Annotated in this window: 52 protein-coding genes and 2 pseudogenes (2 of these 54 only partly in view); 25 read left to right on the forward strand and 29 right to left on the reverse strand. The window is 65.0% G+C overall.

Annotated features, from left to right (window positions below; genetic code table 11):
- The 6 genes from AC1DRO_RS14750 to AC1DRO_RS14775 all read left to right on the forward strand — a co-directional run.
- Positions 1-769 carry the 3' portion of a fumarylacetoacetate hydrolase family protein gene (locus tag AC1DRO_RS14750; protein ID WP_476951381.1) on the forward strand. The gene continues 194 nt to the left of window position 1, outside the view, so 769 of the gene's 963 nt are visible here — the last part of the coding sequence; the start codon falls outside the window, past its left edge; the stop codon is at positions 767-769.
- Positions 766-1,809, forward strand: a complete 1,044-nt coding sequence (locus AC1DRO_RS14755; protein ID WP_476951382.1) for a cyclase family protein — start codon at positions 766-768, stop codon at positions 1,807-1,809. Before AC1DRO_RS14750 ends, AC1DRO_RS14755 begins: the two co-directional genes overlap by 4 nt.
- An 87-nt stretch (positions 1,810-1,896) precedes the next feature.
- Positions 1,897-3,021, forward strand: coding sequence for an FAD-dependent monooxygenase (locus tag AC1DRO_RS14760; RefSeq protein ID WP_476951383.1), 1,125 nt, complete (start codon positions 1,897-1,899; stop codon positions 3,019-3,021).
- A complete protein-coding gene (locus tag AC1DRO_RS14765; protein ID WP_476951384.1) occupies positions 3,018-4,091 on the forward strand; it encodes an amidohydrolase family protein in 1,074 nt (357 codons plus the stop codon). The genes AC1DRO_RS14760 and AC1DRO_RS14765 overlap by 4 nt, the downstream gene beginning before the upstream one ends.
- Before the next feature lie 12 nt (positions 4,092-4,103).
- On the forward strand, positions 4,104-5,102 hold the full coding sequence (locus AC1DRO_RS14770; RefSeq protein WP_476951385.1) for a fumarylacetoacetate hydrolase family protein: 999 nt from the start codon (positions 4,104-4,106) through the stop codon (positions 5,100-5,102).
- Between the two features lies 1 nt (position 5,103).
- Positions 5,104-5,880: an SDR family NAD(P)-dependent oxidoreductase gene (locus AC1DRO_RS14775; RefSeq protein WP_476951386.1), complete on the forward strand. Its 777-nt coding sequence runs from the start codon at positions 5,104-5,106 to the stop codon at positions 5,878-5,880.
- 18 nt (positions 5,881-5,898) lie between these two features.
- Here the strand turns inward: AC1DRO_RS14775 and AC1DRO_RS14780 are convergent, their stop codons facing one another.
- The 6 genes from AC1DRO_RS14780 to AC1DRO_RS14805 form a co-directional block, all read right to left on the reverse strand.
- Entirely contained in the window at positions 5,899-6,681 is a 783-nt protein-coding gene (locus AC1DRO_RS14780; protein WP_476951387.1) for an SDR family NAD(P)-dependent oxidoreductase, read from the reverse strand.
- A gap of 73 nt (positions 6,682-6,754) precedes the next feature.
- Positions 6,755-7,717, reverse strand: coding sequence for a LysR family transcriptional regulator (locus AC1DRO_RS14785; protein ID WP_476951388.1), 963 nt, complete (start codon positions 7,715-7,717; stop codon positions 6,755-6,757).
- Between the two features lie 75 nt (positions 7,718-7,792).
- Complete coding sequence (locus AC1DRO_RS14790) at positions 7,793-9,370, reverse strand: GMC oxidoreductase (RefSeq protein ID WP_476951389.1); 1,578 nt, start codon at positions 9,368-9,370, stop codon at positions 7,793-7,795.
- 16 nt (positions 9,371-9,386) lie between these two features.
- The gene (locus tag AC1DRO_RS14795; RefSeq protein WP_476951390.1) at positions 9,387-10,868 is read right to left on the reverse strand and encodes an MFS transporter; all 1,482 of its coding nucleotides are present in this window, start codon (positions 10,866-10,868) and stop codon (positions 9,387-9,389) included.
- A gap of 186 nt (positions 10,869-11,054) precedes the next feature.
- Entirely contained in the window at positions 11,055-11,852 is a 798-nt protein-coding gene (locus AC1DRO_RS14800; protein WP_476951391.1) for a hypothetical protein, read from the reverse strand.
- Positions 11,849-12,892 carry a Gfo/Idh/MocA family protein gene (locus tag AC1DRO_RS14805; RefSeq protein ID WP_476951392.1) on the reverse strand — a complete coding sequence of 348 codons (1,044 nt, stop codon included), beginning with the start codon at positions 12,890-12,892 and terminating at the stop codon, positions 11,849-11,851. Before AC1DRO_RS14805 ends, AC1DRO_RS14800 begins: the two co-directional genes overlap by 4 nt.
- Positions 12,893-12,994: 102 nt before the next feature.
- Between AC1DRO_RS14805 and AC1DRO_RS14810 the strand changes: the two genes are divergently transcribed.
- Entirely contained in the window at positions 12,995-14,257 is a 1,263-nt protein-coding gene (locus AC1DRO_RS14810) for an ROK family protein (protein WP_476951393.1), read from the forward strand.
- Positions 14,258-14,286: 29 nt separating this feature from the next.
- Here the strand turns inward: AC1DRO_RS14810 and AC1DRO_RS14815 are convergent, their stop codons facing one another.
- On the reverse strand, positions 14,287-14,703 hold the full coding sequence (locus AC1DRO_RS14815) for a C-glycoside deglycosidase beta subunit domain-containing protein (protein WP_476951394.1): 417 nt from the start codon (positions 14,701-14,703) through the stop codon (positions 14,287-14,289).
- 68 nt (positions 14,704-14,771) lie between these two features.
- Between AC1DRO_RS14815 and AC1DRO_RS14820 the strand changes: the two genes are divergently transcribed.
- The gene (locus AC1DRO_RS14820; RefSeq protein ID WP_476951395.1) at positions 14,772-15,800 is read left to right on the forward strand and encodes a restriction endonuclease subunit R; all 1,029 of its coding nucleotides are present in this window, start codon (positions 14,772-14,774) and stop codon (positions 15,798-15,800) included.
- Between the two features lie 72 nt (positions 15,801-15,872).
- Here AC1DRO_RS14820 and AC1DRO_RS14825 read toward each other — a convergent pair whose 3' ends face one another.
- The 12 genes from AC1DRO_RS14825 to AC1DRO_RS14880 all read right to left on the reverse strand — a co-directional run bounded on the left by AC1DRO_RS14825 (position 15,873) and on the right by AC1DRO_RS14880 (position 27,044).
- The gene (locus AC1DRO_RS14825) at positions 15,873-16,877 is read right to left on the reverse strand and encodes a sugar phosphate isomerase/epimerase family protein (protein WP_476951396.1); all 1,005 of its coding nucleotides are present in this window, start codon (positions 16,875-16,877) and stop codon (positions 15,873-15,875) included.
- A gap of 13 nt (positions 16,878-16,890) precedes the next feature.
- Positions 16,891-18,102 carry a Gfo/Idh/MocA family protein gene (locus AC1DRO_RS14830; protein WP_476951397.1) on the reverse strand — a complete coding sequence of 404 codons (1,212 nt, stop codon included), beginning with the start codon at positions 18,100-18,102 and terminating at the stop codon, positions 16,891-16,893.
- Complete coding sequence (locus AC1DRO_RS14835) at positions 18,099-18,497, reverse strand: C-glycoside deglycosidase beta subunit domain-containing protein (protein WP_476951398.1); 399 nt, start codon at positions 18,495-18,497, stop codon at positions 18,099-18,101. The genes AC1DRO_RS14830 and AC1DRO_RS14835 overlap by 4 nt, the downstream gene beginning before the upstream one ends.
- 8 nt (positions 18,498-18,505) lie before the next feature.
- Complete coding sequence (locus AC1DRO_RS14840; protein WP_476951399.1) at positions 18,506-19,570, reverse strand: sugar phosphate isomerase/epimerase family protein; 1,065 nt, start codon at positions 19,568-19,570, stop codon at positions 18,506-18,508.
- A 20-nt stretch (positions 19,571-19,590) separates the two neighbouring features.
- Positions 19,591-20,694 (reverse strand): sugar phosphate isomerase/epimerase family protein, encoded by a 1,104-nt coding sequence (locus tag AC1DRO_RS14845; RefSeq protein WP_476951400.1) that lies wholly within the window; start codon positions 20,692-20,694, stop codon positions 19,591-19,593.
- The gene (locus tag AC1DRO_RS14850; RefSeq protein WP_476951401.1) at positions 20,691-21,086 is read right to left on the reverse strand and encodes a C-glycoside deglycosidase beta subunit domain-containing protein; all 396 of its coding nucleotides are present in this window, start codon (positions 21,084-21,086) and stop codon (positions 20,691-20,693) included. Before AC1DRO_RS14850 ends, AC1DRO_RS14845 begins: the two co-directional genes overlap by 4 nt.
- A gap of 73 nt (positions 21,087-21,159) precedes the next feature.
- The gene (locus AC1DRO_RS14855; RefSeq protein ID WP_476951402.1) at positions 21,160-22,722 is read right to left on the reverse strand and encodes a GMC oxidoreductase; all 1,563 of its coding nucleotides are present in this window, start codon (positions 22,720-22,722) and stop codon (positions 21,160-21,162) included.
- The gene (locus AC1DRO_RS14860; RefSeq protein WP_476951403.1) at positions 22,716-23,492 is read right to left on the reverse strand and encodes a TIM barrel protein; all 777 of its coding nucleotides are present in this window, start codon (positions 23,490-23,492) and stop codon (positions 22,716-22,718) included. The genes AC1DRO_RS14855 and AC1DRO_RS14860 overlap by 7 nt, the downstream gene beginning before the upstream one ends.
- Before the next feature lie 30 nt (positions 23,493-23,522).
- Complete coding sequence (locus AC1DRO_RS14865; RefSeq protein WP_476951404.1) at positions 23,523-23,894, reverse strand: nuclear transport factor 2 family protein; 372 nt, start codon at positions 23,892-23,894, stop codon at positions 23,523-23,525.
- A 6-nt stretch (positions 23,895-23,900) separates the two neighbouring features.
- A complete protein-coding gene (locus tag AC1DRO_RS14870) occupies positions 23,901-24,737 on the reverse strand; it encodes a carbohydrate ABC transporter permease (RefSeq protein ID WP_476951405.1) in 837 nt (278 codons plus the stop codon).
- A gap of 3 nt (positions 24,738-24,740) precedes the next feature.
- Complete coding sequence (locus AC1DRO_RS14875; RefSeq protein ID WP_028275821.1) at positions 24,741-25,700, reverse strand: carbohydrate ABC transporter permease; 960 nt, start codon at positions 25,698-25,700, stop codon at positions 24,741-24,743.
- A gap of 54 nt (positions 25,701-25,754) precedes the next feature.
- Positions 25,755-27,044 (reverse strand): ABC transporter substrate-binding protein, encoded by a 1,290-nt coding sequence (locus AC1DRO_RS14880; protein WP_476951406.1) that lies wholly within the window; start codon positions 27,042-27,044, stop codon positions 25,755-25,757.
- 228 nt (positions 27,045-27,272) lie between these two features.
- Between AC1DRO_RS14880 and AC1DRO_RS14885 the strand changes: the two genes are divergently transcribed.
- Entirely contained in the window at positions 27,273-28,217 is a 945-nt protein-coding gene (locus AC1DRO_RS14885) for a LysR family transcriptional regulator (protein ID WP_223913469.1), read from the forward strand.
- A gap of 63 nt (positions 28,218-28,280) precedes the next feature.
- Here AC1DRO_RS14885 and AC1DRO_RS14890 read toward each other — a convergent pair whose 3' ends face one another.
- The 7 genes from AC1DRO_RS14890 to AC1DRO_RS14920 all read right to left on the reverse strand — a co-directional run bounded on the left by AC1DRO_RS14890 (position 28,281) and on the right by AC1DRO_RS14920 (position 36,160).
- Positions 28,281-29,759, reverse strand: coding sequence for a sugar phosphate isomerase/epimerase family protein (locus AC1DRO_RS14890; protein ID WP_476951407.1), 1,479 nt, complete (start codon positions 29,757-29,759; stop codon positions 28,281-28,283).
- A gap of 32 nt (positions 29,760-29,791) precedes the next feature.
- Positions 29,792-31,084 carry a C-glycoside deglycosidase beta subunit domain-containing protein gene (locus AC1DRO_RS14895; protein ID WP_476951445.1) on the reverse strand — a complete coding sequence of 431 codons (1,293 nt, stop codon included), beginning with the start codon at positions 31,082-31,084 and terminating at the stop codon, positions 29,792-29,794.
- Between the two features lie 123 nt (positions 31,085-31,207).
- Positions 31,208-31,957, reverse strand: a complete 750-nt coding sequence (locus AC1DRO_RS14900; protein ID WP_476951408.1) for a hypothetical protein — start codon at positions 31,955-31,957, stop codon at positions 31,208-31,210.
- 829 nt (positions 31,958-32,786) lie between these two features.
- Positions 32,787-34,283, reverse strand: coding sequence for an HNH endonuclease signature motif containing protein (locus AC1DRO_RS14905; RefSeq protein ID WP_476951409.1), 1,497 nt, complete (start codon positions 34,281-34,283; stop codon positions 32,787-32,789).
- Between the two features lie 41 nt (positions 34,284-34,324).
- On the reverse strand, positions 34,325-35,197 hold the full coding sequence (locus AC1DRO_RS14910) for an aminoglycoside phosphotransferase family protein (protein WP_476951410.1): 873 nt from the start codon (positions 35,195-35,197) through the stop codon (positions 34,325-34,327).
- Positions 35,198-35,422: 225 nt separating this feature from the next.
- Entirely contained in the window at positions 35,423-35,584 is a 162-nt protein-coding gene (locus AC1DRO_RS14915) for a hypothetical protein (protein WP_476951411.1), read from the reverse strand.
- Positions 35,585-36,028: 444 nt separating this feature from the next.
- The gene (locus AC1DRO_RS14920; protein WP_476951412.1) at positions 36,029-36,160 is read right to left on the reverse strand and encodes a hypothetical protein; all 132 of its coding nucleotides are present in this window, start codon (positions 36,158-36,160) and stop codon (positions 36,029-36,031) included.
- Between the two features lie 42 nt (positions 36,161-36,202).
- Here AC1DRO_RS14920 and AC1DRO_RS14925 point away from each other — a divergent pair, with 42 nt between their 5' ends.
- The 14 genes and pseudogenes from AC1DRO_RS14925 to AC1DRO_RS14990 form a co-directional block, all read left to right on the forward strand.
- A complete protein-coding gene (locus AC1DRO_RS14925; protein ID WP_476951413.1) occupies positions 36,203-37,312 on the forward strand; it encodes a tyrosine-type recombinase/integrase in 1,110 nt (369 codons plus the stop codon).
- A complete protein-coding gene (locus AC1DRO_RS14930) occupies positions 37,309-37,650 on the forward strand; it encodes a helix-turn-helix domain-containing protein (protein ID WP_345450539.1) in 342 nt (113 codons plus the stop codon). Before AC1DRO_RS14925 ends, AC1DRO_RS14930 begins: the two co-directional genes overlap by 4 nt.
- A 61-nt stretch (positions 37,651-37,711) precedes the next feature.
- Positions 37,712-39,145, forward strand: a complete 1,434-nt coding sequence (locus AC1DRO_RS14935) for a site-specific recombinase (RefSeq protein WP_476951414.1) — start codon at positions 37,712-37,714, stop codon at positions 39,143-39,145.
- Positions 39,138-39,485 (forward strand): immunity protein Imm33 domain-containing protein, encoded by a 348-nt coding sequence (locus AC1DRO_RS14940; protein ID WP_476951415.1) that lies wholly within the window; start codon positions 39,138-39,140, stop codon positions 39,483-39,485. The genes AC1DRO_RS14935 and AC1DRO_RS14940 overlap by 8 nt, the downstream gene beginning before the upstream one ends.
- Before the next feature lie 361 nt (positions 39,486-39,846).
- The gene (locus tag AC1DRO_RS14945; RefSeq protein ID WP_476951416.1) at positions 39,847-40,887 is read left to right on the forward strand and encodes a LacI family DNA-binding transcriptional regulator; all 1,041 of its coding nucleotides are present in this window, start codon (positions 39,847-39,849) and stop codon (positions 40,885-40,887) included.
- A 55-nt stretch (positions 40,888-40,942) separates the two neighbouring features.
- A complete protein-coding gene (locus AC1DRO_RS14950) occupies positions 40,943-42,619 on the forward strand; it encodes an ABC transporter substrate-binding protein (RefSeq protein WP_476951417.1) in 1,677 nt (558 codons plus the stop codon).
- Between the two features lie 139 nt (positions 42,620-42,758).
- A complete protein-coding gene (locus AC1DRO_RS14955; RefSeq protein ID WP_476951418.1) occupies positions 42,759-43,736 on the forward strand; it encodes an ABC transporter permease in 978 nt (325 codons plus the stop codon).
- 13 nt (positions 43,737-43,749) lie between these two features.
- Positions 43,750-44,688, forward strand: a complete 939-nt coding sequence (locus AC1DRO_RS14960) for an ABC transporter permease (protein ID WP_476951419.1) — start codon at positions 43,750-43,752, stop codon at positions 44,686-44,688.
- 3 nt (positions 44,689-44,691) lie between these two features.
- Entirely contained in the window at positions 44,692-45,729 is a 1,038-nt protein-coding gene (locus AC1DRO_RS14965; RefSeq protein ID WP_243180738.1) for an ABC transporter ATP-binding protein, read from the forward strand.
- Complete coding sequence (locus AC1DRO_RS14970) at positions 45,726-46,676, forward strand: ATP-binding cassette domain-containing protein (protein ID WP_476951420.1); 951 nt, start codon at positions 45,726-45,728, stop codon at positions 46,674-46,676. Before AC1DRO_RS14965 ends, AC1DRO_RS14970 begins: the two co-directional genes overlap by 4 nt.
- 120 nt (positions 46,677-46,796) lie before the next feature.
- Positions 46,797-47,166: pseudogene (locus tag AC1DRO_RS14975) on the forward strand (carbohydrate kinase); the annotation flags it as partial.
- Positions 47,167-47,267: 101 nt separating this feature from the next.
- Positions 47,268-48,773 carry a glycoside hydrolase family 32 protein gene (locus AC1DRO_RS14980; RefSeq protein ID WP_476951421.1) on the forward strand — a complete coding sequence of 502 codons (1,506 nt, stop codon included), beginning with the start codon at positions 47,268-47,270 and terminating at the stop codon, positions 48,771-48,773.
- A gap of 72 nt (positions 48,774-48,845) precedes the next feature.
- Positions 48,846-49,844: an aldo/keto reductase family protein gene (locus AC1DRO_RS14985; RefSeq protein WP_476951422.1), complete on the forward strand. Its 999-nt coding sequence runs from the start codon at positions 48,846-48,848 to the stop codon at positions 49,842-49,844.
- 508 nt (positions 49,845-50,352) lie between these two features.
- Positions 50,353-50,466: pseudogene (locus AC1DRO_RS14990) on the forward strand (carbohydrate kinase); the annotation flags it as partial.
- A gap of 250 nt (positions 50,467-50,716) precedes the next feature.
- Here AC1DRO_RS14990 and AC1DRO_RS14995 read toward each other — a convergent pair.
- The gene (locus AC1DRO_RS14995; protein WP_476951423.1) at positions 50,717-52,744 is read right to left on the reverse strand and encodes an ABC transporter ATP-binding protein; all 2,028 of its coding nucleotides are present in this window, start codon (positions 52,742-52,744) and stop codon (positions 50,717-50,719) included.
- Positions 52,741-54,483: an ABC transporter ATP-binding protein gene (locus tag AC1DRO_RS15000; RefSeq protein WP_476951424.1), complete on the reverse strand. Its 1,743-nt coding sequence runs from the start codon at positions 54,481-54,483 to the stop codon at positions 52,741-52,743. Before AC1DRO_RS15000 ends, AC1DRO_RS14995 begins: the two co-directional genes overlap by 4 nt.
- Positions 54,484-54,697: 214 nt before the next feature.
- Here AC1DRO_RS15000 and AC1DRO_RS15005 point away from each other — a divergent pair, with 214 nt between their 5' ends.
- The gene (locus tag AC1DRO_RS15005; protein WP_476951425.1) at positions 54,698-55,060 is read left to right on the forward strand and encodes a VOC family protein; all 363 of its coding nucleotides are present in this window, start codon (positions 54,698-54,700) and stop codon (positions 55,058-55,060) included.
- A gap of 88 nt (positions 55,061-55,148) precedes the next feature.
- Complete coding sequence (locus tag AC1DRO_RS15010) at positions 55,149-55,772, forward strand: dihydrofolate reductase family protein (RefSeq protein ID WP_476951426.1); 624 nt, start codon at positions 55,149-55,151, stop codon at positions 55,770-55,772.
- Between the two features lie 35 nt (positions 55,773-55,807).
- Here the strand turns inward: AC1DRO_RS15010 and AC1DRO_RS15015 are convergent, their stop codons facing one another.
- Positions 55,808-56,614 carry the 3' portion of a 2-hydroxyacid dehydrogenase gene (locus AC1DRO_RS15015; protein WP_476951427.1) on the reverse strand. The gene runs 114 nt beyond the window's last position, so 807 of the gene's 921 nt are visible here — the last part of the coding sequence; its start codon lies beyond the right edge, outside the window — the gene reads right to left on this strand; its stop codon occupies positions 55,808-55,810.

Consider the following 56,614-nt stretch of genomic DNA (forward strand, 5'->3'; position numbering starts at 1 on the left):
GGCCGACATCGAGGTCCTCGCCCCGGTAGAGCCTGTCCAGGTCCTTCAGACCGGCGCCAACTACCGCAAGCACGTCATCGACCTCGCTGCAGCCCACCGCGAACCCGGCCAGGACGAGGACGAAGTCCGGGACCGGACCGCCGCGATGATGGACAAGCGCGCGGGTCAGGGAACGCCGTACTTCTTCATCGGGCTCCCGACGGCGATCGCATCCGCCACGGATGACCTCACCCTGCCTGCCTACTCCAAGTCCCACGACTGGGAACTTGAACTGGCCGCGGTGATCGGCAGGACGGCGTTCCGGGTCACCCCCGAGGAAGCCCTGGACTACGTCTTCGGCTACACCATGGTCAACGACATCACAACCCGTGAGTACGTGTTCCGCAAGGACATGCCAGCGATCGGCTCGGACTGGTACCGCGCCAAGAACGCCCCCGGCTTCCTGCCCACCGGACCGCTGCTGGTACCCGCCAAGTTCTTCGGCGACCCGCAGGACGTCCAGGTCACGCTGAAGCTCAACGGCAGGGCAATGCAGGACGAGTCCACCTCAGACATGATCTTCGGTGTCGCCAAGCTGATCAGCGAGGCCTCCCAGATCATGCCGCTGCGCCCGGGAGACCTGGTGCTCACCGGAAGCCCCGCCGGCAACGGCCAGCACTGGGGAAGGCTGCTCCGGGACGGCGACGTCATGGAGGGCACCATTACGGGCCTGGGCACCCAGCTCATCCACTGCAAGGACGAAGTTGTCACTGAAGGCAGCCAGCAGTGACCAGCCAGGACACAGCACCAACCACCACCGGCACCGGGGAATCAGCCACCGATTCCCCGGTCATCCGGCGTGACGATCCGCTCGGCAGCATCCGCGCCATGGCCGAATCCCACAACAACTGGGGCCGCTGGGGCCAGGACGACGTACTTGGGACCCTGAACTTCATCGACGCGGACAAGCGCATTGAAGCAGCAGCCCTGGTAAAGACGGGCGAGGCCTTCTCGCTGTCCCAGCCGTTCGACACCAACGGACCGCAGAAAGGCTGGCGGCGGCGCACCAACCCTGTCCACACCATGACCGACACCGGGGTGGACGCCGAACGCGGCAACCAGGGCTTCCCGCACGGCTTCGGCGGCGCGGACGACGTCATTGCCATGCCGCTGCAGTGCTCCACCCAGTGGGACGGCCTCGGCCACATCTTCGACCAGGGCAAGGCCTGGAACGGCCGCGCCGCAGGGGACGTGGTCACCTCCGAAGGCGACCTGGTCACCGGCATCGAAACCGCCGCGGCCAAGATCGTCACCCGCGGCGTCCTGCTGGACGTCGGCCGCGCGCTCGGACCCGAACTGGGAAGGAACGACGGCGAGCTGCCGGACGGTTTCGCCATCACCCCCGAACACCTCCAGCGGACCATCGACCTGCAGGGCCCCAGCTCAAAGGTTGGCCGGGGCGACATCCTGGTGATCCGCACCGGACAGCACACCCGGGTGCGCCGCGACGGCTGGGGCGACTACGCCGGCGGCTCAGCCCCCGGGCTGTCCTTCAGCACCGCACCCTGGCTTCACCGCAGTGAAATCGCGGGGATCGCCACGGACACCTGGGGTTTCGAGGTCCGGCCCAACGAGTTCGACGGCGCCTTCCAGCCCCTCCACCAGATCGCCATCCCCAACCTCGGACTGTTCCTCGGCGAAATGTGGGACCCGGACGGCCTCGCGGAGGCTTGCGCGGCAGACGGCAGGTACGACTTCCTGCTCACCGCGGCGCCCCTGCCCATTACCGGCGCCGTCGGATCGCCCGTCAACCCGATCGCCGTGCGGTAATCGCCGTCCGGTAATCGCCAGCGGCAAGAAAGATACAACAGCACCACAACCATCATCAGTCACGCCGTCAATACAAAGGAGTCAGCGATGGCAGCAGTACAGAACGTCGGAATCGTCGGGGCGGGAGCCGCGGGACTGACCGCCGCCATCCTGCTGGCCGACGCGGGAATCCAGGTTGAAATCCTGGAGAAGGCCGATGCCCCGCAAACCCTTGGCTCTGGAATCACGTTGCAGGGGAACGCCCTGCGGGTCCTCCGCCAGCTGGGTGTCTGGGAGCAAATCGAGGCGAAGGGCTACGCGTTCAGCACCCTCGGCCTGCGCGCCCCGGACCCCGCCGGCACCGTCATCGCCGTGTTGGATGACATGCGGACCGGCGGTGACGATCTCCCAGCCACCCTGGGCATGTACCGCCCCGACCTCACCGCCATCCTCCGCGAGCGTGCCGGGCGGGCAGGCGCGCGGATCAGCTACGGCAAGACGGTCACCGAAATAACGGACGACGGCGGTTCCGTCACCGTGAGCACCGCCGACGGCGGCACCGCCCGCTACGACCTCCTGATCGGCGCCGACGGCCTGCACTCAGCTGTCCGCAAGGCCATCGGCATCGATGGTGAACCCCGGTCCACGGGCATGGGCATCTGGCGCGCGTTCGTGGAACGGCCGCAGGACGTGGTCCGCACCGACCTGACGTACGGCGGGCCTTGCTTTATTGCCGGCTACTGCCCCACCGGCCCGGACACCATCTATGCCTACCTCGTGGAAAGGGCCCAGGAGCGCAAGCACGAGGACGGCCCCCGCATTATGGCCGAACTCGCCGCAGCCTACGGCGGCCCGTGGAACGAGATCCGCGCCAACCTGGACCAGAGCGCCCGTATCAACTACACGTGGTTCACTACCCACCTGGTGGACGGGCCGTGGAACCGCGGCCGCACCGTCATCATCGGCGACGCCGCCCACAGCTGCCCGCCGACCATCGCGCAAGGTGCTGCCATGGCAATGGAAGACGCAGCCGTGCTGGCCGATATCCTGATCGGCGCCGACGACATTACCGAGACGCTCTGGAAAGAGTTCACCGACCGCCGACTGGACCGGGCAAAAGCAGTGGTCGACGCCTCCGTCCAGCTGGGCCAGTGGATGCTCGACGGCGTCCGGGACGCCAACGTACCGGGCCTCATGCATTCAGTCTCCAGCTTGGTTAGGGAGCCCGCATGAGCACCGGCCGTGCTGAAAATCCGACCGTGGACGTCCACGCCCACATCCTGCTTCCGGCCCTGCAGCAATTGGTGGCCGAAGCTGATCCCGAGGGCTTCGGCGCTCAACAGGCCCTGGAAGTCCGGCGTAACGGACCAGAGTCGATGGCCGCTTCGGGAAAGATGATCAAGGAGCGCTGGCCGCAGCTGACGGACCTGGACCGCCGTCTTGCGGACATGGACGCCCAAGGCGTGGACGTGCAGCTGGTTTCGCCGTCGCCGTCGCACTTCTACTATTTCGCCGCGGAAGAGCTGGCCCTGCAGGTTGCCAAGGCTGCCAACCAGGCGGTGCGGGAGTTAGTGGACCGCGCCCCCGAACGGCTGAACGGCCTGGGCCTGGTCCCGCTGCAGCACCCTTCCTTGATGGTCGAAGCCCTGGAACACGCCATGCTGGAGTGCGGGTTGCTAGGCGTGGAAATCGGCTCGTTCGCCGCCACCCCCGCCGACCCGGGGCGCAGCACCGTTGAGCTCTCCGACCCCAGGCTGGAGCCGTTCTGGAGCCGGGCCGAGGAGCTTGGTGCTCTGGTCTTCCTGCACCCGTTCGGGTGCTCGCTGGACGAGCGGCTGGACCGCTTCTACCTCGCCAACACCGTCTCCCAGCCCGCGGAAAATGCGGTGGCTCTGTCCCACCTGATTTTCAGCGGGGTCCTGGACCGGCACCCGGATCTCAAAGTTCTGGCCGCGCACGGCGGCGGCTACCTTCCCACCAGCCTTGGCCGCTCCGATCACGCCTGGCGGGTCCGGCCGGAGGCACACGGCTGCGCTGAGCCGCCGTCGTCGTATGTGAAGAAGCTGTTCTTCGACTCCCTGGTCCACAGCCCGGCCGAACTGCGGGCCCTCGTGGCCGCCGCTGGCCCGGGGCAGGTGCTGCTCGGCTCGGACTACCCGTTCGACATGGGCTCCGACCGCCCCGCGGCCGAGGTCATCGCGGCACAGCTTTCCGCCGAGGACGAAGCCAGGGTGCTGTCCGGCAACGCTGCTGCCCTGGGCATCACCCCCGCCTCGGCCCTCACTGCCCGCCGCACAGCCTAAGGAAGAATTTTCATGGTCAAGATCGCACGCTGGAACCACGACGGCGGGACGCAGTCCGGCTTCGTCGACGGCGGAACCTGCTACGCCCTCCCCGCCGGCCACACGGTCCAGATGCTCCTGGACGCCGGGCTCGAGGAGACGCTGGGTGTGGCCCGGCGGATCATCGGGTCTGGCCCGGCCGTTCCGCTGGCGGACGTGCAGCTGCTCGCCCCACTGGCGCCCGCCACCATCCGGGATTTTGTCGCGTTCGAGGAACACGTCGAAGGCGTGCGGAAGAGCATCGACGGCGTGGCCGGCGTGGTGCCCGAATGGTACGGGGCGCCCACCTTTTACTTCACCAACCCGCATACGGTGACCGGCACCGGTGAGGTGATTGGTATTCCGGCGGGCTGCGAGGATCTGGACTTTGAAACCGAAGTCGCCGCCGTCGTCGGGCGCGTCCCCGGAAGCGACGGCCGGAACCTGACTGCAGCGGAGGCGCACCGGCACATCCTCGGCTACACCGTCCTCAACGACTGGTCGGCGCGGGACCTGCAGCGCCGGGAGATGAAGGTCAGTCTCGGCCCGTGCAAGGGAAAGGATTTCGCCAATACCCTGGGGCCCTGGATTGTCACCGCGGATGAGTTCGAGGACCTGCACGACGCCGAGGGGTTCCTGCCGATCTCCATGGCCGTGGAAGTCAACGGGAAAGCCATCGGCCAGGACCTGCTGTCCAACATGGGCTGGCCGTTCGCCGAGCTCGTGGCCTACGCCTCGCAGGATTCCGTGGTCCGGCCCGGCGATGTGCTGGGCTCCGGCACCTGCGGCAGCGGTTGCCTCGCGGAGCTCTGGGGACGGAACGGCGCGAAGACTCCCCCGCCGCTGAAGACGGGAGACGTGGTCCGCATGACGGTGGAAGGCATCGGGACAATCGAGAACACGGTAGGTGAACGCCGCAACGCCGGGACTCTGGTGCGTGCCTGGCAGCGTCCGCGCAACCGGGTTGCCTTTACGGTTCCTTCCGGGACGTAGGGTGGTCTCCCTTCAGCTCGATGGCCGGACCGTGGTGGTCACCGGCGCCGGCCAGGGCCAGGGCGCTGCCGAGGCGCGCATGCTGGTGGAAGCCCGGGCCCGCGTCATTGCCACAGACCTCGCAGGGGACATGCCAGCCGAGCTGGCCGCCGTGTCATCGGCTTCGGCCGGTGCGCTGGTGTACCGTCAGCTGGACGTCCGCGATGCCTCCGGCTGGTCCGATCTCGCGCACTGGATACAGACCAAGGGGTGGCAGGTGGACGGGCTGGTCAACAATGCAGGCATCACCCAGCGGAGCCGGTTGCTGGATGCCTCTGTGGCTGACCTGCAGCGCGTCTATGAAGTCAATGTCGCCGGAAGCCTGCTGGGAATCCAGGCGCTCGCACCGCTGATGGGCAGTGCCGCATCCATCGTCAATGTCGGTTCCGTCGCGGGCCTGACCGCGCACTATCCGGTGGCCTACACCGCCAGCAAGTGGGCGTTGCGGGGACTCTCGCAGGTCGCCGCCATGGAACTCGGCCCGCGGGGGATCCGCGTTAATACTGTCCATCCGGGCTTCATCGAAACGCCCATGACGGCGAGCGCCAAGCCCGAATTCAGGCAGGCCACCCTGGCAGAGACCCCGCTGGGCCGCACTGGAAGCGTGGAGGAAGTGGCCGGCGTCGTGCTGTTCCTCCTCAGCCCGCTCTCGTCCTTCGTGACCGGTGCCGAGATCCCGGTGGACGGCGGCCAGTCGGGCCACGGCGGAGCAAAGTCTGTCTCCGACGCCATGCGCTGACGCGGCGCACGATTCCAACTAGCCCGGCAGCACGGCCGACCAGCCGCCGTCGACCATCAGGTTGGCGCCCGTCACGTATGACGCTTCGTCGGAGGCCAGGAACAGCGCGCATTTGGCCACTTCTTCCGGCGTGCCGATCCGGCCCAACGGGATGCTGCCGGCGATGGACCGCATGGGGTGGTCGGCGGCCAGGAGGTTGCCCTCGGTCGCTGCGGTGCGGATCATTCCGGGGCTGACAGTATTGACGCGGAGTCCATGCGGAGCCCCTTCGGCCGCGAGCTGCCTGGTCATGGCCACCACGGCCCCTTTCGTGGCGGTGTGGGCCAGCCGGCCGTTGGTCATGGAACCGGTAACTCCTGCCGTGGATCCCACCAGCACAATGGCGGCGTCCCGCACCTGGATCAGTTGTGGCCAGAAGTATTTGACCGGCAGGAAGACCACATCCATCTCGTGTTCGACATTCCACTTCCAGTCGGCAAACGTGAGCTGCTCCACCGGGGCGAAGCGGGTGACCGCCGCGTTGGCATACAGGATGTGGACCTGGCCGTGGTTTGCGGCTACATCCTGCGCCCAGGCCGCCACAGCGGCCTCGTCCGTGAGGTCAACCCGACTGCTGCTCATCCGGCCCCCGGCTGCGGTGACCTGGCGGACGGTGGCCGCGGCGCCGTCGTCGTCCATGTCACAGCCCACCACCACGGCGCCCGCCTCGGCGAAGGCGAGCGCCGCCGCCCTGCCTTGGCCGCTGGCCGTTCCGGTGATGACGGCGGTCTTGCCGTCCAGGCGCTGGCTGGAGACAGGCATGCGGGATCCCTTTCGAAAGTGCGTTTCTTCGACTTTCGCAGGGATGGTCCGGATGGGGAACGGCGCTTTGGCTCTAGGTGGTATCCGCCGCGTGGATAGCTACCGGGTGCGCGGTGATGGGGAAAAGTTCGTGCAGCCGCGAACAGGCCCGCTGGACCACGGAACGCAGCCAGACGCTGGCAGGGTCCTCCGCCTGGGACGGGTGCCAGTACATCGCTTCCACGAGGGACGCTTCAGCGCCTTCGGAGAACCCCAGCACAACGATATCCGCGCCGCGCTGGGCCCGTGCTGCCAGCATCCCGGGGACGAGCGCCACGAGGTCTGTCCCTTCCACCAGGAGTGGCAGGGACAGGAACCCGGCCACCACAGCCGCCACGCGGCGCTGAATACCTCGCGATTCGAACAACTTGTCCGCCGGGGTGCTGATTCCCTCACCGAAATAGCCGACGGCGTGGGGAACGGTGGCCAGGTCCTCCACGGTGAGCCGGGGCTGCTGGAGCAGGGGATTTCCGGCGTCAGCCACAGCAACAAAGCTGTCCCGGAACAGCTGCTTGCTGGCTCCCTGCATCTGGTATCCCGTGGGCCCGACGAGCAGGTCGATTTTTGAGTAGTCGGCCATCTGGCCCTGGATCCCGGACTTGGCTGTGGGAACGAAATCCACCGACACTCCGGGGGCCTCCTCGCGCAGGATCCCCCGCAGCGGCCCCACGATCAGGGCCGCCGCGTAGTCGGAGGCGGCGATAATGAACTCCCGCTCGCTCGTGCCGGCGTCGAAGCCGGACCGCACCCGCGTGGCCCGCTGGATGTGAAGCATGGCTTCATCAACCAGCGGGACCAGGGACTGTGCGAACGGCGTGAGGTCATAGGTGCGCCCGTTCCGCACCAGGAGTTCGTCGTCGAAATGGCGCCGGAGCCTGGCCATTGCGGCGCTGGTGGCCGGCTGGCTGAGCTGGAGCCTCTCGGCTGCCCGGGAGATGTTCCGCAGTTCCAACAGGACCTGCAGCTGGGGCAGCAGGTTGAGGTCCAGGTTCTTCATACCCACAGGTTATCCGTGCCTCGACGTCAGCCCAGCCACAGCTGGCGGGCGTCTGCGCCCCTACGAACAGTTGACCTAGGCACTCTGCGAACCAAGCTCCTCAGCAACCTTCCGGGCGCCGCGGACGGCGATGGCCACGCTCATCAGCGTGGGATTCATGGCAGTTGCCGTCGGAATGAGCGCATTTCCTCCCACCACCAGGTTGTTGTAGCCCCACACGCGTGACCACGGATCCGCCACCGAGGTGCCGTCGTCGGTTTCACCCATGCGCATGGTGCCCTGGTAGTGCAGGCTCGAGCCGTTCGGCATGAGCCTGGGCTCGGCCACGAAGGCACCAAGGGCCTTGCCGGCACGCCGCAGCCGCTCGGTTGCCTCGGCGATTTCCGCGTTTTCCCGTTCTGTGAGCGCGTACTCGATTCTCATGTTGGGGAATCCCCGGTAGTCCGGCTCATTGTCGTCGAACGTGACGGCATCCTCGTAGCGCGGGTGCTTGCGCATGCCGTAGCCCATGTTGACGTAGCCCCAGCGGTTCTCGGAGTAGGGGGTTCCCGGCTCCATCGGGAACGGCGTGGTCTCGGTGTACATCACCTGGACGGAGAAGGGGTGTTCCGGCTCCGAGAACGGGATGCGGTTGACCGCCGCGACGGGGTCTGCCGGGTTCAGTGCGCGCCGGGCCAGCTCGGCCTTAAGGTCCTCTTCGGTGGCGTACCGCCCCATCCTTTCGGCGTCCAGCGCCACCGTGGAGATGACCACGGGATGCTCGGTCAGGTAGTGGCCGAGGGCCTGCGGCCGCACACCGGATGCCCAGAGAAGCTGCGGGGAGCGGAAGGCATCGGCGGCCACCACCACGATGTCCGCTGCCACGAATGACTTCTCCCCGGTGCGGAGGTCCTCGACGGTGACACCGGTGACCCGGTGTCCGTCCAGTTCCACGCGGCGGACCAAGGTGAGGTCACGGAGTTCGAACTGCTTCGAGACCGGACTGTCCTTGTCGACCAGCGGGCCGAGGACGACGTCGGCCCCCGCCCAACGCACGGAGCCGTCGGGCTGCGGGTCCCCGGCAACCGGAAGGGTGCCCACGCCGTACCCATCCGGCAGCTCCGCGCCGAACTCTTCATCGAGGAGGGTCCGAATGGCCTCACCAACGGCGGAGTCGGCAAACGCTGCGCTGTGGACATGCAGCAGCTGCTTCGCGTCCTCAATCAGCCCGTCCCATTCGTCGTCCGCTATGAAGGGGATTTTTTCACTGAAGGCGGGCGACGGCGTCGCGCAGGTCCAGTGCGCACCCTGGCCGCCGACGTTGGTGGCCGCAGCCGCCGCGGGAAAACTCGAGGCGTGGGCGGAGCCCGCGCCGCCGAAGTCGAGAAGGTGGGTGCCCTGGCGGGCGGTGAACATTCCCTCGGTGACCGTGGCTGCCGGGATGCCGAGCGACTCACGGTAGGCGCCGGCCTGCGGCCCCTGCGACATTTCGCGGGCACGGGCCTTTTCGCCAGGGTCGGCGATGTTGCGGACGCTTGCGCCGGGAACCTCCGTCACCTGCGGTCCGGCTTCGAACATCACCACCCGCGCGTCCGGGACCTGCTCGAGGAGCACCCGCGCATAGGTGGAGCCGATCGGCCCGCTGCCGACGACGGCGATGGTTGGGTTGGACATGATGTCTCCTTTGAAATCAGGCCGAAAGGGATTCGGAAGTTGTTTGGGGGGCGGGAACGGGTTCGTCGGAGAGGCGCCCGTGCGGAAGCAGGACCGCCGCGACTATTCCCACTGCGTACGTGGCCGCCAAGGCAATAAAGATGGGTGTGAAGACTGAAGCGTAGATCTGAGCCACGCTGGCCTGGACTGCCGGGGCGGCCCCTTTGACCAGTTGCGGGGTCAGGGTGGAAGCGTCCAGGCCCGCCGGCAAAAGGGCCGCCACGCCGAAGCCGATCACCCCGCCGATAATCGCCGTCGCCACTGTTGACCCCACCTGCCGCACCAGGTTGATCGTCGCGGTGATGGTGCCGGTCTGGCTGGCCGGAGCAGCTCCCTGGACCACAGTGACGATCAGGCTCATGAACGCGCCGGTGCCCATCCCAACAACGGCCATAACGATCATGGGAACCCACAGCGGAAGCCCGGCGGGCAACACCGCCATCACAAATAGTCCGGCGGCCCCCAACGATGTTCCCAGGATGGGGAAGATCCGGTACCGCCCCGTCCTGCTGGCCAGCCATCCGGTCAGCAGGTTGCTGGTCAGCATGCCGAACACGGTTGCGATGGGCACGAGCCCGGACACGGTGGCGGTGGTCTGGTACGCCATTTGGACGTACGTCGGCAAATAGGCGGTGATGGAGAAGAGGCCGACGCCGATAATCGCCGAGAGTGCGGTGCCTGCCGCGATGGTCCGGTTGGCGAAGAAATGCAGGGGGACGATGGGTTCGGGTGCGCGGCGCTCAACAAAGTAGAAGGCAACGAAGCCCAGCATGCTGACCGCGAGCGCGGCAGCGGTGGCGGGGCCCGCGCTGCGTTCTGCGGCCCAGGTGGCGGCGAGGACAAGGGCCACCAGTGCAGCGGTAAAAACAGCCGCCCCGGCAACATCGAAGTGGCGGGGCATGGGGCCGGGCTCCAGGTGGGGAACGGCAACCAGGGCAAGGGCCAGGGCTGCAGCGCCCACCGGGATGTTGATCCAGAAAACCCACTGCCAGCCCCAGTAATCGGTGATGGCGCCGCCGAGAACGGGGCCAACCAGGACCGCGATGGGGAAAGCTGCGCCAATGATGGCCATGTAGCGCGGACGTTCCCGCTGCGAGGTGACCCTGGCGATGATGGTCTGCGACATCAGCTGCAGGCCCGCGGAGCTCATCCCCTGCAGGACGCGCGCGGCGATAAGCCATGCCATGTCCTGCGAAAAGCCGCAGGCCAGGGAGGCCGCCAGGAACATTACCAGCGAACCGAGGAAGATCCGGCGGGCTCCCAGGACATCGCCTAGTTTGCCGAGCACCGGCAGCAGCACTGTGCTCGCGAGGGTGTATCCCACAACAACCCAGCTCATGAGCTTCAGCGCGCCCAGCTCACCCGCAACCGTGGCCAGGGATGTGGACACCACGGTGTGGTCCAGGGCCCCGAGGAACGAAACCGTGAGCAGGGAGATAACAAGGAGACGGAGTCTCAAACGTGAAAGTGGCATAGTGATCTACCCGAACGATCGGGCCGTCGACGCGACGTGTTGTGCCTCCGGCGCACCATCACGACGGAGAACGGGTTCGGAAGGAACCCCGGCGCCGTTACTCATGCTACCCCACTTTAGTTTGAAAGCAACAAAAGAATGCGTGAATTAGACACCTGTGGCGGGCATCCCTTATGTAGCAAGCACGGCGCGCGTGAGGGACATGTCCTCGAGCAGCTCATCCAGGTCCGTTCCGGGCTGGCCCGAAGACTGCGCCTCAATGGCCCGGCGCAGCGCCATACGGGCTGATGATTCATAGCGCTCCGGAGCCCTTAGTGTCCCGTCCTCGGTGGACGTCTCCAGCCGCGTCAGCCCGGCCTGCTGGTCCACGGTGACTTCGGTTCGCACCTCGCCGAGGGCCAGCACCTGGAGCAGGCCGTCGGCGTGAAGGCCCGCTGCCGCCGTCGCCCCCAGGGTGACGGGTATTGCCCCGCCCGCGGATCCCCCTGAATCCAGCAGAGCAATCCTGGCGTGCGCCGTGGCACTGCACACCTGGAGCGTCAACGGGCCCCGGACCAGTGACCGCGCCCAGCCCAAGCCGTCGCGGATTACCGCTTCAAGACCTGCCGCGGGGGCGGCGCACTCAACGGTGACGATCCGGGCCGGCCTGCCTCGTCCTGCCCGGACCGCGTCGGCAACCACATCCGGGCGCAGCCGGGGACGCTCAACGATGACCGGGATGTCACCGGGCCATGGGTAGGCTCCGGGTCCTTTCTGCGGGAGCGCAGCAGGGTCCGCAATCACCACCGCTGCCGCTCCCCTGGCCCGGGCGTCCAGCATGCCCTGCCACCAATCGCCGGATCCGGGCACCACCGCCACCGCCCCACTGACGTCTCTGGTGAGTGCAGCACTGACGGCAAGCTCGGCGACAGCCGCGACATAGGAAGGCAACACGGTGAAGATGCCGAGCCCTGGATTTGCCGAACTCATTGCGGCACCCCTTCCAGAACCTTCGCTGCGGCAGCATCGGCCAGGTCGATTGCAAAGTGTGAGTCAGCCAGCAGTTCGTCGTACTCAACTGGGACCCCGCCTTCAAGGAGTGAGGCAAGCAGGCGCCACTGCGCCATATAGCCGTCTTCCGGATCCCGCCTGTACTCCGTCCACTGCCCGTCCGTGCTTCGCACTCGGGTGGCCGCGCTTCCGGCATGGACAAAGGCGGGCGGGAAATTCACCTCGATGCGGTCGTGGGAGGTGGCGATATTCATCCTCCAGAGAGCATCCGGTCCTTCCGGAAGCATGGTAAGCGCCAACTGGACCAGGATTCCGCCGGCCCGATACCCCACAAGGTAGCCGACTGGCGGGGCGACCCTGGCGTAAACAACCTCGTCGATGCCTGGCGCGATGTCCCTCACGGCCGGAAGATCATGGATCGCGAGACCGGTCAGCAGCTGCCGCAGGACGCCGGCCGCAACCGCGGGACTGTCGAGGTCCAGGCGTTCCCGCCGGGCGGCCTGGAAAGGGCCGCCCTCGGCGACCAGCCGGTGGTACCTGTCATTCGGCGGAAGCGCCAGCGTCACGGAGATCGCCTGCACCCGGCCCGCGAGGGCGACGAGATGATGCCTGGCCCGCCCCCACGCGGCGTCAAACAGGTGGTTCGTCCCCACCAGAAGGACCGTTCCCGCGAGCCGGCAGGCAGAGATGACCTCGTCGGCTTCTTCCCTGCTGGTGGCCAATGGCTTCTCGCAAAAGATGGCAGGCTTCCCAGCGGCTACAGCCGCCAGGATTTGGCGGGCATGTTCAGCGGGCGGGCTGCAGATGGCCACCAGGTGAACTGCCGGGTCCGCAAGCAGGTCCGCCTCCCCCACTGACCACCGGGCACCAAGCCTTTCGGCCAGGCCCTGGGCGCGCCCACTTCCCGCATCGGCAATGTGCACCACCTTGAACAGGTCCGCCAGGCGCCCCAGCACCGGCAGATGCAGGGCCGCGACGCCCGGTCCGGCCCCAAGAACTCCTACATTCCAAGGCATCATCAACCTCCTCTTTTGTCCATATTATTCATAAGTACGGAAATATCCGGCTATAGTCGCGTTCAACCCCACCTTAGTCCGCTCTTATGTGTGAGAATTGTGATCATGACGACAGAGTCCACACTCCGCTTTGGAGCACAAACGGATGAAGTGACGAGCCTGCTGAGGATCGTCAACCTGGTGCGAACGGGCGAGGCAACAACGCGCCCTGAAATCGGCAAGGTCACCGGGCTGGGCAGGGGCGTTGTCAGCCAGCGTGTGGACCAGGCCATTGAGATCGGCTTTCTCGGGGATGGAGAATTCGGCGCCTCCTCCGGTGGCCGCGCGCCCCGGACCCTTCGCTTCCGCGCGGAGCAGGGACGGATCGTCATATGTGCCCTCGGAGCCGCTCATATAAGGGTTGGCGTCACCGCCCTTGACGGCGACATCCTGGAACACACGCACCGCACCTGGGATATCGCCCAGGGCCCCGAGAAGACCATTGACGCAGTGATGGCCCTCGTTGACGACGTGCTGAAAAAGGATCACCAAGTGCCCGTCTGGGGCGTAGTGGTGGGCCTCCCCGGCCCGGTTGACTTCGCCACGGGACAACCGGTGGCACCTCCGATCATGCCCGGGTGGAATGGATTCGATGTCCGCACGCCCTTCGAGGACCGCTTCAACGCACCGGTGTGGGTGGATAACGACGTCAACCTGCTGGCCCTTGGTGAGCGCGCCCGGCGTCGCGAATCCCTTGCGAACCTCATCTATTGCAAGATCGGTTCGGGCATCGGTGCCGGCCTGCTGTCCCAGGGCAGGATCCACCGCGGTGCCAACGGCGCGGCCGGCGACATCGGCCATGTCCGGGTCTCCGACTCCCATGCCCAATGCCGCTGCGGCAAGATCGGCTGTCTCGAAGCGGTGGCCAGCGGTTGGGCCCTGGTCAGGGACGCGGAAGAGGCTGTCAAGGAAGGCACCCGGAGCTCCCTGGCCCCGCTGGCAAAAAAGGGGACACTGACCCTCGAGGAGATCACCCTCGCGGCCCAGGCCGGGGACCCGCTGGCCATCACACTGATTCAAAAGTCGGCCCGGGTAGCGGGTGAGACCATTGCAGCGCTGGTGAACATGTTCAACCCCGGAATCATCGTCATCGGCGGGGCCATGGGATCGGCCGGCGAAGTATTCCTGGCCGAAGTGCGCCAGCGGGTCTACGAGCTGTCCCTGCCGCTCGCCACCCGCGACCTCACCATCACCTTGTCCGTCAACGATGAGCGCGAACCCCTGCGCGGAGGAGCTGAGCTGGCGCGCGAGCAGCTGTTCGATGTCACCTTCCCGCGCTGGTTTGCTGACGGCAGGCCCTCACCGGAACGGGCCGCTGTCCCCGCATAGGGTCCACCGCGCGGCCTGGGCATAGCCGCTCAGGCCACATCGCGGGAGACGCTGGGCACCGGTTCCCGGTCAAGCTCCAGCCGGGCCTCCAGATGGAACGGCAGGACCAGCGGCGAACCGGGACGCGCCTGAAGGTAGGGCACCAGCAGCTGGAAGTCGACGGCGATGGCGTGCACCCCGCGGGAAAGCTCGCGCCGGCCGGCCAGGACCACCCTGTCCTGCACGAACCACCACCCGGACTCCGCCTGCAATGCGTCCGCACGCACGCGCCGGGCCCCCAGCACCACCGTCAACTCCCCTGGCGCCACCGGGATGCCGTCGACCTCAACTGCGAGCCCAGCCACGCTGGAAAGGGGCATGGAGCGGATCCATGACAGGCCGAGCCGGAGTTCAAAGCCTTCCGGCGTGGCCGTCAGCGCATCTTCGCGCAAAGCGGTTTGCAACATGGCTTCCATCCTTTATCCTAAAAGTGACATAAGTTTGTCATTAACAAGCATAAATGGGAAGGCATCACATGGCCCCCGCACTTCCTCACAACTGGACCCTCTGCGCCAGCTCGTTCAACTGGATTCCGGAGATCACGGCAGCCCGGCGGACAGCCGCGGACGTTGTGATTGGCATCGCGGATTCCGTGGCGAAGACAATAGAACTCGAACCTGGGCTGCTGTGGCGGTCCTTCCCCGCTCCGCAGGACGCCGAGGTAGACGAACTGCGGGATTCGCTGGCGGCAAGAGGGGGCCGCGTCAGCATCGTTGGCGCCAGCCTCGACGACTTCACGTCCCCAACCGACCGCCGCTCGTTGCAGGAGCGCTTGGACTTCCTGGTCCCCCAGCTCAGCGCCGCCAGCCGAGTGGGTGCCCGCGGGATCCGGTTACCGATCGGACAGGCGGGCACGGAACTGCTCACCCTGCTGCAGCCGCTGCTGCATGAACTCGATCTGGTGCTGTACGAAGAAATCCAAGGGCAGCAGACTCCAAACAACCCTTCGGTGGCACCAGCACTGGATGCGATAGCCGGGCTGGCAGATGACCACGTGCGGGTACTCGTCGACATCAGCATGCTCATGCCGGCCCTTCCCGTCACCTACCTTCATGAGTTGCGGCAGGGCGGCGTTCCTTCCGATCTTCTGGCGCGCCTGGAGAATGACTGGCGCGATCCCGCCACCCTCGATGCCGTCACCGCCCTGCTCCGCGCAGGGAAGGTTCCGCCGCGCATCCACACCCTCTTCATGAACCTGCTCATCCGCTTCGGCCGCAGTGACGTCGCAGATCTGCAGGGCATCCTCCCCCTGGTGGGCGCCTTCCATCTGAAGTTCTGGGATCTGGAGAACGACGGCGGCCGGGTTTCCCAGCCGCTGCATGACCTTGGCAGCCTGCTGCGCGGGACCGGCTTCACGGGCACGCTGACCAGCGAATGGGGCGGCCACGAGTGGCTGCAGGACGACCCAACGGAGATGACGCGGAGTCACCTGGCCCTGGCGGGGGCAGCCCTCGCGGAGCCAGCAGTGGTGGAGTCGGCACCAGCGGCCCGGGCTGCCCTCTGACCGGATACAAGAAGCTCATGGCATACAAACAAGTGAGGCCGGCCCCCCGGGCCGGCCTCACTTGTTTGCGAATTACTTCGTGCTGAATGCGGCATCGAAAGCTGCGGCGGAGGGTTCATAGCCGGAGAGTCGGCGCACGAAAGCCAGCGCTTCGGGGGCGCCATCCAGCCGGTCCATTCCGGCGTCCTCCCACTCCACGGACAGCGGTCCGCGGTAGTCGATGGCGTTCAGCATCCGGAACGCATCCTCCCACGGCACGTCGCCGTGGCCGGTGGAGATGAAGTCCCAGCCGCGGCGCGGATCAGCCCAGGGCAAATGGGAGGACAGCCGGCCGTTGCGCCCGTTGGACAGGCGCTTCTTCGTATCCTTGCAGTGCACATGGTAGATCCGGTCCTTGAAGTCCCACAGGAACCCCACAGGGTCGATGTCCTGCCACACCATGTGGCTCGGGTCCCAGTTCAGGCCAAAGGCCTCGCGGTGCCCGATCGCCTCGAGGGCGCGCTGCGTTGTCCAGTAGTCGTACGCGATCTCTGATGGGTGCACCTCATGGGCGAACCGGACGCCCACCTCGTCAAAGACATCGAGGATGGGGTCCCACCGGTCGGCAAAGTCCTGGTAGCCGGCGTCGACCATCTTTTCGGAGGCGGGCGGGAACATCGCCACGTACTTCCAGATGGACGATCCCGTAAAGCCGGTCACCGTTTTCACGCCCAGCTTTGCGGCGAGCCGTGCCGTGTTCTTCAGTTCCTCGGCGGCACGACGGCGGACCCCTTCAGGATCGCCGTCGCCCCATACGACGTCCGGCAGGATGCCGCGGTGCCGTTCGTCGATCGGGTCGTCGCAGACGGCCTGGCCCTTGAGGTGGTTGGAGATGGTCCAGACTGTGAGTCCGTGGCGTTCAAGAATGTCCAGCTTGCCCTGCACATAGGCGTCGTCGTCCCAGCGCCAGGGATCCAGGTGGTCACCCCAGCAGGCGATCTCCAGCCCGTCGTAGCCCCATTCGCCGGCGAGCCGGGCCACCTCCTCGAACGGCAGGTCGGCCCACTGGCCGGTGAACAAGGTAATTGGTCGTGCCACGTACTTCCCCTCCTCAACTGGCCGGCACGGGAACGCCGGCAGCGACCCGTGTCCAGACGGAATCATTTTCGGAACTGCGCTCGACAGCGTCGAGCACCCGCTGCACCCTCAGCCCGTCAGCGAACGACGAATGCGGGACGGCGCCGCCCACGATGCCCTCCACGAGGTCCTTGACCTGGTGGGAGAACCCGTGCTCGTAACCGAGCATGTGGCCTGCCGGCCACCACGCCGAAACGTAGGGATGCTCCGCTTCCGTGACCAGGACCTTCCGGAAGCCCTGGCGGTCCGCAGGTGCCGTACGGTCGTAGAACTGGACGCTGTTGAGGTCCTCCAGGTCGAAGGCCAGGGCGCCCTTGTCCCCGGAAACCTCAATCTGGAGCGCGTTCTTCCGGCCGGTGGCAAACCGGGTGGCCTCGAACGACGCCAGCGCGCCGGATTCGAAGCGGCCCGTGAAGATGGCGATATCGTCCACCGTCACCTGGCCGGAGCCGACACCGGCAGCGCCGGAAAGCCCGGTATCGGAAGGGCCAGTGCCTGAAGTGGAGCCCTTCAAAAGAGGCCGCTCCTTCACGATGGTGTCGATAACGCCGGACACCTTCTCCAGGTTCAAGCCGGTGACGAACTGGGCCAGGTCGATGGCGTGGGCACCGATATCCCCCAGGGCCCCCGAGCCGGCGTGTTCCTTCTGCAGACGCCACGCCAGCGGCATCTCCGGGTCCACCAGCCAGTCCTGCCGGTAGGAGGCACGCACCTGGTTGATCGTGCCGACGGCGCCTTCGGCGATGAGGTTGCGGAGGAAGGTGACGGCCGGAACGCGGCGGTAGGTGAACCCGACCATTGCCTGGATACCCCGGGCAGCCGCCCGTTCGGCAGCTTCGGCCATCGCTTCGGCTTCCGCCACGGTGTTGGCGAGTGGTTTTTCGCACAAAACGTGCTTCCCGGCCTCCAGCGCGGCGATCGCGATTTCGGCGTGGGAGTCGCCGGGGGTGACGATATCGACGACGTCGATATCGTCACGGGCGATCACGTCCCGCCAGTCTGTTGCTGACTCGGCCCAGCCCCACTTGCTGGCAGCGGCGGCGACCGCTTCAGCGTTACGGCCGACGATAACCGCCATTTCCGGCTCGGCAGGCAGGTCGAATACCCGCGGCGCCGTCCGCCAGCCTTGGGAGTGGGCAGCACCCATGAAGCCATAACCGATCATGGCCACGCGCAGGGTTTTCATGCGAGCACCACTTTCCGTTCAACCGCGACGCGGTTGCCGACGTAACGCATCGGCGCGATCTGCATATACAGCAGGCGCAGGGTGAGGATGACCTCGACGTCGATCTCCTCGCCGGCGTCGGGGACGCGGTCCAGCGGGATGATCACGTCGGGCTTGTCTGCGACGAACCACAGGGTTTCCCATTGCTCCGGGAGTTCAGCTATGGAGTAGGACTTGTCCTGCAGTTCGAAGCGGAGGGACTCCTTGGGAATCTCCACGCCGTTGACGGTTGCAACGACGTCGTCAACGGCGGACAGCCAGAGGCTGCGGTACCAGGGCAGCTGCACCGATACGGCAATCCCCTCGGGGTGCCTGCGGACGTCGGCGTCCTGGAACAGGGAATTGTGAGTAGCCATGGTTTTCCTTACTTAACACTCTCGACCAGGGTCGCGTGGGAGTCGGATGCATTTGGATCAACGGCCTCTTCGATGGCATGCCGCATCAGCGTGTGCTGCTTCTTGACGAGGTCGATCGGATCGGATTCGCCCAGGTCGGCGAACGCGTGGCCCTCCCACTCGCTGGACAGGTAGCCCTGGTAGCCGCCCTTGACGAACTGGCGCACAATGCGCGGAATGTCCATCGCGGGTTCATTGCCGTGTTCGTCGATGTCGTAGAACTTCGCGTGGACATGGAAGATCTGCGGCATGATATCCAGCCATTCCTCCGGCGGAACCAGTCCATGCATGTTGAATGCCAGCCGGGTGAACGGGCCCAGGCGGGCAGGATCGAAGTTGTTGGCACTGAGGTAGTCCTCGAACTCCTGGTTGCGCTCCTGCATGGGCGACGGTTTGCGCCAGATCTCCTGCATGACGGCGAAGTGCTCCTCGGGCAGCCCCATTTGCGTCAACGTGCGGAAGAGGGTCGGGGAAAGGCTGTGCATCGTCGAGCTGAAGTCTGCGGTGAAACCGAGCCGGTCGCTTCCCAGTTCCTCGTACATCTCGCGGATCTGCAGGATCTTGGGATCGTTCGGGCCCTGCGGCGCGTGAATTTCGTAGCCGAGCTTCTGGTCGTACTTCTCGGCCAGGGGAAGCAGCCGGCGGAGCAATTCCTTGCCCGCTGAGCGGATCACCACGCGGTGGAAACCAAGCTTGTTAGCCGTGTGCAGCTGCGCGGCGAAGAAGTCGTACTCCTCATCGGGTGTCATGTCCCGGTCCTTGCGGCGGCCCATGTCCAGGTTGGTGCCCACTGCGCTGGGGGTCAGGCCGTAGCGGTCCATGCTGTCGCGCCACAGGCGGACGAAGTCGTCGTCGACGTCCGGGTAGGTGCGCAGCATCTGGGCGATGTTGAACTCAACCCCCGGGCCGAGGCCTTCATCTGCAACAGCTTTGATCAGCGTCTCAGGGGTGTAGAGTCCGGCGGCGAACTCGGAGGTGAGCGAATAGAGGGTGATGCCAAGCTCGATGCCCGAGCCTGCGATGCCTTCTGACATAATTTCTGGTTCCTTCGTTGTCAGCCGCGGACGGGCTGGGCGAGATGGCTGTTGAGGATGCGGCGGGCTTCTGAAGCGTCGGTGATCATGGCCGAACCGGCGTTGGCGGCCGCTGAGCGCTGGACGGCCTGCTCGCCGCGGATGATGTCGAACGGGTCCTGCCAGTTGTTCCAGTGCCAGCCTTCGTATTCGCTGGAGATTGCGCCGGAGTAGCCGTTCTCAACCAGTTGCCGGACAAGGCTCCGGACCGGCACCGAGGGCTCTTCGCCGGTCTCGTCGATGCCGAAGAACTTGCCGTGCACGTGGCGGACCCAAGGCATGATCTCCAGCCAGGTGTCCAGCGGTGCAGGACCGAAAAGCCCTGTTCCGTTGATGGCGAAGTCAATGCCAAGGTCGGGCCGGCCATTGCGGGCCGCCAGGCCGATGAAGGCGCCGAAGCGTTCACCGTGAACCTTTTGCGTGTTTGGCGGTCCGTCGACGTAGAACCCATTCCACAGGTCAACCACCTGTCCGAGAAGTGCCTCCGAAGCCCCACGGCGGCGGTAGGCCTCCAGCAGGGAGGGCGCAAAGCCGGTAACGGTGGCACCCCAGTCGGCGGTGAAGCCGAGCAAGGGGGAATTGAGTTTCTCGTAGCGGTCGCGAAGGGCCAGGACACGTTCGTGGGCGCCGTGCTGGTCCGCGTGGACTTCGAGCGCCAGGGTGACGCCGTACTTCTCGGCCACGGGCAGCAGGCTTTCCATGGCGTCCGGAGTCAGCGATATCTGCACCCGGGCGATCGGGAAGCCGAGCCTGGCGGCTACTTCGATCTGCTTGCGCATGTATTCGACAAGCTCGTCATGGTTCATGAGCCGGTCGCGGCGGATACCGGTGTCAACGTTGACTGCGAGGGAGGTGGGGACCAGGTCAACCTCGGCCACAAGATCACGGAACTGGCCAACGAAGTTGTCATCGATCCGGTCCGGGAAGCCGCGCAGGCTGGAGAATCCGATGACTTCGAGCCCCGGGCCGAAGCCTTCGGCCGCCACTTTGCGGATCAGGCCATCGAGGTCGTACTGCCGGGCGTGGACGGCCCGGGTGAAGCTGTAAAGGGTGACGCCCTGGATCGGCGTGCCGATGCTGGTCATCGCTGTGCCACCTTCATGGTCTTGGTGTCGTGCTCTTCAATGTGCAGCACGCCGTGGTCGGTGATGATGTAGGGGATGTAGAGCTTCAGGTCCACCCTGACCTCGTGCTCGGTCCGGCTGTCAGGGACGGGAAGGTCGCCCGAAAGGACTGCCGAGTCCAGCGGGAACCACCATTCGCCGGTTTCGTCCACGAGTTCCTCGAAGCTGAAAGTGCGGTTGTTCATGGTCCAGCGCAGTGAGCCCTCGGGGGCGGCGACGCCGTCCACTGTCAATGCAGCTCCAGCGATGCAGGAACCCGGCAGGGCCCGGTACCAGGGGATGCGGACTTCGACGGCGGTACGGCCGTCCTGGGTGCTCAGTGTTCCCTGCTCGATTATGCGGTCGGCGATCATCGAGACCTCCTTGTCTGCGGCATGCCTTGCCTGTGATTGAACGAAATAGCAGCGACATCGCACCACTTATTCATTATTTAGTCAGTCTATTGTCTGATTCAGACATAAGTAAAGAGCTGTTGAGTTCTTCTTTGAGTTTCCGGGCCCCGCGCACTGCGAGCGCCACAGCGGTCAGCGTGGGATTGCATGCCGTGGCGGTGGGAATGACGCCGTTGCCAGCCACGAAGAGGCCGGGGACCTGCCACACCTGGCTGTCGGGCGAACACACGCTCTGGCCGTCGTCCCTTGCACCCATCCTGGTTGTGCCCTGGTAGTGAAGCGATGCGCCGGGCGGCATGACGAACGGACGCTCGTCGAGCGGCTCACCCACCGCCTTGCCCAGGCGGACAATTTCCTGCTTGGCGCGGTCCAGCACCTCGTGATCCCGCCGCGTGAGGCGGTAGTGGATGCGCATGGCGGGCATCCCGTACGAGTCGCGGACACCGTCGTCGAACGCCACCCGGTCCTCGCGCTGCAGATCCTTGGCGCAGAACAGGCCAAGCCCCACGATAGAGCCCGGGACAACGGGGTCATCGTCGGCCAAGGGAACCGGTGACGCATCCAGTTGCATGATCTGGCCGTGGAAGGGCGCCCCGTCCGTGTAGGGAACCCAGGCAACTCCGCTCTGCTCACTGAGCGCGCCGTTGGCGGTTGCCCGGCCCTGCGGAGCGGTGACATCGCGCAGCCGGCTCGCGAACACTACCTGCGCCTGGTCGTTGAGGTAGCGGCCCAGGGCGTCGGGCCGGATCCCGGAAGCCCACAGCAGCTGCGGCGTGCGCAGGGCATCCGCACCCACCACAACGTAGCGGGCCGCCACCTGATGGGTTTCGCCGCTGCGGCGGTCCTGGACTTCGATGCCGGCAGCAGCGCCATCCTCCAGGAGCACACGCGTTACCAGCGACTCATCATAGAGTTCAAACTGCGGATTTTCCCGGGTCACATCCCCCATCACGACGTCGGAACCTGACCAGACCAGGCCGCCGTTCTCCCGCCGGTGCACAGCAAGAGGCATGGGCTGGACGCGGTAGGCGGTGTCACGGCCCGCGTCCACGGCGGCGGCGAGTCGTTCCCGGACGAGGTCAGAGAACGGAGCCCCGTCGAAGGCGCGGGTGGTCACCCCCAGCAGTCGGTCGGCGTCGTCAAGAAGCTCTTCAAGGTCCGGCAGGAACGGAATGCGCTCTTTGCCGCCCGGGCGGGGGCAGGCAGCGGTCCAGTGGGCGGCCATGCCGCCCACGTTGCTGGACATGGCGGCGACGGGCATCCCGTCCTCGCCGGGGAAGGCGTAGCCGTCCTGCAGCAGGTAGGTTCCGGGCCTGGCCCGTCGCTCCCCGCTTTTGACCGCGCCGGGTGAGTTCACCGTTTCGGCACCTGCGCCGGGGCCTTCCGATGCCCGCTGCGCGAGGCTGCGGCGTTCAGGATCCTCAATGTTCTTGACGTGCGCCCCGGGTGGATTGCTGACCGTGGGGCCCACCTCGAACATGGCGATGGTGGCACCAGGGGCTTCCTCGCTGAGGATCCGTGCGTATGCCGCTGCCGTGGGGCCGCTGCCGACGATGGCGACGTCGACCGCAACGGGATACCGGTTACCGCTTACCATCCCGCCACCAGTTCCTGGATGCGCCGGACGGACTTCGCCGAGTCGATCGTGGGGTAGTACTCAAGCCCGACGGGGCCGGCGTAACCGCTGTTCCCCAGGTCCGTGAGCCGGGCGTGCCAGTCGATGGATCCCGAGCCGGGTTCGCCGCGCCCCGGCGCATCGGCGATCTGAACATACTTGATGAGGTCGCCGGCGTTGGCGAGCTCGGCGGCCACGTCCTCGCCCTCGACCGTGGAGTGGTAGAGGTCGTAGAGAACGCCGAAGTTGGGCGAGTTGACGCCCTTGGCGACATAGACGGCTTCCGAGGTCCGGTCCAGCAGGGCTCCCGGGTGGTCAACCCTGACGTTGACCGGTTCGAGGACCAAGGTGATGCCGGAACCCTCGATGTGCGCGACGCCTCGGGTGAAGATCTCGATCAGTTCGTCCAGCTGGTCCTGCCGCTTGCGCCCGCCGAATCCGGTACCGCTGCCCACTACCATCCGGGGGCAGCCGAGCTGCTGTGCCACTTCGACGCCGGCGTCCAGCCCGGTGTAGAAAGCATCGTGGTTGCGGGGCGGGATCATGAACTGCATACGCGGTTCCGCCAGTTGGGAGGTGAGCTGGACTCCGGTTTCCTCGAGTGCGTGCTTCAGGGCCGGAATGTCTTTGCCCGTCGGGCCCCACATTTCGACGGCGTCGAAGCCGGCTGCTGCCGCCGCGCGAACCCGGTCAGCAGCACTTTCGCCTGCTTCGGCGAACAAAAGGTCGATATTGGGCGAAAGTTGGAACATGGATGTCTCCTAGAGAATTGAGATGGTGGTCTAAAACATGGGGTGGTCGTGGACCGGGTGCTCGGGAACCGGCTGAAGCACCTCCCAGTGCTCCACAATCCGCCCGTTTTCGAAGCGGTAAATGTCTGCGACGGCGGCGTCGGCACGCCCGGGACCTGAAGCGCGTACATGCACCAACGCCAGGTCACCGTCCACCAGGATGCGCTGAACCTCGAACCGGGAGTCCGGCGATCCGTCGAACTTCGGCGTCAGCATTCTTACTGCCGCCTCAGGCCCGTCAGGAATGGTCGGGTTGTGCTGTCGGTAGTCGTCGGCCACAAGGAAGTCGAAGGCTTCACGTACCCGTTTTTGGGTGTAGAAGATCTCCACGAAGCGCTCGAACGCTGCGCGGTTGTCAACCATCGCCGGTCAGCCCTTCAGGCCGCCGGAGAAGCCCTGGATGAACCGTTTCTGCGCGAACAGGAACAGCGCCAGGATGGGAATCATGGAGACGATCACTATCGCGAAGATCGAGTTCCACTGGGAGACCAAGGAGCCGATGTAGTAGTACATGGCCACCGGCAGCGTCTGGTTGGCGGAGCCGCCCAGGAAGATCAGCGACGTGAAGAAGTCGTTCCACACGATGAGCCCGGCGAAGATGGTGACCGTTCCCGTGGCCGGGGCCATCATGGGGAACACCACCTTGGAGAAAATCTGGGATTTGCTCGCGCCGTCGATGGTGGCCGCTTCTTCGTAGTCCGTGCCGAGGCCGCGGAAGAAGTTTGCGTAGAGGAAGATCGACAACGGCAGGAGCATGCCCGTGTAGAGGACGATCAGGCCCCAAGCGGATCCGGTGAGCCCAAGGGCCCGTGCCCCCATGTAGAGCGGGACGGCGCCGAGCTGGCCGGGGAGGATGATGGCGATCAGGAAGAGGTAATACGCGCCCTTGCTCCAGCGTCGGGTGCTTCGGGAGATGACATATCCGGTGATGGAACCGAGTGCGATCAGCCCCACGATGCTGCCTGCGGTGATGATGGCGCTGTTGACCAGGCCCATCACCACGTTGGAGTTGCCGGTGGCGGTGAGGACGTCGATAAAGTTGCTGAAGTCGGGGTTTGTTGGCGGAGCCAGGGCCGAGGTGGTGAACAACTCGTTGTCCGGCTTCAGGGCAGTTGTCACCAGGAAGTAGAACGGCGCGAGGAACACCAGTGCGAGAGCCCATAGGCCGACTTCGCGGAGCAGGGTGAGTTTTGTGTAGCGGAACATGGCTTAGTCCTCAGGGTTCGAACGCGTCAGCCGCTGCTGGAGAACGGCGAAGATCAGGATGATGGCGGCGAGCACCAGGGCCAGGGCGGCACCGCCCCCGAAGTTCCCGAGCGCAAAGGCCTGCTTGTAAACCAGCGTGGCCAGCGTTTCCGTCGCTCCGGCCGGTCCGCCGCCGGTGAGCGCCATGATGGGATCGAAGACGCGCAGCCCCTGGACGATTCCCAGCGTGGTGGCGATGGCGACGGCGGGGCGGATGGCGGGCAGCGTAACGTTGCGGAACCGCTGCCACAGATTGGCACCGTCAATGGCCGCCGCCTCCTCCACTTCCACGGGGACACCGGCCAGGCCGGCCATAAAAATCACCATGGCAAAGCCGGTGGAAGACCAGACCAGCACCACCAGCACGGTCCAGATGGCCCACTGCGGGTCGGCCAGCCACGGCTTGGCCTGGTCGCCGGCGCCTATTGCCGTAAGGAAGGCATTGAGCGGACCGTCGAAGTCGAAGATGTATTTCCAGATGTAGGCCGTGGCTAGCGGGCTGAGCACCACCGGCATGAAGAAGAGGGTCCGGAGGATGTAGCGCGTCTTGACGACGCGGTTCAGGCCCAGCGCAATAACCAACCCGGCGATGTTGCCCAGGAGAACCGAGCCAAAGGCCAGAAAGAGGGTATTGGAGAGGGCTCCGAGTTTCGTGGGGTCCTTGAAGATGGCCTCAAAGTTTGTCCAGCCCGTGATTTTGAACGAGCCGATGCCCGTCCAGTTGGTAAAGGCGAAGAATCCGCCGATTCCGGTTGCCACGTAGTGGATGGCAAACACCAGGGCGATCCCGGGCAGCGCCCACCACCAGTGTCCGAACTGCATGGGCCCCCGCCGGGGACGGGTGTTCTCACCCGTCCCCGGCGTCCGCTTGCCTCGCCGGGGTGCTTCAGCTGCTTCGCTTTTCGGTTGCATCGTCGCAGTCATTGGTATTCCTTGCTTGTCCCTTTGAGTCGTCGGAACGTTGATGGTCAAGAACTGCTACTGATCCCAGGCCGCGTCCATGGCCTGCAGGACCTGGTCAGGGCTCTTCTGGCCGGTGATGATGCCCTGGACCCCCGTGGCCAGTGCGTCGTAGACGGCGGAATTCGGCCACTGGATGTTGGGTAGGGGGCCGTATTTGCCGTCCTTCATCAGGCCGCCGACGTTCTTATAGGCGCCGCCGTCGAAATCGTACTTGTCGAGTCCGCTGACCGGCAGGGCACCGTCGATTTCTGCGAATGCCTTGGTCTGCTCAGGCTGGGCGGCCCAGTCGAGGAAGGCCTTGGCAGCGTCCTTGTTCTTGGAGGCCGCGTTGATGGAGAAGGCGTAGTTTGCGCTGGCAAATACGTAGCTATTACCTGAGCCCTGTTCCGCCGGGAACGGCCGAACGGCGAATTGGGAGCCCCCAGCGGCGGACTGCAGCTGCTTCCAGCTTGGCGCCGGGATGAAGCCGCTCACGGACGTTCCGCTGGCAAGCCCCTTGGTGATGGCATCGAAGCCGCCGCCGGCAGCACCCTTCTGGAAGCAGCCCGCGTCCTTCAAGGTATTAACTGCTTCGAGGGCTGACTTCCAACCGTCCGAGCCGGCGAAGGTGGCTTCCTTGGCAGCGCGCTTATCGTTCCATTTCGGGTCTTCCGCGTAGACGCGCGAGGCTGCCAGGGACATCGCCATCAGCCCTGTGTTGGGAGGGGCTGATCCGGCAAGGGCAAAGAGGGATTTACCGGAGGACTCCAGAGCCTTGCACTGCTGCTGGAGGGAGGAAAAGTCGGCAGGGAAGCCACCGGCTGCAGCTGCAGCCGTCTCATTACTCACCAAGGCAGAGATCGTAATTTCCGTGGCCTGGCCGTACACCTTGTCGTCGGTTCCAAAGGTGCTGGCGCTTCCCTCGGGGAGCAGTTGCTTCGCGGCATCGTCAAGCGGTTCAAGGAAACCTGCCTGGACGAGCGGCAGGATGCTGCGGCCGGTGCCGGAGCCGGGTGAGGTCACTACGACGTCTGAGGCGTTTCCGGCCTGGAGCTGTGTGCGCAGGGTCTGGTCGTAGGAGTCGTTCGGCTGAGGATTGAAGGTGATTTTCACGTTCGGGTGTGACTTCATGTAATTTTCTGCCAACACCTGGAAGGGGCTCTCGATGGTGTTGGATGTCGCGAAGGACAGTGAAAATTCCTGGGAACCACCCGAAGAGGAGCTGCTGCCGGTGGAGGCCGAGCAACCGGTAAGAATGAGTGCTGCGACGGTGGGGACGGCGAGGGCGCCGACCTTCAGGCCTGAATAGCGACGGTGCTGTGTCATGTCCAGCCTTTCTGACTTCATTGTCCAAAATCCGGGTGTCGTGACCCCGGTCACTCACAAGTATGCAGGAGATGTGCCTAAAAGACACATAAGTCTTTGCTATGACGGACATAAGTTTAACGGGGGTCCGCGGAAGGTCCATCCGGATCCCTGATGGCTTCGCCTACGTTATTGATCCCGCTGATAAACTCCCTTGAAACGGTTCCACTTCCAAAGGATCGCTGCGCCGTGACGAAACATGTCCTGCTTTCCCGTCTCGACCTCAACCTGCTGATCTCGCTGGATGCGCTCATTACCGAGCGAAGCGTTACCAGGGCGGCCGAGCGGCTCCACCTCAGCCAGCCGGCGCTCAGCGCCTCGCTCGCCCGGCTCCGATCCCACTTCGGGGACCCGATCCTGGCCCGCCGCGGCAATGCTTACGAGCTCACCCCCTTCGCCCTCCGGCTCGCGGAGCACACCACCACCGCACTGGAGGCCGCACGCCGCGTCTTCGAAAGCCAGGCCACCTGGGAGCCCACAGAATCCGAGCGCGAGTTCTCCATCTACGGCTCGGACTACGGCTTCACCACCATCGGCCGGGTTGTTTCCGAGCTTGCAGCCGAGCGCGCCCCGGGTGTCCGGTTCCGGTTCATGCTCCACAATCCGATGGTGGTGGAGGATGCAGCCAACCGCCTTCGATCGGTGGACGGCATGGTGATTCCCCACGGATTTCTCACCGGGCTGCCCTACCTGGACCTGTGGAGGGACGGCTGGGTGGCCGTGGTCTCCACGTCCAATGAAGCCGTCGGCGAGCAAATCACCATGGAAAACATCGCTGAACTTCCCTGGGTGATGACCTATCAGACGCGCTCAGCCTCAACCTCGGCGGAACGGCAGATCCAGCAATTGGGCGTTGAGCCCCGGGTGGACGTGGTTGTTGAAAGTTTCCAGTCCTTGCCGCACTTTGTGGTTGGGACCAACCGGATCGCGCTCATCCAGGCGGCCCTGGTGCCGTTCGCTCTGCGCGTGGGCGGGATCCGGATCCTGCCACTGCCCTTCGATGCCACGCCGCTGGTTAATGCCTTGTGGTGGCACCCCGTGCACAACCGCGACTCCGAGCATGAGTGGATGCGGGGCCTCTTCAAGGAGGCTGCCGACATCGTGGCAGCCGCCGCTACCAAGGAAGCCCCTTAAATACCTCGATGCCCGGCCGGTAAACGGACGGGCATCGAGACTATGGGACGTCGGTCTTTCAGGTCAGGCTGATGCCAGCGCCGTCCGCATGCTCTTGCGGATAAGGTCATGCTGCTTCCGCACCAGCAGCAGCGGATCCACCTCACCGAGCTCGGCGAAGGCATGGCCTTCCCATTCGCTGGACCAGTAACCGCGGTAGCCGCCTTCGACGAATACGCGGACCAGTTCCGGATAGTCGATGGCCGGCTCGTTGCCCTGCTCATCAATGTCGTAGAACTTCGCGTGGACGTGCATGATTTGCGGCATGATGTCAGCCCACTCCTTCGGGCTGACGTGGCCGTGCATGTTGAACGCCAGGTGGGCGAAGGATCCAAGCCGGGCAGGATCGAAGTCACGTCCCCGCAGGTACGCAATGAACTCCTCCTGCCGCACCCGCATCGGTGCCTCAGTGCCCCAGATAGCCTGCAGCCTTTCCACAGCTTCATCGTCCAGCCCGGCACGGCGAACCGCGCGCAGGAGCGTGGGAGACATGCTGTGCATGGTGGAGGAGAAGTCAGCCACGAAGCCCAGCAGCGGTGAATCAAGCTCGGCGTAGACGTCGCGGACCTTCATGATCTCGGGCGAGTTGGGTCCCAGCGGTGCATGGATCTCGTAGGCAAGTTTGAGTTCGAGGTCCTCGGCGAGCGGCAGCAGCCGGCGAAGCAGCTCCGGCTTTGCGCTCTGGATGCGGACGAGCGGGAAACCGAGCTTCTTGGCGCCGTGGAAGAGTGTCTGCGTGAACTCGTACTCCTCGTCCGGGGTCATGTCGCGGTCACGGCGGCGTCCCATGTCCAGATTGGCGCCGAAGGAGCTGGCGGTGAAGCCGTGCTTGTCGAAGGCGCGCTGCCACGAGCGCACGAAGTCGTCAGTCACGTTGGGATAGGTAGGCAGGACCTGCGACGCCACAATCTCGATCCCGGGGCCGATGCCGAGCTCGGCCACGCGGTTCAGCAGACCGTCGAAGTCGTACCAGCCGGCCCGGAATTCGGCGCTTGCCGAGTACAGGGTGAGCCCCAGCGAGAACGGATCTTCCTCCGCTTTCGGTGGGGGCGGCGTGACCGCCGTCGTCAGTTCCGGTGCCGCCGCAGCCCTGTCCGTGACGGTCAGCTCCAACGTCTGGTTCACGAAGTTGGGAACGTACATGCCGGGACCGCCGTCCTGGCCGGGAGCAATCTGCATGTACGGCAGGCGCAGCTCACCGATGAGCCGGACGGTGTGCTGCTCGCCCAGGGCAACAGGGCTCTCCGTTGTGGCGATGAGCAAGGGATGTTCCTGGAGGTACCAGAGAGTTTCGCTTTGGGCGGGCAGGTCCGGGAGCGCATAGCGGACACCGCCCAGTTCCAGGGACAAGTTCCCGGCGGGGATATCCTGGCCGTCGACGGTGAGCCGCAGGCTGGAGACCGAGGAGAGCCACAGACTCCGGTACCACGGCAGGGTCAGGGCAAGCGCGAGACCGTCGGGATGGGTGCGGAGGCTTGCATCGTCAAGAAGTCCGTTTGGCATTGTTGCTCTCTTTACTGGGAAAAGGGGATGGGTCAGGTAAGTTCGCCGGTGATGCGGCGGATCAGGGCGTGTTGGCGCCGCACTTGCTCAATGGCGCGCCATGGCGCGCGTTCGCCTTCATATTCACTGGAGAGATAACCGGTGTAGCCGGAGTCCTTGAGGGCCTTGAGCACGGGCAGCCAGGGAATCTGCTGGTCTTCCAGCTGCTCATTGATGTCGTGGAACTTCGCCTGGACGAACACCACATACTGGGCGATATCGGCGAAGTCGGCGGGGTCGACGCCGATGCCGTCGAGGAAGGCTGGCCGGGTCTCGCGGGTCTCACCTGCGCGCAGCGGAATGGGCCGGTCCTGGAAGATTCCGGTGTCGATGAGCAGGCCGAAGTTCTTGGTTCCAGTCCGTTCGATGAGGCCGATGTAGTCCTCGACGACGGGGTGCCTGATGGGCGTCGGCGAATGAATCTCCGGGCAGATGATGATCCCCAGCTCGTGGGCCAGATCAAGGGAGCGTTCCACGGACTCGGTCCAGATGGGGTCTGGGACCAGATCGCTGGACACCACGCCGATCTTGGGGCGCACGAAGCCGAAACCCAATTGGCTGGCAAGCCGCAGGTCCCGCTGCAGGGCCTCCGCACCCTCGGGGACCGTCATGGTGCGGCCCGGGTGAAGACGGGTGTCAATCCAGGAACCGTAGTTCGTCGGCTCCAGCGAATACTTCTCCAGCAGGCCGAACCAGTTATCGATCCAGGCCGGGGACGGTTCCGGATAGTTGGGAACGTGGCCCTCGCCGAGGATCTCGACGCCGGTGGCGCCCACGTCAGCGACGGCGGCCAGCGCCGCCTCAAGGTCCGTCACCGTGCCGTAATCGCCCATAAAGCTGTAGAGGGAAACGCCGTAGCGGAAGGTACCTTCGCCGCCTTCCGGTGCGAGCGTCACCTTGCGGCTGGTCCGGTGAGTGGTGGGCTGGTGCTCGACTGGTATGTAGGACATCCGCAGCCGCAGCTCGATGGAGAGCTCGTGGACGCCCTGTGGCAGGCCGCCATCGAGGGGAACGGTGACCACTGCCGCTTCCTCAAGGGGCCAGCGCACGCCATCACTTTCCCAGAGCTGCTGCAGGGTGTAGGTCCGCCCGCCGAAGGTCCACAGCGGAACGTCAGGTCCGACGTCGACGATGCCGCCAACTCGAACGGCGATGCCATCGATGAGGGACGCGGCCATGCCCCGGTAGGAAGGCATCCGGACCCGGAACTGAAAGCCGGTTACACGTCCGCCGTCCGTTACGTTGCGGAAGCCGACGGACTGGATGAGGTCTCTTTCGAGAAGCATCATTGCTCACTCTCTCTAGGTGCAGAGTCCAGAGTAGCAATCATTCTGTCGCTTTTACACCTAAGTGAGCGCCTAACCGGCAAAACATGCCAGGGGCTCGCCGGGCTGGCCGCTTCGAGGGCCTCAGTTCCTTTCGGCCCGTTCCGCGAGGACGCCGATGGCCAGAGAGAAGCGGCCAGGTAACGGCGAAAGTGCCAGACGGAGCCAGATGGCGTCCGAGTACGCATCGAACCGGGCTGGACTGACGCGCAGTTCCTCGGCCACGGCCAGCACCTGCGTGTGAGCCGTCAGATAGCGTGCCGGCGTCATGCGGTTATTTCGTAGATGAAGCTCCAGATGGACGTCCAGGCCGGCCAGATCCCGGGCGGCCTCGTGCCGGGCCGTACTGTCGAAGTCCAGCAGTCCGGGCGGGATGTCGCCGTCAGGAACGATGATTTGCTTGTCGTACAGGTCTCCGTGGGCCCATACCACCGGATCCGGTGCCGTCCGTATCAGGTTCATGGCCACGTGCTCTACAGCGGCGCGCAGGACAGCGCGCTGAGACGACAACTCGGGGACGTTTTCATTGTGCCGCAACCAGTCGTCCACCCGTCGGCACACCTTCGTGGCTTCCCACTCTGCTGAACGGAGCGGAAGGCTGTCGAGGACGCCTCGTGCTGCTGGACCATGGGAGCCGTTCAGTTCCGCGACCCAGGCGCGCGACCATTTTTCCCATGCCCTGGCGAACGCTTCATCGCAGACGGCCGCTTCCACCCGGCCCAGCTCATTCAGAGTCGGTCCCGGCATGGCGCTGAAAACGATGACGTCCGCCTGGGAACTCTGACGAAGGATTCTGGGCGTTGTGAAGTTGCCGGTGTCCAGCAGGACCTCCATTTGCGCGGAGCGCTCGGCCGGTACGACGGCGCCCCCGGGCCCGAAGATCTTTATATAGCGGCCCTCCGCCCGGACGACAGCCTGGTGGTACGGCCAATACGAAATCAATTCCCCCTGCTGCGCTTCCCCCCGCAAGGCGGGAAGTCCCGGATCGTCCAACGGGATAAGTTCGAACTGCCCGTGACGCAAATAAGCTCCCCGGACGCCGGGCACTTCCGGCGTCCGGACCTCTAGTACAAATTCTCCTGGTGTCTTCTCTGGCCAAGCCCGCTGAACCAGCCAGGACGTGCCGGTATCGTCGTCGGCAGACGCCGGAACGGCAGAGGGCCAATCCATGGAATCAATACCATGGACCGGCGGAGACACCAGCGAGTGGTGCGACGCAGCAGATTGACGCGTTCCAGGCGTGCCGTGCCCCCGAACAGTAGCCAGCCATGCTCCGTCCATCCATGTCCCTTCCCCATACTCAGGCTCTTCCGGTGCAAGCCGTTCGTGTCTCCAGCGTGAACTTCAACAATGAGGGAGGGATGAAACGGTCATGAAGAAACTTTCATCAAGGCCTTCTTCCCCGCCCATTCGGCGTCATGCGTCGCATGATCGCCAGAGCAAGCAGACCCGACGAATCCGTCCGGTGAGGCGTGATTGACCCGGGCTGAGATGGGCGTGGGGACAGTGGGCCGAATCGCGCTGGTCCTGGCCGATCCGGCCTTTCAGGGTCACGGCTTAGGGTCGCGGCTCAGGGTCACGGCGGAGGCAGGGGTGCAGGCCAATGGCCGGCACATCCTTCGAACCTTTCATTGGACGGGGAGGGGAACATGGAGCGCCGATCCTACGCCGCGATGAACAGTGCCCAGTCAGGAAGGGGATCCACGGGTAATGGCTGCCCGGCCTCTCCGGGTCCGACCGTCTCCCCTGGTCCGACGTCACCGGCAACTACGTCCGGCTCGTCGGGCGGTTCCAACTCCCGGCCTTCACCCGCGTGGCCGGGGTGCTGCGGCCAGCGTGGTGGTTCCCAGTCTTGTTGTTCGCTTGGATAGGAGCGTCCCGCAGGTGAGATCCAGCTGGGTGGCTGGTCCCGGGTCGCGTCAACCGGCCTCCATGCTGTGGTGTGTCTGAGCCGGTGGTGCCGCCGGCATGGCTGGCCCAGGTTAGTGACGCCGGTGCCGCCTCCCTCGGACCAAGCCAACAGATGATCCGCTTCGTTATCCAGGGAATGGTTATTACAGCCCGGAAAAGGGCACCGGCCGTCCCGAAGCCGCAACCATTGGCGCATCGCCTTCGGAACCCGGTAGCTGGTCCGTCCGATTTCCAGCGGCGCTCCGCTGCGCGGATCGGTCAGCACACGCAGGAACGATCCGGCACCGTCCCCCACAAGCCGGCGCGCGATGCTCGGCGGAACGGGACCATACCCGTCCAGCGTGGCCGGTTCATTCACGGCGCCCAAAAGAGACAGCACCGGCACGGTCACCAGGACCTGCGCCTTGGGTGACGGAGTTCCTTCCGCCACCCCCGCCAGCAGCCAGTCAGCGGCGACGTCCGCACGGAGCTGGGTCAGGGTCCGGGATTCATCCGGCTCCTGCAGGGCACGCGCCGCTTCCGTGGCACGGGACCATGCAGCCACCGCCACATCCGCAGTCAGATAGGCCGAGAGCCAGGCCATGCCGTCCCGGTCCGGCACATATTCCAGCCGACGGTCCTCCACACCCTTGCTGTGGCGCGCTTCAATGCTTACGGGATGGTGCAGCTCACGCCATCTGCGCGCTTTGGCCCGGAACCTGCCCGGGACCAGCTCCCCCGCGGGGCAGCCATGCGCGGCAAAGGGAGCTTCGGGGTCCAGGAAATGAGCCTCCAAAGCAGCCGTCGCGGCGGGGTCCAGGCCGGACGTTTCATCACACATCACCCGCGCGTGTTGCCATGAAATGCTCCCTGCCTGCAGCGCAGACAGCGTCAGGGGCAGCCCGGTGGTCAGGGTGGCTGACTCCGCCAGGAGCGCCGCCGCCGATCTTTCACTCACGGTCAGGACACAGGCCACCTCTGCTGTGACCGCCATTTCCTGGGCGGTGCGCTCCTGCGGGGAAACGGCTGGGCCCGCCATGGCGACGGCAGCGCGGGCATATCCGGCGGCGAAGTGCGCTTTCAGCGCGGCCAGCCTGGCTTCCATGCTGGCCACCTCAGCCATACCGTCCAGGCATGCGTCCGCTTCGTCCCGAAGAGGGTCGGCGCCAGTCGAGTCCGCGTTCCCGGCTCCGCGACCGGCAAATGCAGCCAACCTGGCAAGGGAAGCCTCCATGGCCTCCAACGTCTCCGCAGCTGCTCTGCCTTCCATACCCACAGCATGGCAGGAGCCACTGACATTTAACGCCGGCGTCAGAGTTGCAGACGACGTCCGTCATCCAGGATCTGCCCGATCCCGAACTTTCCTACGCTGGACATCCGCGGATTATCGTCGGAGTTGCTCAGCATGGCGGTGGACAGGATAAGGGCCCAACCGCGGGCCCGCACCCAGGTGTCTTCATCCACTGCGGAGCCAAAGGCGCCCATGAAGCGGTGGCGAGTGCCGGCGTCGAACATCAGCCACCCCACCGCAAGATCGACAGCCGGGTCCCCTGCCCCGACGTCGCCGAAATCGATGACGCCGGCCAGGGAGCCGTCGTCCGCCACCAGGATGTTGCCAGGGTGGAGGTCCCCGTGGAGCATCATCGCCGGACCATCCAAGGCTTTGGCGGCACAGGCCTGCACCCACACTGCTCTCAGCGCTGCCGCCTGGGGGTAGCGTTCGTGGTCCCCGAGCCGTTCCACCAGCACAGCGTCACGGTCCGTCAGCGGCACGCCCCGGAAAGGGTTGACCGGGACGCCGGTTTCGGCGGGTACGTGAAGGGACAGCAGGAAATCGGCCAGGCCTTTAGCCGCCGGCCCGCGGCCTGCCGGGCCGACGTCGACCGCAGCGGCTCCGGGGACCCACCGCACAATGCTCCACGGCCATGGAAAGTCCGACGTCGGCCTGCCGGCATGGACGGGGACAGGAACCGCAACCGGGGAGCGGCGAGCTATGTCGGGAAGGTAGCGCTGCTCATGCAGTATCAGCGGAACGGCCTCCGCCCTGCGCGGCAGCCGGACGGCCAGGCCGTCACCGAGCCGGAAGGTCGCGTTGTCCCAGCCGTTCGCAATCCGCGCTAGGGGGCGATCGCCAAAGTCGGGCCGCTGATCCCGGACGAGGCGCTGGACCACTGCGTCACTCACGTCCACCGTAGCTGGCGGCATTCGAGCCATTCAGAGACCCGCCTTCCTTCCGTCTGCGATGCAGTCCGGTCCTTTCCCTTGTCCGAATATAGTTCAGATCCCAAGAGCGGGCGGGGTACAAAACGAGGAGATGGAATCGGTCGACGGCGGGACTCCCTGCCGTCGACCTGGGGCAGCATGAAGTTGCGGCTCACTCTCCGGCGGGGACCCCCGGATTCTCAGCGGTCAGCCCGCGCCCTGGCCCTCGCGGGCCACCTCCTCCATAATCCTGGCTGTCGGCGCTGCCGTCATCAGCTGCCCGATCACCTCGGGCTTGTCCCATACCTGGCTGCGCAACTTGTCCAGAAAGCCGGTCGCGGCGTCCTTGGCGTCGAATTCAAGGAGCACGCCAACGCTGTTCTGGTCCTCGGTACCCCGAACAAGCGAACAGACCGGGGGCCCGAGGCTGCGCGGGCTGCGGGTTCGGTGCCGAAGACTCTCCTAAAAGCCTCGTAGCCCCGGACCGGGTAGCTAATCTGCAGCGTGATCATCGTCGTTCCTTTCCCTCGGGCGGCGCCAAGCTAAACGTCGGACCGCTGAAACGGCGGCATTCGCACATACGATCAGAATGAGCGGACTGCTTGGGGCGATGACTGAGTCCCGCCAACCGAGGCGCTGGCTGCTTCGCCGTTCCTGCGCACGACGCCGCACGCCCGGCCAAATTCCCTTGCCAATCGTTCCGATAATCGACGTTACGTCAAGCTGAAGTGATCCGATTGCAGAATCTGCAGATTAGGACCCGCTGATACGCACTCCCCGGTTTCGGCTGCCTGGACGCCGAAGTCCGCGCCGTTACAGGGATCCGGGGCTGTCCGGCGGCGCGCTGGGCAACAGCCCCGGGCGTGTAATGGTCAACGGGTTCGAGGTGCCGTGCAGCCAGATAATTCCGCTGATTTCCAGGGGTTCCTTGACACTGATTCGCATTTTATGCATTCTGAGAGCATTATTTGCAGACGCATCGGAGGCATGGTGGACCCCCTAGAGGGCCAGCTGATCAGGCTTCCGCTGCGTCAGGGAGCCTTTTCCGCGGACGCGGTGTTCGAGGACATGCTCACGGGCTGGAAACAGCAGCAGCGGGCACGGAACTTCACGGCCGGCACGATCCGGGGACGTGAAAGCCTGGTCCGCCGGTTCGTGGATCACACGGGGCATTTTCCCTGGGACTGGACCGTCGGTGACGCCGATGAGTTCTTCGCCCATGAGCGCTCGATCCTGAATCTGGCGTTCGCCACCATCCGGGCCTACCAGACCCATCTGAAGGTGTTCTGCGACTTCCTGACCGATCCGGTCTATGAATGGGACCGGGTCTGCCTTCAGGGGTTCGGCCGCTCCCCCGCCCAGATCATCACCGAATTCAACCGGGCCCGGCACGCCCAGAACAACGAACAGGCACCCACCAAACGGCCCTTCACCCGGGCCGAGCTGCAAGGCTTCTTCGACCTGGCCGACCTCGAAGTTGAACGGGTCCTGGCCTCCGGGCGCAAGGGCGCGGTCGCCGCCTACCGTGACGCCACCGTGTTCAAAACCGCCTACGCGTGGGGTCTGCGGGCCAACGAGGTCACGCACCTGCAGACCGTGGACTTTTCCCGGAACCGCCGGGCCCCGCAGTTCGGCGAGTTCGGTGTCCTGCAGGTCCGATACGGCAAGGCCCAGCGCGGCTCACCGCCGAAGAGACGCTCCGTGCTGACGGTCTTTGACTGGTCCCCCGCCGTCCTGGACACCTGGATTAGGAACGGACTGCCCTGGCTCGCCCCGGCGGTATCGGAAATCTTCCCCACCGCCAACGGACTGCCGGTGCCCAAGTCCAACCTGCACCGCCGCTTCCGTGACTACATCGACGAACTCGGCTATGCGCCGGGCCTGGACATTCATTCGCTGCGCCGGTCCTACGTTACCCACCTCTTCGAGCACTTCGGCTTCGACCACACCTTCGTCCAGCGGCAGGTCGGCCACGAACACGCCTCGACCACTTCCCTCTACACATCAGTCTCCAGCGACTACCAAACCAGCGAGCTCAACCGCGTGCTCGAAGACATGATCGAGAGGGCCGTCAGGCCGAAGGAGGAACGAGAATGAAACGGGACATCGAATACCGGTGGCGGGCCCGCGAACTTATGGCACGGAACGGCATGCGCAACACCCGCGAACTCGTCGAACCTCTACGGGAACGCGGCATCACCCTCTCCGAGTCACAGATCTACCGCATGGTCAGCCAGAACCCCGAACGGATCTCCTTCCAGCTCCTGGCCGCCCTCTGCGACATCTTCGGCGTCGAAGCGAACGAACTCTTCACCTTCACCGCCGCCGACGCCAGGTCCAAACGCCAAAAGCAGGCCGCCGCCTCCGGGGAGAACGTCGTCCGGTTCGCCGACGCCTACAAACCCGTCAGGGCCAGGATCCTTGACGACGACTAAGCCCGGCACCCGCGGCCGGCCCCGGTCCGAGGGCGACCACCGGTGCGACCGATGCGGACGGATGGCCGCGAAAATCCGCGTGACCTGGCCCGACGGAGCCATCTGCGGGATCTGCTTCACCACAGCCCTGCGCACCCGCGGATCCTGCCCCGACTGCGGAAAAGACAGGCTACTCCCCGGCAGGACCACCGACGGCACCGACATCTGCCGGGACTGCGCGGGCATCACCACCAACATGACCTGCGAGGGCTGCGGCAGCGAAACCGAACGATTCCGCGCCGGCCACTGCAACCGCTGCGTCCTCCGGACCGACCTGGAGGGACTGCTCCACCCCCACACTCCCCCGGACCTGAGCCTCAAACGCCTCATCGGAGTGCTCGCCGGCGCGGGCAGGCCCGAGAGCGTCTACACCTGGATGCGCGGGGCCAATACCAAGGAACTCCTCACCGGGCTCGGCACCCGCACCATCGCGCTCACACATGAGTCCTTTGACGCTCTTCCTGCGTCACGATCAGTGGAATACCTCCGGGAAATGCTCATCCATCACGGCATGCTCCCGGACCGGGACCGCCAACTCGCCGCCTTCGAACAATGGCTGGCGGTCCGCGTCCATGACCTCGCCGAAACTCCTCACATCCAGGCGCCGATCGAACGATTCGCCCGCTGGCACCACCTCAAACGCCTCCGCCAAATGGCCGGCCCGGGAAAGTCGCTGAACACGGCCGTCCGCTCGGCCAAGCAGGAAATCACCGAGTCCGGGAAGTTCCTTGCCTGGCTCGGCGCCGACCATGGACTCGCCGTCGCCGCCACGAGGCAGGCCCACGTGAACGATTACCTAGCGGCCGGACCGTCGACCCGATACGCCATCCGCACCTTCATCGTGTGGCTGATCAAGAACAAGGAGATCGGCAGGCTCGAGATGCCGCGCCGCTACGCCGCGACCAAGCAGCTCATCACCCAACAGCAACGCCTCGAACTCATCCGGCATTGCATCGACTCCACGGCATCGCCCTTGGGATTCCGGGTCGCTGCCCTGATCCTGCTGCTCTTTGGCCAGTCTGTCGGCAAGATCGCCGCCTTGAAATGCGGGGACCTGCAGGCTCTGCCCGAAGGGCTGCACCTGGGCCTGGGGAACGTCCCGGTCTTGGTTCCTGCCCAGATCGCCCCGATGTTCTGGGACTACCTGCACGACCGGCCCAACCAGCAGACCGGCAGCGGCGGGAGCGAGTGGCTCTTCCCCGGCACCCTGCCGGGCCAGCACATCCACGCCGACGCGATGATGGGCCGACTCCGGGCGCTTGGGATCGATCTCGGCGGCGCAAGGAACTCCGCCCTGCGCAGCCTCATCAAGGAACTCCCGCCAACCCTGGTCGCAAACGCGCTCGGCTACAGCTACCAGGTCATCCACAAACACGCGGCCGACGCAGCAGTACCGATGGCCGGCTACAGAACTCAATCCGCACGCGACCAAAACACCCGGAGGTCCAATGACTAGTGCCACCAACGATCAGCAAGAAATTTGCAAGCGATTCAGCGTCACACCGATAGCGCCGCCGCAGGACATGAAAGTCGGAATCTCTCGAAACGTCCGCGATGGCATGCATCCGATCAATGGATTAAGGCATGCTCCCGCCGGCGACGCCACCGGCTGGTATATCTGGGCCGGCGAAGAACTACCCGACGACCCCGACTTCTTCGTCCCCGTGCATGTATCCCATATAAGCGATTGGTGCCCTCACGTCCTGGCCTACCTTGCATTGCCTCCTGGCTGGCGGTTCCTACTCGCCCCTGGACACGAGGACGTCTGGTTCGACCGCTCGATAGTTCACCCCTGAAGACGGTCAGGTCGCCTTAGCTAATTTGGCTGCTCGAGCGTTGAGATTAGGACTCAGCCGGATAAGTGCAGTTCCCGCTTGGCGCGTGGGATGAGCCCTAGAGACCTCCCTCCAGCCCCGTTCCAAAGCCAGGCGGCCGGATCGCCCCGCCGGCTCGCGGGCGCGATCACGGTGCGGTTATCTCCAGCCACTCCAGGCTGACGCGTTACAAGTCGGCCGTTCATACGCTCCTTGACACCCCAACCCAATGCGGGATATGTTCTATCTCACACCCACTAACGCGCGTTAGTAACGCGCATCAGTAGGTGCGGCTAGACTCTCATCCAATATTCACCCCTAATTACTAGACATCGGACGGTCAATGGAGACGAACCCACGGCAGGCCAAAGTGACGATGCAGGATGTCGCGAACCATGTCGGAGTTTCCCGGACGACTGTTTCCTTTGTCCTTAATGGTGGAACGGGGAACGGAATTCCAGAAGAAACCCGTGACCGCGTCCACCAGGCTGTGAGCGAACTGGGCTACCGCCCGAATGCGGGAGCCCGCGCGTTGGCTTCCAAGCAGACCAAGCTCTACGGGCTGATCACGGAAATCGTGATCGCTCCTTATGCCGCCAACATTGTCCGCGGCGCCGAGGAACAGGCCGCGCGGGAGGGTAAGACGCTTCTTATAGCCAGCACCGACGGCAGCAATGACGCCGACCGGCGGGCCATCGAGACGATGCTCGAGCACCGTGTCGAAGGTCTGATCTACGCCACAAGCTGGCATAGGGGTGTGCGGTTGCCTGCTGTTGCGGAGGAGGTGCCGACGGTCTTGGTTCACTGCTTTGACGAAGCAACAAAACTGCATTCCGTCATTCCGGATGAGGCTCAGGGTGGCTATGTTGCCACGATGAGGCTTATCGGGGCCGGACATGACCGGATAGGGCTCATCAACCTTGATCCCGTCATTCCGGCCGCCATCGGCCGCCGGGCTGGTTATGTCCGAGCACTTGAACAGGCAGGCATCGGCCTGGATGAGAGCTTGGTGATCAACGAGGACGGCGAGGCAGACCAGGGCTACCGCGCGGCAGTTGCCCTCCTGGATGGCAGCCGGCCACCTACCGCGATCTTTTGCGCCACTGACCGCATGGCCATGGGCGCTTACGACGCCATCAAAGAACGAGGGCTCCGTATTGGTGACGATATCTCCGTGGTTGGCTTCGACAACCAAGAAGTCATCGCCAACTATTTGCGGCCCAGCCTGACGACAGTCGCACTGCCGTTCCAGCAAATGGGGGCAACCGGCGTCGCGATGCTGGCCAAACTGGCAGCGAACCGTGATCTGGCCCCGCTCCAACGCATTGTCGAGTGCCCTCTGGTGGAGCGTACATCTGTGCGCCTGCCGGTCGCGGCGTCCTGATTTCCATTCCCCGCTAACCTCCCCACTCCATTTCACTGACGAAACGAGCTCCCTCATGCCCAAAATCCACCCCAAAAGGTCACTGACCGTTGTTGCGGCCACACTGGCGATCGGCGCCCTGGCCCTCACCGGCTGCGGCGACGGAAACACATCTGGAAGCACAGCAAAGGGTGGGAGCGCCTCCAACGGGCTCCTGACAATCCCCCGGGAAGACACCGCAACGTTCACCAGCAACTTCAATCCGTTCTCCCCGAACGCACTGCCGATGACGCAGCAGTCGGTCTTCGAACCCCTGCTGATCGTCAACCCTGTCAAGGGGGAACCGGTCCCCTGGCTCGGGGTTTCGTGGAAAGCAGACGAAGACGGCAAGGGCGTGACCTTCACGCTCCGCGACGGAGTTAAGTGGTCAGACGGACAGCCACTGACCGCCGACGATGTCGTGTACACCTTTGACCTCCAGAAGAAGATCCAGGGAGGACTCGACTATCTGGCCAAAGTCTCGGCCGTAGATGCCCACACAGTGCGCTTCGATTTCAACAAGGCCTACTCCCCCGGACTTTACGAAGTCGGCCAGCAGGTCATCGCCCCTAAGCATGTCTGGTCCAAGATCGCGGACCCGGCAAAAGCCACCAACGACAACCCGGTGGGCACCGGCCCTTACACACAGGTCTCCCATTTCCAGACACAGTCATTTGAACTGGATAAGAACCCCAACTACTGGCAGCCGGAGAAGCAGCAGCTCACCGGCATCAGGATGCTGGCCTTCGCCGGCAACTCAGGGGCCAACCTCGCCCTGCAGAACGGCGACGTGGACTGGAGCGACCAGTTCATCCCCAACGTTCAGAAAACCTATATCGACAAGGATCCGGCACACCGCCACTTCTGGTACCCCACCACCGGTGGCACGATCAACTGGCAGCTGAACACCACGAAGGCTCCCTTTAACGATCCGGTCGTCCGCAAAGCACTCAGCATGGCCGTGGACCGCGATCAGGTCGACAGACTGGGCATGGCAGGCTACACGCATCCGGCCGACTGCACCGGCCTCAGCGACACCTACGCCAGCTGGCGCGACCAGGGCATCGTTGACAATTGCGATTGGACCAAGCTGAATGTCGACAAAGCCAACCAGCTGCTCGATGACGCCGGCTACAAGAAGGGAACCGACGGCATTCGCACCCTCAAGGACGGCAAACCGTTCCAGTTTAAGTTCTCTGTAGGATCGGCATCTTCGGACTGGCTTTCCGTAGGCCAGATCATCTCTAAAAACATGGAAAAACTTGGCGTGAAAGTCGAGGTCAACTCCCCGGACTGGTCCCAGGTCGTGTCCGGCTACACTGACGGATCCTTCGACAGCGGCATCGTCTGGAGCAACGCCGGCGCGACGCCGTACGAATTCTACCGCGGCGTAATGTCACAGAAGGTCGTTGTGCCGGTCGGTGCAAAGGCCAATGAAAACTACCACCGCTTTGGCGACGCGGATGCGACCGCGACCCTGGACAAGCTGGCGGCAACGGTAGAGCCGGCAGCGCAGAAGACCCTCGTCAATTCCCTGGAGGCACGCTTCAATGACGTAGCCCCGGTGATCCCGCTGTTCTCCGGCCCGGCGTGGGGCGCCTACACCGATCAGCGATTCACGGGCTGGCCGAGCAATGACAACCCGTATGCGACTCTCTCGGCACGCTCCGCCACCACAGTGCTGGTTCTGACCTCACTCAAGCCGGCGCAGTAGCCATCTGGTGGCTGTTCGGGGCAACCGGACCCGGACAGCCACCATGGCCGCCGCACAGACGGCACCTGCACCGTTTCCACCTGCCGGACCCGGACCGATCCCCGGGCGGCGCAACAATCATCAAGAAAGAAGCGGAATCATGGTATTCCTCCTCCGCCGCCTGGGGTTCTACATCATCGCCTTCTGGGCCTGCATCACCTTGAATTTCTTCCTCCCCAGGCTGATGCCCGGGGACCCTGTCAGCCGAATGTTTTCCCAAGTGCAGTCTCAGATGCGCCCGGACCAGGTGGATGCGCTCCGGCGGCTCTTCGGCCTGGACGACCGGCCCCTGTGGGAGCAGTACCTCGCCTACATCGGCAACATCTTCCGCGGGGACATGGGCATCTCGCTCTCCCGGTTCCCTTCCCCCGTTTCGGAGGTGATCGCATCACAAATCGGGTGGACCCTCCTGCTGGGCGGCACCGCCCTGGTTATTGCCGTCATTCTGGGCAATTTCCTCGGCATTCTGGCAGCGTGGCGTCGCGGAAAGTTCCTGGATTCGGTCTTTCCCCCGTTGCTGATCTTTGTCGGATCATTTCCCTATTTTTGGCTGGCCATGGCCGCTCTATATCTGTTCGGGATAACCCTGGGCTGGCTGCCCCTGAGCCATGCCTTCTCCACAGGCCTCAGCCCCTCGTTCTCCCTCGAATACATCAGCGACGTAGCCACTCACCTCATCCTTCCGGCCCTGACCATCGTCCTGGTCTCCATCGGCGGCTGGATGCTGGGGATGCGCAACACGATGATCGCCACCACCGCTGAGGACTACATCACGATGGCCCGGGCCAAGGGACTCCGTCCGGCACGGATCATGTTCCAGTACGCGGCCCGCAACGCCATGCTGCCCTCCGTGACGTCGTTCGGCATGTCCCTTGGATTCGTCGTCGGCGGCGCTCTCCTCACCGAAACCGTATTCGCGTACCCGGGCATCGGCTACCAGCTTCTGACCTCCGTCCAGGCGCTGGACTACCCGCTGACCCAAGGCATCTTCCTCACCATTACCGCCGCCGTGCTGGCAGCTAACTTCCTGGTCGACATCATTTACGTACGGCTGGACCCCCGGGTCCGGGTCAGCTAGAAACAGGTCCCCCATGTCACTTACAGACTCAACACCCGCCACAATCACCGCGGCCGGCAACCCCACCGTTCAGATACCTGAACCTCCTTCCCCCGGACGCCTGGTTCATGGAGGATTCGTCCACGGCATCCTCACGAACAAGAAGGCCCTCTTCGGACTGGCCATCCTGGTGCTATTTGCCCTCCTGGCGCTGCTGGCCCCTCTCCTGGCACCGGGGAACCCCTCCGACTTCGGCCCCGAAGCATCCCTGGCACCATCCGCGGACCACCTGCTCGGAACCACTTCCAAAGGCCAGGACGTGCTCGCCCTCACCCTGTGGGGATCGCGAAGCTCATTGGCCGTCGGATTCACCGTAGGTCTGGCGGCGACCTTCATCGGCTGCCTCGTCGGCATAGCCTCCGCGTACTTCGGCAAAGCCATCGACGAACTGCTCTCGCTGCTGACCAACATATTCCTGCTCATCCCCGGGCTTCCGCTCCTCGTGGTTCTCGCCGCATTCCTGCCGCCGGGGCCCGTCACCGTCGTCATCGTCCTGATCATCACGGGCTGGGCAGGCAGCGCCCGGGTCCTCCGCTCCCAGGCCCTGTCCCTGCGCAGCAAGGACTTCGTCGCTTCGGCAGTCGTGACCGGCGAGAAAGCATGGCGCATCATGTTCCGGGAGATCCTGCCCAACATGGCCTCCATCGTGATGAGCACCCTGCTGGGCTGCGTCATCTACGGCATCGGCGCCCAGGCAGGCCTGGAGTTCCTGGGGCTCGGCGACACCGGGTCCGTCAGCTGGGGAACCAACCTCTATTGGGCAAACAACGACGGCGCGCTCATGACCGGCGACTGGTGGGTGCTCCTGCCCTCCGGCGTCGCCATCGCCGTCGTCGCATTTGCCTTGGCCATGATCAACTACGCCGTTGATGAAATCACCAACCCTCGCCTGCGCGTGGAAAAGAAAGGCTGACAGATGGAAACCCTGACTGAACTGGAACGGGGAAACATCGGTCCTGCCGCCGCCGGCCCCGTGCTGAGCGTGAAGAACCTGCAGGTCCAATACACGGCGGAAAGCGGAAACGTCACCGCCGTGGATGGTGTCAGCTTCGACATCGGCGCCGGAGAAGTGTTCGGCCTCGCCGGTGAATCAGGCTGCGGCAAGTCGACCATCGCAAACGCGATCATGCGGCTCCTGCAGACCCCGGCAAAAATCACAGGGGGCTCCATCGAGCTCGCCGGAAGAAATCTCCTGGACCTGGGCGAGGAAGAACTGCGACGTACCCGCTGGCGCGACGTGGCCATGGTCTTCCAAAGCGCGATGAACTCCCTGAACCCCGTCATGACCATCGGAGATCAGATCGTCGATGTCTTCACCACGCACGAAAAAATGTCCAAGCAAGCCGCCCGCGAACGCGCCGTGGAGCTGCTGAAACTTGTCGACATCAGCCCGGACCGCCTCAAGTCCTACCCGCACCAGCTCTCCGGCGGAATGCGTCAGCGGGCAGTGATCGCGATAGCGCTGGCGCTTAAACCCTCTCTCCTCATCATGGACGAACCCACCACTGCCCTGGACGTGGTCGTTCAGCAGGAAATCATGCACCAGATCAAAGAACTTCAGCAGCAGCTGGGTTTTTCCATTCTGTTCATCACCCACGACATCTCACTCATGGTCGAGCTCTCCCACCGCATGGCTGTGATGTATGCAGGAAAGCTGGTCGAGGTCGCTCCCTCCAAGACGATGCTGGACAACCCGCTTCACCCTTACACGAACGCACTGATGGGAGCGTTCCCTCCGCTGACCGGACCGAGAGTGGAGCTGATAGGTATCCCGGACGCCCCGCCGAACATGGCCCATCCTCCCACCGGGTGCCGCTTCCACCCCCGGTGCCCGCTTGCTATCGACTCCTGCCGCACCATCGAACCGCCGCTCCTTCCAGGAGCCGAAAACCACGAGGCAGCCTGTCTGCTCGTACCCGGATATGTCGTCCCCCGCGAAAGGTCACGCCGATGAGCCCCGCATACAGCACCTCATCCCTCCCAGGAGCGGCGACCGCGCCCCTGGTTCAGGTACGCAACCTGAGCAAGGACTATCAGCTTGGAAGTTTCCCGTTCCGTTCGACCGTACGTGCGGTCAACGACGTCTCCTTCGACATCAACCGCGGCGAGATTGTGGCACTCGTCGGGGAATCCGGCAGCGGAAAGAGCACCATCGCCCGGATCCTCGCCCGCCTCGAGCAGCCCACAGGCGGCCAACTCATCCTCGACGGACAAGACATATTTGCCACCGAACGCCGCCGGGCGTCAATGAGATACCGCAGCAAGGTCCAGATGGTCTTCCAGGACCCCTTCGGATCCCTCAACCCGGCACACCGCATCGAGCACTTCCTGACGCGTCCCCTGCAGCTTCACGGAGAAAACGACAGCCCGCGTGCCCTCAAACTCAAGCTGCGTGAACTAATGGCAACAGTCGGTCTGGGCGAGCAGATGCTGGACCGATACCCCCATCAGCTGTCCGGCGGACAGCGGCAGCGCGTCGCCATCGCCAGAGCCCTGGCCGTGGAACCGGAAATCATACTGGCCGACGAACCCACCTCGATGCTCGACGTCTCGGTCCGCATCGGAATTCTCAATCTGATGCGCAAACTCCGCGATGAACGGGGCGTGTCCATGCTCTACATCACCCACGACCTCGCCTCCGCACGCTACATCGCGGACACAACCATGGTGATGTGCGCCGGGGACCTGGTCGAGGGTGGCGAGAGCATCGAGCTGATGGCCGCCCCTCATCACCCGTACACACAGTTGCTGCTCTCCGCCGTACCCGACGCCCGCAGGACCCAGACCGTCCGCCCACCGAAGAGGGACGCCAGAGGGCGGAACGCTGCCCGGGGCACCGGCGAACGGATCACCCTGAGCAAATCCCATTGGGCACTCAAAGTGCCGGAGCCTGCCCACTGACGGTCCCAAATCCGCCGTCCGAGAGGCCGCTTTACCCGCGGAATCAGACCCGCACAGCTCCATTGGCTGCCGAAAACCCAGAAAGAATCCCATGATGAACCCCTCTGCTGGACTGTCGACGACGGGGCGGCAACCTACGCTTTCGACCTCGCCTGGGAACTCCCACCGGTTGCCCCGACGTACTTCCCCACGCTCCTGCACGCCGGGTCGATCGCCAGCTTCCTCGCCCCGGGAGCCGCGGGTGTGAAATCCCTCCTGCAGCACTGCGCAGGAACCAGCACCGTCACCTATGACCCGAACATCCGACCAGAACTGCTCGGCAGCCATGGCGGCCCTCATTCTGGGGCTGCTGACCCGAGGAGGCGAGGGCCTGGCTCCGCCCGTTCTTGAACAGATCGCCCGCATGGCATCCATGGCAGCCGCCATTACGGTGGGCCGTCCAGGGGCGGACCTGCCCTCCTTGGCTGAAATGCAAGCCCTGGTCAGCTGACCTCCACTTTCCGTCTTCAACACCGCGGCCAATCTGACGATCACCGTCAGATCCTGGCCCTTTCCTTGCCCCATTCCGAACCTGAAACGAGTGCACCTCCCATGACGGCCGTGACCACCACACACCCGGAAGCCTTCCGGCCCGCCCTGCATTACACAGCCCGAAACACCTGGCTCAATGATCCCAACGGACTGATCTACCATCAGGGCCTCTACCACCTCTACTACCAAAACAACCCGTTTGGAGACACCTGGGGAAACATGTCCTGGGGCCACGCGACGTCGGAGAACCTCACCGACTGGACCGAACAGCCTGTCGCGATTGCCTGCGACGAGCGGGAGGACATCTTCTCCGGCAGCATCGTATTCGACAGCCAAAACAGCAGCGGACTCGGCACCGAATTGGCGCCACCGCTGGTGGCCATTTACACCAGCGCCTACAAGGCGCCTTCTCCGCTGCACGGCGTCCAGGCGCAATCACTGGCCTACAGTCTGGACGGCGGCTTCACCTGGAAAAAATACGCTGGCAATCCCGTACTCAGCCGCAACTCGGCCAACTTCCGTGACCCCAAGGTTTTCCGCTACGACGGCGGGGCCGGCTCCTACTGGGTAATGGCGGCCGTCGAAGCCCACGACTACAAAGTAGTCCTCTACAAGTCCGAAGACCTGAAAACGTGGGAACACCTCAGTGATTTCGGCCCCGCCAACGCCACCGGCGGAATCTGGGAGTGCCCGGACCTGTTCGCTTTGCCGGTGGACGGCAATCCACTGGAGCTGAAGTGGGTTCTGACGGTGAATCTGAACCCCGGCGGCCCGAACGGCGGTTCAGCCGGGCAATACTTCACAGGAGACTTCGATGGCGTCCAATTCATCTCCGACTCCACCATCACCAGCGGGGAGCAGGACCCCGACCGCCTACAGGAGTACAACTGGCTGGACTGGGGACGGGACTATTATGCCGCCGTCTCCTTCAGCGACGCCCCCGACGGCAGGCGGATCATGGTCGGCTGGATGAACAACTGGGACTACGCCAATCAGATCCCGACTTCACCCTGGCGGAGCCCCATGTCTCTGCCCCGGGAACTCTCCCTGGCCACCGTTGGCGGCCGCACCAGACTAATCCAGAACGTCGTCGAGGAAGCCGTATGCCCCAATCAGGCGCCGGCAGTTCAGGACGGCCCCATCCATCTGGCAGAGGAAACGCGCCCGCTCCCAGCCGCCACGGGCACGGTTCAGCTCATCGAAGCCGAGTTCACGCCTGGGACGGCCGAAGAATTCGGCCTCATCGTTCGAGGGAGCGGCACGGAAGGAACCCGAATCAGCATCAACCCCGCCCAGGGCCGACTCATCCTCGACCGGACCGCCTCCGGCGACACCGGCTTCCACGATGGATTCGCCTCCGTCGATACCGCCCCCATCAGCGCCCGGGACGGCCGATACGGCCTGAAGATCTACGTCGACCACTGCTCCGTTGAGGTCTTCGCCCAACACGGCGAACTCGTGCTTACGGACCTGATCTTCCCGGACGAAACAAGCACCCGAGTCTCCATTTACGCCCGCGGCGGCTCGGCCACATTCGAGAGCCTGAGGATCACTCCCCTGGTATAGGCCGGCATCCCACACGACGCAGCCGCACACCGGAATACGGCCTTGGCAACAAGATATGGAAGGCACCCCAGCATGGAATACCGCAAACTTGGTTCATCCGGGATGTACATCAGCGAACTGGCCTACGGGAACTGGGTCACCCACGGTGAGCAGATCGACCAGGACGAGGCCACGGCCTGCGTCCGGGAGGCGCTGGACCTGGGCATTACCACGTTCGACACCGCCGATGCCTACGCCGGCACCCGCGCGGAACACACCCTCGGTGAAGCGCTAGCCGGTGTGCGGCGCGAAAACGTCGAGATCTTCACCAAGGTCTACTTCCCCACCGGCGAGGGCCGGAACGACCGCGGGCTGTCGCGCAAGCACATCATGGAATCCATCAACGGCTCCCTGAAGCGGCTGCAGACCGACTACGTGGACCTCTACCAGGCCCATCGCTATGACTACGAGACGCCGCTGGAAGAGACGATGCAGGCCTTCGCCGACGTCGTCAGGCAAGGAAAAGCCCTGTATATCGGCGTCTCCGAATGGACTGTGGACGAAATCCGCGCCGGCGCCGCCCTCGCCCGGGAACTGGGCATCCACCTGGTCTCCAACCAGCCCCAGTACTCCCTGCTCTGGCGGGTCATCGAAAAGAAAGTCGTCCCCACCTGCGAGGAGCTGGGCCTGGGACAGATCTGCTGGTCACCCATGGCCCAAGGCGTCCTGACCGGAAAATACGTTCCCGGCCAAGAGGCCCCGGCAGCATCCCGCTTCACAGGCGAGAACGGCAAGATCAAGTCAGACAACCGCTACCTGACCGAAGACATCCTCAGCCGCATCCAGCAGCTCAAACCGCTCGCCGCTGACGCCGGCCTGTCCATGCCCGCACTCGCCGTTGCCTGGGTACTGCAAAACCCCAACGTCTCAGCAGCCATCGTCGGAGCCTCACGCCCGGACCAGCTCAAAGACACCGCAACCGCAGCCGGAGTGAAACTGGACCCCGCCCTGCTGGCACAGGTCGACGAAGTCTTGGACCCGGTCATTGAACGTGACCCCGCAAAAGTGGAGTCATTCCCGGCCCGCCCATGACATCGCGGGTAGCTGTGACGGACGAGCACATCGGTTACGGCAAACACGATGTGTCCGCCCGCGCCGGGAAATCCGGCAACCGCGACCGCTCCAAGACCGTGATGACTGAGATCGGGCCGGGCGAGATCCCAATTGTCGCTGATTCCGAAAGGCTCTCACGGCCGGGAAATCGCGGCGCACTTCGCTGAGGTGTTCGGTCCAGGCCATCAAGGGACACTATTTAGCGGGCTTCCCGGGTCATTGGGGGGATGGCCGAGTGGCATAACCGGCTGCGGGCTCTGCGGTGGCCTTCATCGTCCGCTACACGTCAAGATCCGCTCCGGGCCCACCGCTATACGGACACGCCCGGGAGGGCTCCGATTGCCATATTGAGTTCTTCCAGGGTTGGGGGGTTCGCTCCCGGGCGCTGGACGGTAATGGCTGCGGCTGCAGCTGCGGTGTGTCCGAACTGCTCCAGGACAGCTGGGGCGAAGCATTCGGTTCCTCGGGTGAGAAAGCCCAGAATCAGTCCTACGATCCCAACATCAGACCAGCCCTGATCGGCAGCCACGCAGAAGCGAAAGCCACCTTCGAAGCGCTCGTGCCACTAACCGACGTCGTCAAACTCAGCCACGAAGACGCCCCTCCACCGGACCGCTGACGCCGTGGCCCAGGCCATCAAATGGCACTCGGGGGCCTGGTATTCGACTCTGTGGAGGTCGTTGATCAGCCCCCGGGTTGATTGATGAAGCATGAGACTCGGAAGTCTGTGACTAGGGGAGTCTGTTAGTCCTTTCCCGCAGACCGATAGCGGATATTGTGTAAGGTTGGTGCGCCCAGAAGCGATCTACTCGTCCCCGCATCGAGCCCGACGGAAAAATGTTGTAGCGCCGCTAAACCTCCGCCACCGGAGCCGCGAACTGCGCCGCGTACAGCGCGGCGTACGCGCCGCCCGCCTCCAGCAGCGAAGCATGGTTCCCCTGCTCCACGATCTGGCCGGCCTCCATCACCAGGATGAGGTCGGCGTCGCGGATGGTGGAGAGCCGGTGGGCAATGACAAACGAAGTCCGGTCGGACCGCAGCGCGCTCATCGCCTTCTGCACCAGCACTTCAGTCCGCGTATCCACTGAAGAAGTCGCCTCGTCCAGGATCAGCACGGACGGCCGGGCCAGGAACGCCCGGGCGATGGTCAGCAGCTGCTTCTCGCCGGCGGACACGTTGGAACCCTCGTCGTCGAGCACGGTGTCGTAGCCCTCCGGCAGGGACCGGACGAACCGGTCCACGTACGTCGCCCGCGCCGCCTCCAGGATTTCGTCCTCCGAAGCGCCGGGCCGGCCGTATGCGATGTTTTCCCGGATGGTCCCGCCGAACAGCCAGGTGTCCTGCAGCACCATGCCCATCCGCGAGCGCAGCCCGTCGCGGGTCATCGCGGTGACGTCCACGCCGTCCAGCGTGATCCGGCCGGCGTCGAGCTCGTAGAAACGCATCATCAGGTTCACCAGGGTGGTCTTGCCCGCGCCCGTCGGGCCCACAATGGCCACGGTCTGCCCCGGCTCCGCCACCAAACTCAGGGAGGAAATCAGCGGCTTGTCCGGCGAATAGGAGAAGGACACGTCCTCGAACACCAGCCGCCCCCGGCCACCAGAAGGCGCCTCGGAGGGAGAAGGGTCGGGCGACTGCTCGTCCGTATCCAGCAGCTCAAACACCCGCTCGGCCGAGGCCACGCCGGACTGCAGCAGGTTCGCCATGGACCCCAGCTGGGCCAGCGGCTGGGTGAACTGCCGTGAGTACTGGATGAACGCCTGCACATCACCAAGCTGCATCGCCCCGGAGGCCACCTGCAGGCCGCCCACCACGGCGATCCCCACGTAGACCAGGTTCCCGATGAACGTCATGGCCGGCATGATCAGGCCGGAAATGAACTGCGCGCCGAAGCTCGCCTGGTACAGCTCCGCGTTCTTCTGCCGGAACCGCTCCTCCACCTCGCGCTGCCGGCCGAACACCTTCACCAGGGCGTGCCCGGTGTAGGTCTCCTCAATCTGCCCGTTCAGCTCCCCGGTATGCCTCCACTGCGCCACGAACAGCTTCTGGGAGCGCTTGGCGATCACCGCCGTCGTCACCAGCGTCAGCGGAATGGTCACCAGCGCAATCAGCGCCAGCGTGGGCGAGAGCAGGACCATCATCACCAGCACCCCGGCCACGGTCAGCACCGAGGTCACGGCCTGGCTGATGGACTGCTGCAGGCTCTGGGAGATGTTGTCGACGTCGTTGGTCACCCGGCTGAGCAGCTCGCCGCGCTGCACCGAGTCGAAGTAGCGCAGCGGCAGCTTATTGATCTTCGCCTCGATCCGCTCGCGGAGCCGGAAGACCGTGCGCTGCACGACGCCGTTGAGGATGTACGCCTGCATCCAGCCGAACACCGATGCCAGCACGTACAACACCAGCGCCCACAGCAGCACGGTGGCCAGCGCGGTGAAGTCGATCCCGGCGCCGGGGGTCAGGGTCATGGCGCTGAGCATGTCCGCCTGCTGGGTCTGCCCGGCGGCGCGCATTTGGGCGATCACCTGGTCCTGGGTCTCCCCGGGCGGCAGCTGCTTGGACACGACGCCGGCGAAGATCAGGTTGGTGCCTTCGCCCAGGAGCCGGGGCCCGATCACTGAGAACGTCACCCCGACGACGGCGAGCACCAGGACCAGCGTCAGCCACAGCCGTTCGGGCCGCAGCTCCCCCAGCAGCCGCCGGGCAGACGGTCCGAAGTTCATGGCCTTCTCGGCCGGGATGTTCATCCCGGCAAACGGGCCGCCCGCCGGACGGGGAATCCGCATGGGGGTTTTCGCCCCGGGAGCCCCGGGGGCCCCGGGGGCCCCGGCGGCAGGAGCGACGGCGGGGGCCGGCGTCGGCGCCTTGTCGGTGCGGCTCATGCTGCCTCCTCCGCTGCGAGCTGGGAGTTCACAATCTCCTGGTACGTCTCTGATGCCTCCAGCAGTTCCTCGTGCGTGCCATGCGCGACGATCCTGCCGCGTTCGAGCACCAGGATCTGGTCCGCGTCCACAATGCTGGAGACCCGCTGGGCGATGATCACCATGGTGGCCCCGGCGGTGTGCTGCTTGAGCGCCTGCCGCAGCCGGGCGTCCGTGGCGGTGTCCAGCGAGGAGAAGGAGTCGTCAAAGATGTAAAGCTCGGGCTGTTTCACCAGTGCCCGGGCGATCGCGAGCCGCTGCCGCTGGCCGCCGGAGACGTTGGTGCCGCCCTGCGAGATCGGTGCTTCCAGCCCGCCCTCCAGCTCCTCCACAAAATCCTGCGCCTGGGCAATCCTCAGGGCCCGCCAGAGCTCGTCCTCGGTGGCGTCCGGCTTGCCGTAGAGCAGGTTGCTGCGCACCGTGCCGGAGAACAGGTAGGGCTTTTGCGGGACCAGGCCGATGTGCCCCCACAGCAGGTCCGGGTGCAGCTCACGGACGTCCACGCCGTCAATCCGGACTGAACCGGAGGTCGCGTCGAAGAGCCGCGGCATCAGGTTCACCAGGGTGGTCTTGCCGGAGCCGGTGCTGCCGATGATCGCCGTCGTCTGCCCCGCGCGGGCGGTGAAGTTCACGTCCTGGAGCACCGGCTGCTCGGCACCCGGGTAGGCGAACCCGACGTCGCGCATCTCCAGCTCGCCACGGGCTGCCCGCCCGGCCGCGCGCGAAACCGGGCGCAGCGGCGGCCGGACGCTGGATTCGGTCCCGAGGACCTCGCCGATCCGGTCCCCCGAGACGGCGGCGCGCGGGATCATGATCGCCATGAACGTGGCCATCATGACGGACATCAGGATCTGCATCAGGTAGCTCAGGAACGCGATCATGGTGCCCACCTGCATGGAGCCGTCCTCGATCCGGAACGCGCCGAACCAGATCACGGCCGTGCTGGAGACGTTGAGGACCAGCATCACGGTGGGGAACGCGAGAGCCATGAGCCTGCCGGCGCGCAGCGCAGTGTCCGTGACATCCTCGTTGGCGCGGGCAAAGCGGGCCGTCTCCACGTCCTCCCGGACGAAGGCCCGCACCACGCGGATGCCGGTGAGCTGTTCGCGCAGCACCCGGTTGACGGTGTCGATCCGGGCCTGCATCACCCGGAACAGCGGCACCATCCGCAAGATGATCGAACCCACCGCGGCCAGCAGCACGGGGACGCTGACGGCGATCAGCCAGGACAGCTGCAGGTCCTGCCGGATGGCCATGATCACCCCGCCGATGCAGAGCATGGGCGCCGTAACCATGAGCGTGGCGGACATCAGGACCAGCTGCTGGACCTGCTGGACGTCGTTGGTGGAGCGGGTGATGAGGCTGGGCGGGCCGAACCGGGTGACTTCCTGCTCGGAAAACGCGGCGACCCGGCTGAAGATAGCACCCCGGACGTCCCGGCCCAGCGCCATCGCGGCCTTCGCCCCGAAGTACACGGCCACGACGGTGCAGATGACCTGCAGCAGCGTGACCGCCAGCATCAGGCCGCCGACGCGCAGGATGTAGTCCGTGTCCCCCGTCGCCACGCCCTGATCGATGATGTCCGCGTTCAAGGTGGGCAGGTACAGCGAGGCAATGGACGCCGCCAGCTGGAAGACGACGACGGCGAGCAACAGCCGCCGCTGCGGCCTCAGGTATTCGACGAGCAGTTTCCAGAGCATCCGGTCTCCACTTCATGCGTCACAGACTGTGTCACACAGAACGATGTGAGGGTCAGTCTACGTCCGGCCGCCGGGAGATAGCTGGGTTCCTCTCAGGGCGAATCGGGGGCGGGCCTGCGGCGATGTTCAAATGCGCGGTTTGCTTGCCGGGCTGCGTTTGCTTGCCGGGCTGGTCTGCTTGCCGGGCCTGCGGCCCGGGTGTAGCTTGATGCGGATGCTGCGCATTGGCTCGATCGTCATCCGGGTGGACAACCTCGAACGCCAGATGAGTTTCTGGCAGGCAGCCCTGGGCTACGAGCCCCGGTACGAGCCCGACGGCGACTTCGTGATCCTGCAGCCGCCGGGCGGGGTGGGCACCTGTGTCTCCCTGGACCGGGTCCCCGCGGCCGTCCAGATTCCCCCGCGCCTGCACCTGGACCTCTACACGGACACCCAGGACGCCGAGGTGCAGCGCCTCCTGGACCTGGGCGCCACCCGGATCGAATGGAGCAAGCGGCCCACGGACGCCGACTACGTGATCCTGGCCGATCCGGAGGGCAACAGGTTCTGCGTGGTGGACACCGCCGGGACCCGCTGAAACCTGTTGCTTCGCAGGGGAACGGTGTGCCAGCCTCGAAGTGATCCCGTCGCCGCGGCGACGACGGGCAACGGAGAAGGAGCACGGCATGGGACTCATCCATATCGACCTGTTCACCACTCTCGACGGCGTTGCGCAGGCGCCCGGCGGCCCGGACGAGGACCCTGCCGACGGCTTCGCGTTTGGCGGCTGGCAGGCGCCCCTCATCGACGAGGTCGTCGGCGAGCAAGTCGTCTCCGGGATGGCGGGGATGGACGCGCTGCTGCTCGGGCGCCGGACCTACGACATTTTCGCCGCGTACTGGCCGCACGCCAACGGTGACATCGCGCGGCTGTTCAACCGCATCCCGAAATATGTGGCTTCGCGCCAGTCGCCGGCCCTCGAATGGGCTGACTCCACGCTCCTCGGTCCTGATACCGTCGCCGCCGTACGCGAACTGCGCGACCGGCACGAGCACATCCACGTGATCGGCAGCCTCGACTTCGTGCAGACCCTGTTTGCCGAGCGGCTCTTCGACCGACTCACGCTCTGGGTGTATCCGATCCTCCTCGGCGGCGGAAAGAAGGTCTTCGCGGACGGGGTGGTTCCGACGAACCTCAGGCTCATCGAGCCGGTCGTCGCCTCATCGAAGGGCGCGGTGCAGCAGCGCTACGCGCTCGCCGACGGCACACCTGGCGTCGGCGATATGTCGGCCGTGACCCAGGAGGGCTAAAGCGACACGCCCGGGCCGGGGCCTGTGCCGCCCAACTAGCCGTTCAACACCACGTTCAGCGGCGGCTCGCCCGCCAGCATGATCTCGATCTGCCGCTGCAGCAGCCGGCCCATCCGCGGGCGCATCGCCGAGCTCGCGCCACCCACGTGCGGGCTGATGATGACGCCCGGGGTCCGCCAGAGCGGGTGGTCCTGCGGCAGGGGTTCGGGATCAGTGACGTCCAGCGCGGCGCGAATCCGGCCGGAGGCGGTGTGCCGGACCACGGCCTCCGTGTCCGCCACCGGGCCGCGGGCCACGTTCACCACCAGGGCGCCGTCCGGCATGGCCGCGAGGAAGGCGTCATCAATCAGGTGCCGGGTGGAGTCGCTGAGCGGAACCCCCACCACCACGATGTCGTGCCCCGGCAGGAGCGTGTGCAGCTCCGCGATGCCGTGGATCCGGCCGCGGTCATCGGTCCGTTCGGTGCTGGCCACCCGGGTCACGGTGGTCTCGAACGGCAGGAGCCGGTCCTCGATCGCCTTACCCACCCCGCCGTAGCCAACAATCAGGACGCGGCGGTCGGCCAGGCTGGCCGTGGGCCGGGCATCCCACCGGCCTTCCTGCTGGTTCTGGATCAGGCGGGGCAGCTCGCGCTGGCTGGCGAGGATCAGGGCGAGCGCCAGCTCCGCGGTGGAAGTCTCGTGCACGCCGGACGCGTTGGCGAAGACCCGCCCGGCCGGCAGGAACTCCGCCACGCCGTCGTACCCGATCGACTGGCTCTGCACCAGGACCGTGTCCACATTTTCCAGACCACGCAGGACCGCCGGCCCGCCCATGTACGGCGGGACCACGATGTCGATCCG

The sequence above is a fragment of the Arthrobacter sp. P4_F11 genome, assembly GCF_056401395.1.

Coding starts and splice junctions, on each gene's coding strand:
- AC1DRO_RS14860 (WP_476951403.1), bottom strand. CDS start 23,492: ATGTTCCAACTTTCGCCCAATATCGACCTTTTGTTCGCCGAAGCAGGC.
- AC1DRO_RS14865 (WP_476951404.1), bottom strand. CDS start 23,894: ATGGTTGACAACCGCGCAGCGTTCGAGCGCTTCGTGGAGATCTTCTAC.
- AC1DRO_RS14945 (WP_476951416.1), top strand. CDS start 39,847: ATGGAGACGAACCCACGGCAGGCCAAAGTGACGATGCAGGATGTCGCG.
- AC1DRO_RS14985 (WP_476951422.1), top strand. CDS start 48,846: ATGGAATACCGCAAACTTGGTTCATCCGGGATGTACATCAGCGAACTG.
- AC1DRO_RS14760 (WP_476951383.1), top strand. CDS start 1,897: ATGGCAGCAGTACAGAACGTCGGAATCGTCGGGGCGGGAGCCGCGGGA.
- AC1DRO_RS14935 (WP_476951414.1), top strand. CDS start 37,712: ATGGCCGCGAAAATCCGCGTGACCTGGCCCGACGGAGCCATCTGCGGG.
- AC1DRO_RS15005 (WP_476951425.1), top strand. CDS start 54,698: ATGCTGCGCATTGGCTCGATCGTCATCCGGGTGGACAACCTCGAACGC.
- AC1DRO_RS15010 (WP_476951426.1), top strand. CDS start 55,149: ATGGGACTCATCCATATCGACCTGTTCACCACTCTCGACGGCGTTGCG.
- AC1DRO_RS14930 (WP_345450539.1), top strand. CDS start 37,309: ATGAAACGGGACATCGAATACCGGTGGCGGGCCCGCGAACTTATGGCA.
- AC1DRO_RS14920 (WP_476951412.1), bottom strand. CDS start 36,160: ATGCGAATCAGTGTCAAGGAACCCCTGGAAATCAGCGGAATTATCTGG.
- AC1DRO_RS14875 (WP_028275821.1), bottom strand. CDS start 25,700: ATGACTGCGACGATGCAACCGAAAAGCGAAGCAGCTGAAGCACCCCGG.
- AC1DRO_RS14830 (WP_476951397.1), bottom strand. CDS start 18,102: ATGAAAACCCTGCGCGTGGCCATGATCGGTTATGGCTTCATGGGTGCT.
- AC1DRO_RS14880 (WP_476951406.1), bottom strand. CDS start 27,044: ATGACACAGCACCGTCGCTATTCAGGCCTGAAGGTCGGCGCCCTCGCC.
- AC1DRO_RS14965 (WP_243180738.1), top strand. CDS start 44,692: ATGGAAACCCTGACTGAACTGGAACGGGGAAACATCGGTCCTGCCGCC.
- AC1DRO_RS14780 (WP_476951387.1), bottom strand. CDS start 6,681: ATGCCTGTCTCCAGCCAGCGCCTGGACGGCAAGACCGCCGTCATCACC.
- AC1DRO_RS15000 (WP_476951424.1), bottom strand. CDS start 54,483: ATGCTCTGGAAACTGCTCGTCGAATACCTGAGGCCGCAGCGGCGGCTG.
- AC1DRO_RS14765 (WP_476951384.1), top strand. CDS start 3,018: ATGAGCACCGGCCGTGCTGAAAATCCGACCGTGGACGTCCACGCCCAC.
- AC1DRO_RS14960 (WP_476951419.1), top strand. CDS start 43,750: ATGTCACTTACAGACTCAACACCCGCCACAATCACCGCGGCCGGCAAC.
- AC1DRO_RS14810 (WP_476951393.1), top strand. CDS start 12,995: ATGACGACAGAGTCCACACTCCGCTTTGGAGCACAAACGGATGAAGTG.
- AC1DRO_RS14925 (WP_476951413.1), top strand. CDS start 36,203: ATGGTGGACCCCCTAGAGGGCCAGCTGATCAGGCTTCCGCTGCGTCAG.
- AC1DRO_RS14840 (WP_476951399.1), bottom strand. CDS start 19,570: ATGTCAGAAGGCATCGCAGGCTCGGGCATCGAGCTTGGCATCACCCTC.
- AC1DRO_RS14785 (WP_476951388.1), bottom strand. CDS start 7,717: ATGAAGAACCTGGACCTCAACCTGCTGCCCCAGCTGCAGGTCCTGTTG.
- AC1DRO_RS14790 (WP_476951389.1), bottom strand. CDS start 9,370: ATGTCCAACCCAACCATCGCCGTCGTCGGCAGCGGGCCGATCGGCTCC.
- AC1DRO_RS14940 (WP_476951415.1), top strand. CDS start 39,138: ATGACTAGTGCCACCAACGATCAGCAAGAAATTTGCAAGCGATTCAGC.
- AC1DRO_RS14950 (WP_476951417.1), top strand. CDS start 40,943: ATGCCCAAAATCCACCCCAAAAGGTCACTGACCGTTGTTGCGGCCACA.
- AC1DRO_RS14980 (WP_476951421.1), top strand. CDS start 47,268: ATGACGGCCGTGACCACCACACACCCGGAAGCCTTCCGGCCCGCCCTG.
- AC1DRO_RS14890 (WP_476951407.1), bottom strand. CDS start 29,759: ATGCCAAACGGACTTCTTGACGATGCAAGCCTCCGCACCCATCCCGAC.
- AC1DRO_RS14845 (WP_476951400.1), bottom strand. CDS start 20,694: ATGACCAGCATCGGCACGCCGATCCAGGGCGTCACCCTTTACAGCTTC.
- AC1DRO_RS14900 (WP_476951408.1), bottom strand. CDS start 31,957: ATGGAGGTCCTGCTGGACACCGGCAACTTCACAACGCCCAGAATCCTT.
- AC1DRO_RS14970 (WP_476951420.1), top strand. CDS start 45,726: ATGAGCCCCGCATACAGCACCTCATCCCTCCCAGGAGCGGCGACCGCG.
- AC1DRO_RS14815 (WP_476951394.1), bottom strand. CDS start 14,703: ATGTTGCAAACCGCTTTGCGCGAAGATGCGCTGACGGCCACGCCGGAA.
- AC1DRO_RS14800 (WP_476951391.1), bottom strand. CDS start 11,852: ATGAGTTCGGCAAATCCAGGGCTCGGCATCTTCACCGTGTTGCCTTCC.
- AC1DRO_RS14820 (WP_476951395.1), top strand. CDS start 14,772: ATGGCCCCCGCACTTCCTCACAACTGGACCCTCTGCGCCAGCTCGTTC.
- AC1DRO_RS14850 (WP_476951401.1), bottom strand. CDS start 21,086: ATGATCGCCGACCGCATAATCGAGCAGGGAACACTGAGCACCCAGGAC.
- AC1DRO_RS14895 (WP_476951445.1), bottom strand. CDS start 31,084: ATGCTTCTCGAAAGAGACCTCATCCAGTCCGTCGGCTTCCGCAACGTA.
- AC1DRO_RS14995 (WP_476951423.1), bottom strand. CDS start 52,744: ATGAGCCGCACCGACAAGGCGCCGACGCCGGCCCCCGCCGTCGCTCCT.
- AC1DRO_RS14855 (WP_476951402.1), bottom strand. CDS start 22,722: ATGGTAAGCGGTAACCGGTATCCCGTTGCGGTCGACGTCGCCATCGTC.
- AC1DRO_RS14870 (WP_476951405.1), bottom strand. CDS start 24,737: ATGTTCCGCTACACAAAACTCACCCTGCTCCGCGAAGTCGGCCTATGG.
- AC1DRO_RS14805 (WP_476951392.1), bottom strand. CDS start 12,892: ATGATGCCTTGGAATGTAGGAGTTCTTGGGGCCGGACCGGGCGTCGCG.
- AC1DRO_RS14955 (WP_476951418.1), top strand. CDS start 42,759: ATGGTATTCCTCCTCCGCCGCCTGGGGTTCTACATCATCGCCTTCTGG.
- AC1DRO_RS14835 (WP_476951398.1), bottom strand. CDS start 18,497: ATGGCTACTCACAATTCCCTGTTCCAGGACGCCGACGTCCGCAGGCAC.
- AC1DRO_RS14905 (WP_476951409.1), bottom strand. CDS start 34,283: ATGGAAGGCAGAGCAGCTGCGGAGACGTTGGAGGCCATGGAGGCTTCC.
- AC1DRO_RS14770 (WP_476951385.1), top strand. CDS start 4,104: ATGGTCAAGATCGCACGCTGGAACCACGACGGCGGGACGCAGTCCGGC.